The organism is Mycolicibacterium novocastrense, assembly GCF_001499835.1.
Taxonomy (GTDB): domain Bacteria; phylum Actinomycetota; class Actinomycetes; order Mycobacteriales; family Mycobacteriaceae; genus Mycobacterium; species Mycobacterium novocastrense.
In genome coordinates this window covers 1-55,326 of sequence record NZ_LQIH01000002.1, presented here as the reverse complement: position 1 = coordinate 55,326, position 55,326 = coordinate 1, and the positions used below count along the sequence as shown (strand labels likewise).

The 55,326-nt window shown below is 68.4% G+C and carries 58 protein-coding genes and 1 pseudogene (1 of these 59 only partly in view); 27 read left to right on the top strand and 32 right to left on the bottom strand.

Features of this window, described 5'->3' with window-relative positions:
- On the top strand, positions 1–172 hold the 3' portion of the coding sequence (locus AU072_RS02995) for a metallopeptidase family protein (protein WP_064412512.1). Its footprint begins 251 nt before the window's first position; the window shows 172 of its 423 coding nt (coding positions 252–423); its start codon lies off the left edge, out of view; the stop codon is at positions 170–172.
- Positions 173–181: 9 nt separating this feature from the next.
- Here AU072_RS02995 and AU072_RS02990 read toward each other — a convergent pair whose 3' ends face one another.
- Positions 182–451: a WhiB family transcriptional regulator gene (locus tag AU072_RS02990; protein ID WP_174523700.1), complete on the bottom strand. Its 270-nt coding sequence runs from the start codon at positions 449–451 to the stop codon at positions 182–184.
- A gap of 437 nt (positions 452–888) precedes the next feature.
- Here AU072_RS02990 and cofD point away from each other — a divergent pair, with 437 nt between their 5' ends.
- Genes cofD through AU072_RS02975 form a run of 3 tightly spaced genes read left to right on the top strand, consistent with a single transcriptional unit; the run spans position 889 to position 3,847 of the window.
- Positions 889–1,908 carry a 2-phospho-L-lactate transferase gene (cofD, locus tag AU072_RS02985; RefSeq protein WP_064412405.1) on the top strand — a complete coding sequence of 340 codons (1,020 nt, stop codon included), beginning with the start codon at positions 889–891 and terminating at the stop codon, positions 1,906–1,908.
- Positions 1,905–3,314: a coenzyme F420-0:L-glutamate ligase gene (locus tag AU072_RS02980; RefSeq protein WP_082680666.1), complete on the top strand. Its 1,410-nt coding sequence runs from the start codon at positions 1,905–1,907 to the stop codon at positions 3,312–3,314. The genes cofD and AU072_RS02980 overlap by 4 nt, the downstream gene beginning before the upstream one ends.
- Positions 3,311–3,847: an NUDIX hydrolase gene (locus AU072_RS02975; protein WP_064412403.1), complete on the top strand. Its 537-nt coding sequence runs from the start codon at positions 3,311–3,313 to the stop codon at positions 3,845–3,847. Before AU072_RS02980 ends, AU072_RS02975 begins: the two co-directional genes overlap by 4 nt.
- A gap of 56 nt (positions 3,848–3,903) precedes the next feature.
- Here AU072_RS02975 and manB read toward each other — a convergent pair whose 3' ends face one another.
- From manB to rfbD, 3 genes are read right to left on the bottom strand one after another with little or no spacing between them, the layout of a single operon-like run.
- Positions 3,904–4,980: a mannose-1-phosphate guanylyltransferase ManB gene (manB, locus tag AU072_RS02970; RefSeq protein WP_064412402.1), complete on the bottom strand. Its 1,077-nt coding sequence runs from the start codon at positions 4,978–4,980 to the stop codon at positions 3,904–3,906.
- The gene (locus AU072_RS02965; protein WP_064412401.1) at positions 4,980–5,864 is read right to left on the bottom strand and encodes a glycosyltransferase family 2 protein; all 885 of its coding nucleotides are present in this window, start codon (positions 5,862–5,864) and stop codon (positions 4,980–4,982) included. The genes manB and AU072_RS02965 overlap by 1 nt, the downstream gene beginning before the upstream one ends.
- An 18-nt stretch (positions 5,865–5,882) precedes the next feature.
- Entirely contained in the window at positions 5,883–6,773 is an 891-nt protein-coding gene (rfbD, locus tag AU072_RS02960; RefSeq protein WP_064412511.1) for a dTDP-4-dehydrorhamnose reductase, read from the bottom strand.
- 67 nt (positions 6,774–6,840) lie between these two features.
- Here rfbD and AU072_RS02955 point away from each other — a divergent pair, with 67 nt between their 5' ends.
- The 3 genes from AU072_RS02955 (at position 6,841) to AU072_RS02945 (ending at position 10,535) form a co-directional block, all read left to right on the top strand.
- Entirely contained in the window at positions 6,841–8,307 is a 1,467-nt protein-coding gene (locus AU072_RS02955; protein ID WP_064412400.1) for an LCP family protein, read from the top strand.
- The gene (locus AU072_RS02950; protein WP_064412399.1) at positions 8,295–9,035 is read left to right on the top strand and encodes a TIGR03089 family protein; all 741 of its coding nucleotides are present in this window, start codon (positions 8,295–8,297) and stop codon (positions 9,033–9,035) included. The genes AU072_RS02955 and AU072_RS02950 overlap by 13 nt, the downstream gene beginning before the upstream one ends.
- A 66-nt stretch (positions 9,036–9,101) precedes the next feature.
- The gene (locus AU072_RS02945; RefSeq protein ID WP_064412398.1) at positions 9,102–10,535 is read left to right on the top strand and encodes a multicopper oxidase family protein; all 1,434 of its coding nucleotides are present in this window, start codon (positions 9,102–9,104) and stop codon (positions 10,533–10,535) included.
- 21 nt (positions 10,536–10,556) lie between these two features.
- Here the strand turns inward: AU072_RS02945 and AU072_RS02940 are convergent, their stop codons facing one another.
- Genes AU072_RS02940 through AU072_RS02930 form a run of 3 tightly spaced genes read right to left on the bottom strand, consistent with a single transcriptional unit; the run spans position 10,557 to position 13,498 of the window.
- On the bottom strand, positions 10,557–11,720 hold the full coding sequence (locus AU072_RS02940) for an acyl-CoA dehydrogenase (RefSeq protein WP_064412397.1): 1,164 nt from the start codon (positions 11,718–11,720) through the stop codon (positions 10,557–10,559).
- 52 nt (positions 11,721–11,772) lie between these two features.
- Entirely contained in the window at positions 11,773–12,285 is a 513-nt protein-coding gene (purE, locus tag AU072_RS02935; protein WP_064412396.1) for a 5-(carboxyamino)imidazole ribonucleotide mutase, read from the bottom strand.
- Positions 12,278–13,498, bottom strand: a complete 1,221-nt coding sequence (locus tag AU072_RS02930; protein ID WP_268874544.1) for a 5-(carboxyamino)imidazole ribonucleotide synthase — start codon at positions 13,496–13,498, stop codon at positions 12,278–12,280. The genes purE and AU072_RS02930 overlap by 8 nt, the downstream gene beginning before the upstream one ends.
- 103 nt (positions 13,499–13,601) lie before the next feature.
- Between AU072_RS02930 and AU072_RS02925 the strand changes: the two genes are divergently transcribed.
- Positions 13,602–14,279 carry a GtrA family protein gene (locus AU072_RS02925; RefSeq protein ID WP_064412395.1) on the top strand — a complete coding sequence of 226 codons (678 nt, stop codon included), beginning with the start codon at positions 13,602–13,604 and terminating at the stop codon, positions 14,277–14,279.
- Here the strand turns inward: AU072_RS02925 and AU072_RS02920 are convergent.
- Positions 14,234–14,752, bottom strand: coding sequence for a PH domain-containing protein (locus tag AU072_RS02920; protein ID WP_064412394.1), 519 nt, complete (start codon positions 14,750–14,752; stop codon positions 14,234–14,236). The two genes, AU072_RS02925 and AU072_RS02920, sit on opposite strands and share 46 nt — an antisense overlap.
- 20 nt (positions 14,753–14,772) lie before the next feature.
- Positions 14,773–15,579 carry a biotin--[acetyl-CoA-carboxylase] ligase gene (locus AU072_RS02915; RefSeq protein ID WP_064412393.1) on the bottom strand — a complete coding sequence of 269 codons (807 nt, stop codon included), beginning with the start codon at positions 15,577–15,579 and terminating at the stop codon, positions 14,773–14,775.
- 142 nt (positions 15,580–15,721) lie between these two features.
- Here AU072_RS02915 and AU072_RS02910 point away from each other — a divergent pair, with 142 nt between their 5' ends.
- The 7 genes from AU072_RS02910 to AU072_RS02880 all read left to right on the top strand — a co-directional run bounded on the left by AU072_RS02910 (position 15,722) and on the right by AU072_RS02880 (position 21,997).
- The gene (locus tag AU072_RS02910) at positions 15,722–17,362 is read left to right on the top strand and encodes an acyl-CoA carboxylase subunit beta (protein ID WP_064412392.1); all 1,641 of its coding nucleotides are present in this window, start codon (positions 15,722–15,724) and stop codon (positions 17,360–17,362) included.
- Complete coding sequence (locus AU072_RS02905; protein WP_064412391.1) at positions 17,359–17,634, top strand: acyl-CoA carboxylase epsilon subunit; 276 nt, start codon at positions 17,359–17,361, stop codon at positions 17,632–17,634. Before AU072_RS02910 ends, AU072_RS02905 begins: the two co-directional genes overlap by 4 nt.
- The gene (locus AU072_RS02900; protein WP_064412390.1) at positions 17,631–18,272 is read left to right on the top strand and encodes a Maf family protein; all 642 of its coding nucleotides are present in this window, start codon (positions 17,631–17,633) and stop codon (positions 18,270–18,272) included. The genes AU072_RS02905 and AU072_RS02900 overlap by 4 nt, the downstream gene beginning before the upstream one ends.
- Before the next feature lie 37 nt (positions 18,273–18,309).
- Positions 18,310–19,206 (top strand): sulfurtransferase, encoded by an 897-nt coding sequence (locus AU072_RS02895; RefSeq protein ID WP_064412389.1) that lies wholly within the window; start codon positions 18,310–18,312, stop codon positions 19,204–19,206.
- Positions 19,203–19,616 carry a SufE family protein gene (locus AU072_RS02890; RefSeq protein ID WP_064412388.1) on the top strand — a complete coding sequence of 138 codons (414 nt, stop codon included), beginning with the start codon at positions 19,203–19,205 and terminating at the stop codon, positions 19,614–19,616. Before AU072_RS02895 ends, AU072_RS02890 begins: the two co-directional genes overlap by 4 nt.
- Positions 19,617–19,817: 201 nt before the next feature.
- Positions 19,818–21,617 (top strand): acetyl-CoA carboxylase biotin carboxylase subunit, encoded by a 1,800-nt coding sequence (locus AU072_RS02885; RefSeq protein WP_064412387.1) that lies wholly within the window; start codon positions 19,818–19,820, stop codon positions 21,615–21,617.
- Between the two features lie 50 nt (positions 21,618–21,667).
- The gene (locus tag AU072_RS02880) at positions 21,668–21,997 is read left to right on the top strand and encodes a hypothetical protein (RefSeq protein WP_064412386.1); all 330 of its coding nucleotides are present in this window, start codon (positions 21,668–21,670) and stop codon (positions 21,995–21,997) included.
- Positions 21,998–21,999: 2 nt separating this feature from the next.
- Here the strand turns inward: AU072_RS02880 and AU072_RS02875 are convergent, their stop codons facing one another.
- Positions 22,000–22,533, bottom strand: a complete 534-nt coding sequence (locus tag AU072_RS02875) for a nucleotidyltransferase family protein (protein ID WP_064412385.1) — start codon at positions 22,531–22,533, stop codon at positions 22,000–22,002.
- Between the two features lie 283 nt (positions 22,534–22,816).
- Between AU072_RS02875 and AU072_RS02870 the strand changes: the two genes are divergently transcribed.
- Positions 22,817–23,254, top strand: coding sequence for an STAS domain-containing protein (locus AU072_RS02870; protein ID WP_064412509.1), 438 nt, complete (start codon positions 22,817–22,819; stop codon positions 23,252–23,254).
- Here AU072_RS02870 and AU072_RS02865 read toward each other — a convergent pair.
- A complete protein-coding gene (locus AU072_RS02865; RefSeq protein WP_064345793.1) occupies positions 23,225–24,013 on the bottom strand; it encodes an RNA polymerase sigma factor SigF in 789 nt (262 codons plus the stop codon). The genes AU072_RS02870 and AU072_RS02865 overlap by 30 nt on opposite strands.
- Complete coding sequence (locus AU072_RS02860; RefSeq protein ID WP_064412384.1) at positions 24,010–24,453, bottom strand: ATP-binding protein; 444 nt, start codon at positions 24,451–24,453, stop codon at positions 24,010–24,012. Before AU072_RS02860 ends, AU072_RS02865 begins: the two co-directional genes overlap by 4 nt.
- Positions 24,454–24,718: 265 nt before the next feature.
- Here AU072_RS02860 and AU072_RS02855 point away from each other — a divergent pair, with 265 nt between their 5' ends.
- Entirely contained in the window at positions 24,719–25,738 is a 1,020-nt protein-coding gene (locus tag AU072_RS02855; RefSeq protein WP_064412383.1) for a DNA topoisomerase IB, read from the top strand.
- On the opposite strand, the gene AU072_RS02850 is transcribed toward AU072_RS02855, so the two are convergent.
- From AU072_RS02850 to AU072_RS02810, 9 genes are read right to left on the bottom strand one after another with little or no spacing between them, the layout of a single operon-like run.
- Positions 25,732–27,030 carry a UDP-glucose dehydrogenase family protein gene (locus AU072_RS02850; RefSeq protein ID WP_064412382.1) on the bottom strand — a complete coding sequence of 433 codons (1,299 nt, stop codon included), beginning with the start codon at positions 27,028–27,030 and terminating at the stop codon, positions 25,732–25,734. The genes AU072_RS02855 and AU072_RS02850 overlap by 7 nt on opposite strands.
- Positions 27,027–27,968 (bottom strand): glycosyltransferase family 9 protein, encoded by a 942-nt coding sequence (locus AU072_RS02845; protein ID WP_064412381.1) that lies wholly within the window; start codon positions 27,966–27,968, stop codon positions 27,027–27,029. The genes AU072_RS02850 and AU072_RS02845 overlap by 4 nt, the downstream gene beginning before the upstream one ends.
- On the bottom strand, positions 27,959–28,645 hold the full coding sequence (locus AU072_RS02840) for an SDR family oxidoreductase (protein WP_064412380.1): 687 nt from the start codon (positions 28,643–28,645) through the stop codon (positions 27,959–27,961). The genes AU072_RS02845 and AU072_RS02840 overlap by 10 nt, the downstream gene beginning before the upstream one ends.
- 17 nt (positions 28,646–28,662) lie before the next feature.
- Positions 28,663–30,018: a PfkB family carbohydrate kinase gene (locus AU072_RS02835; protein WP_064412379.1), complete on the bottom strand. Its 1,356-nt coding sequence runs from the start codon at positions 30,016–30,018 to the stop codon at positions 28,663–28,665.
- The gene (locus tag AU072_RS02830; protein WP_064412508.1) at positions 30,011–30,580 is read right to left on the bottom strand and encodes a D-sedoheptulose-7-phosphate isomerase; all 570 of its coding nucleotides are present in this window, start codon (positions 30,578–30,580) and stop codon (positions 30,011–30,013) included. Before AU072_RS02830 ends, AU072_RS02835 begins: the two co-directional genes overlap by 8 nt.
- Before the next feature lie 5 nt (positions 30,581–30,585).
- Entirely contained in the window at positions 30,586–31,605 is a 1,020-nt protein-coding gene (locus tag AU072_RS02825) for a glycosyltransferase family 9 protein (RefSeq protein ID WP_064412378.1), read from the bottom strand.
- Complete coding sequence (locus AU072_RS02820; RefSeq protein ID WP_064412377.1) at positions 31,602–33,095, bottom strand: HAD-IIIA family hydrolase; 1,494 nt, start codon at positions 33,093–33,095, stop codon at positions 31,602–31,604. Before AU072_RS02820 ends, AU072_RS02825 begins: the two co-directional genes overlap by 4 nt.
- Positions 33,092–34,747 carry a carbamoyltransferase family protein gene (locus AU072_RS02815; RefSeq protein WP_064412376.1) on the bottom strand — a complete coding sequence of 552 codons (1,656 nt, stop codon included), beginning with the start codon at positions 34,745–34,747 and terminating at the stop codon, positions 33,092–33,094. Before AU072_RS02815 ends, AU072_RS02820 begins: the two co-directional genes overlap by 4 nt.
- 8 nt (positions 34,748–34,755) lie before the next feature.
- Complete coding sequence (locus AU072_RS02810; RefSeq protein ID WP_064412375.1) at positions 34,756–35,724, bottom strand: UDP-glucuronic acid decarboxylase family protein; 969 nt, start codon at positions 35,722–35,724, stop codon at positions 34,756–34,758.
- A 37-nt stretch (positions 35,725–35,761) separates the two neighbouring features.
- Here AU072_RS02810 and AU072_RS02805 point away from each other — a divergent pair, with 37 nt between their 5' ends.
- Entirely contained in the window at positions 35,762–36,646 is an 885-nt protein-coding gene (locus AU072_RS02805; protein ID WP_064412374.1) for a glycosyltransferase family 2 protein, read from the top strand.
- A gap of 5 nt (positions 36,647–36,651) precedes the next feature.
- Here the strand turns inward: AU072_RS02805 and AU072_RS02800 are convergent, their stop codons facing one another.
- Positions 36,652–37,878: a glycosyltransferase gene (locus AU072_RS02800; protein WP_064412373.1), complete on the bottom strand. Its 1,227-nt coding sequence runs from the start codon at positions 37,876–37,878 to the stop codon at positions 36,652–36,654.
- Between the two features lie 20 nt (positions 37,879–37,898).
- Positions 37,899–38,873 (bottom strand): glycosyltransferase, encoded by a 975-nt coding sequence (locus AU072_RS02795; RefSeq protein ID WP_064412372.1) that lies wholly within the window; start codon positions 38,871–38,873, stop codon positions 37,899–37,901.
- A gap of 164 nt (positions 38,874–39,037) precedes the next feature.
- Between AU072_RS02795 and AU072_RS02790 the strand changes: the two genes are divergently transcribed.
- Both AU072_RS02790 and mbp1 read left to right on the top strand, forming a co-directional pair.
- Positions 39,038–39,241 (top strand): hypothetical protein, encoded by a 204-nt coding sequence (locus tag AU072_RS02790; RefSeq protein WP_064412371.1) that lies wholly within the window; start codon positions 39,038–39,040, stop codon positions 39,239–39,241.
- 105 nt (positions 39,242–39,346) lie between these two features.
- Complete coding sequence (gene mbp1, locus AU072_RS02785) at positions 39,347–39,583, top strand: microaggregate-binding protein 1 (RefSeq protein WP_064400879.1); 237 nt, start codon at positions 39,347–39,349, stop codon at positions 39,581–39,583.
- 56 nt (positions 39,584–39,639) lie between these two features.
- On the opposite strand, the gene usfY is transcribed toward mbp1, so the two are convergent.
- The 4 genes from usfY to AU072_RS02765 form a co-directional block, all read right to left on the bottom strand.
- Positions 39,640–39,948 (bottom strand): protein UsfY, encoded by a 309-nt coding sequence (usfY, locus tag AU072_RS02780; protein WP_064412370.1) that lies wholly within the window; start codon positions 39,946–39,948, stop codon positions 39,640–39,642.
- A gap of 89 nt (positions 39,949–40,037) precedes the next feature.
- Entirely contained in the window at positions 40,038–40,670 is a 633-nt protein-coding gene (locus AU072_RS02775; RefSeq protein WP_064412369.1) for a flavodoxin family protein, read from the bottom strand.
- Positions 40,667–41,038, bottom strand: coding sequence for a hypothetical protein (locus AU072_RS02770; protein WP_064412368.1), 372 nt, complete (start codon positions 41,036–41,038; stop codon positions 40,667–40,669). Before AU072_RS02770 ends, AU072_RS02775 begins: the two co-directional genes overlap by 4 nt.
- An 85-nt stretch (positions 41,039–41,123) precedes the next feature.
- Entirely contained in the window at positions 41,124–41,804 is a 681-nt protein-coding gene (locus AU072_RS02765) for a PAS and ANTAR domain-containing protein (protein ID WP_064412507.1), read from the bottom strand.
- A 92-nt stretch (positions 41,805–41,896) separates the two neighbouring features.
- Between AU072_RS02765 and AU072_RS02760 the strand changes: the two genes are divergently transcribed.
- Both AU072_RS02760 and AU072_RS02755 read left to right on the top strand, forming a co-directional pair.
- The gene (locus tag AU072_RS02760; protein ID WP_064412367.1) at positions 41,897–42,478 is read left to right on the top strand and encodes a restriction endonuclease; all 582 of its coding nucleotides are present in this window, start codon (positions 41,897–41,899) and stop codon (positions 42,476–42,478) included.
- Positions 42,479–42,623: 145 nt separating this feature from the next.
- Positions 42,624–43,496, top strand: a complete 873-nt coding sequence (locus AU072_RS02755; RefSeq protein WP_064412366.1) for a type IV toxin-antitoxin system AbiEi family antitoxin — start codon at positions 42,624–42,626, stop codon at positions 43,494–43,496.
- A 69-nt stretch (positions 43,497–43,565) separates the two neighbouring features.
- On the opposite strand, the gene AU072_RS02750 is transcribed toward AU072_RS02755, so the two are convergent.
- The gene (locus AU072_RS02750) at positions 43,566–44,405 is read right to left on the bottom strand and encodes an SDR family oxidoreductase (protein ID WP_064412365.1); all 840 of its coding nucleotides are present in this window, start codon (positions 44,403–44,405) and stop codon (positions 43,566–43,568) included.
- Between the two features lie 105 nt (positions 44,406–44,510).
- Between AU072_RS02750 and AU072_RS02745 the strand changes: the two genes are divergently transcribed.
- The 3 genes from AU072_RS02745 (at position 44,511) to nei2 (ending at position 50,571) form a co-directional block, all read left to right on the top strand.
- The gene (locus tag AU072_RS02745; protein ID WP_064412506.1) at positions 44,511–45,161 is read left to right on the top strand and encodes a TetR/AcrR family transcriptional regulator; all 651 of its coding nucleotides are present in this window, start codon (positions 44,511–44,513) and stop codon (positions 45,159–45,161) included.
- 94 nt (positions 45,162–45,255) lie between these two features.
- Positions 45,256–49,794 (top strand): ATP-dependent helicase, encoded by a 4,539-nt coding sequence (locus tag AU072_RS02740; protein WP_064412364.1) that lies wholly within the window; start codon positions 45,256–45,258, stop codon positions 49,792–49,794.
- 3 nt (positions 49,795–49,797) lie between these two features.
- The gene (nei2, locus tag AU072_RS02735) at positions 49,798–50,571 is read left to right on the top strand and encodes an endonuclease VIII Nei2 (RefSeq protein WP_064412363.1); all 774 of its coding nucleotides are present in this window, start codon (positions 49,798–49,800) and stop codon (positions 50,569–50,571) included.
- Positions 50,572–50,659: 88 nt separating this feature from the next.
- On the opposite strand, the gene AU072_RS02730 is transcribed toward nei2, so the two are convergent.
- Positions 50,660–51,766: a fatty acid desaturase family protein gene (locus AU072_RS02730; RefSeq protein ID WP_064412362.1), complete on the bottom strand. Its 1,107-nt coding sequence runs from the start codon at positions 51,764–51,766 to the stop codon at positions 50,660–50,662.
- An 18-nt stretch (positions 51,767–51,784) separates the two neighbouring features.
- Complete coding sequence (locus AU072_RS02725; RefSeq protein WP_064412361.1) at positions 51,785–52,852, bottom strand: ferredoxin reductase; 1,068 nt, start codon at positions 52,850–52,852, stop codon at positions 51,785–51,787.
- A gap of 69 nt (positions 52,853–52,921) precedes the next feature.
- On the opposite strand from AU072_RS02725, the gene AU072_RS02720 reads away from it, so the two are divergent.
- Both AU072_RS02720 and AU072_RS02715 read left to right on the top strand, forming a co-directional pair.
- Positions 52,922–53,608, top strand: a complete 687-nt coding sequence (locus tag AU072_RS02720) for a TetR family transcriptional regulator (RefSeq protein WP_064412360.1) — start codon at positions 52,922–52,924, stop codon at positions 53,606–53,608.
- A gap of 26 nt (positions 53,609–53,634) precedes the next feature.
- Positions 53,635–54,423, top strand: coding sequence for an enoyl-CoA hydratase/isomerase family protein (locus AU072_RS02715; protein ID WP_064412359.1), 789 nt, complete (start codon positions 53,635–53,637; stop codon positions 54,421–54,423).
- Here AU072_RS02715 and AU072_RS02710 read toward each other — a convergent pair.
- On the bottom strand, positions 54,389–55,159 hold the full coding sequence (locus AU072_RS02710) for an SDR family NAD(P)-dependent oxidoreductase (protein WP_064412358.1): 771 nt from the start codon (positions 55,157–55,159) through the stop codon (positions 54,389–54,391). The two genes, AU072_RS02715 and AU072_RS02710, sit on opposite strands and share 35 nt — an antisense overlap.
- A gap of 29 nt (positions 55,160–55,188) precedes the next feature.
- A pseudogene (locus AU072_RS28500) lies at positions 55,189–55,326 on the bottom strand (RNA-binding protein); the annotation flags it as partial.

Genomic DNA, 55,326 nt, shown 5'->3' with positions numbered 1-55,326 from the left:
CAGGGGGAACGCCACACGCGCACGAATTGTGCTGTTTCGCAAGCCAATCGAGCGGCGGGCCAAGGATTCCGTCGAACTCGAGGAGCTGCTACATGAAATCCTGGTGGCTCAGGTCGCCACATATCTGGGCGTCGAGCCTTCCGTCATCGACCCGACCATCGACGACGATTGAGCGCGCGGCTCAGATGATTCCGCGCTTGAGGCGGCGACGCTCGCGCTCGGACAGGCCGCCCCAGATCCCGAAGCGCTCATCGTGCGCCAGGGCGTACTCCAGGCAGGCGTCGCGCACTTCGCAGCCCTGGCAGATGCGCTTGGCCTCGCGCGTCGAGCCGCCCTTCTCCGGAAAGAACGCCTCGGGGTCGGTTTGGGCGCACAGCGCCTTCTCCTGCCAGAGTTCGTCCTCCGGTGTCAGTGCCGGCGCCACATCGATCGGATCGGGCACCAGACTCAACTGGGGACGCCGCGGCGTCTCGAGCGGTGCCGGTTCCGAATGGGCGTGCGGCGCGCTGTCTACTGAGCCGAAGACTCGGCTGTCGAACCGAACCAGACGATCGAAATCGCCGTACTCAAAAGACATCTTCCGCCTCCTCACCTGGTCTCGTTGATCCCCTATAAGTGGCCCACCGGAACGTGGAACACTTCCAATTCGAACAAGTGATCGAATCTCGGTCTGCGGCACCGGAACCGGATGGCCTACCGGGAAATGACACTGCTGTGATTACACACGCGTCAGTCGCCCTGGTCAAGCTCTAGAACAGGAATTCATACCATTCCGTGATCGAAATACGGCGAGTCGTGACCTCGGCGTGTCCATCACACTCCCGTCCGCCGGGCCGGCCCCACTCCTGCCCGTACCGGATTCGCTCGGACGGCCTACCCTCGATCGATGTGAAGGTCACCGTACTGGTCGGCGGCGTCGGTGGCGCCCGCTTCCTGCTCGGCGTGCAACACCTGTTGGGGCTGGGGCAATTTCGTGGCACCGAAGGTACTGCTGGGACTGATGATACTGCTGAGCACCAACTTACTGCAGTGGTCAATGTGGGCGACGACGCATGGATGTTCGGCGTGCGGATCTGTCCGGATCTCGACACCTGCATGTACACCCTCGGCGGCGGCATCGATCCCGAACGCGGCTGGGGCCACCGCAATGAAACCTGGCACGCCAAGGAGGAACTCGCGGCCTACGGCGTCCAACCCGACTGGTTCGGACTCGGCGACCGGGATCTGGCGACACATCTCGTGCGCAGCCAGATGTTGCGCGCGGGTTATCCGCTCTCGCAGGTGACCGAGGCGTTGTGCTCGAGGTGGGCGCCCGGGGCCCGGCTGCTGCCGGCCAGTGACGACCGCAGCGAAACACACGTCGTGATCACCGATCCCGGGCCCGGCCAGTATGCCGGCGAGAAGCGCGCCATCCACTTTCAGGAGTGGTGGGTGCGGTACCGCGCGAAAGTACCAACGCACAGCTTCGCTTTCGTCGGCGCGGAGAAGGCCACCGCCGGACCGGGCGTCGCCGAGGCCATCGAATCGGCCGACGTCGTCCTCATCGCGCCCTCGAACCCGGTGGTGAGCATCGGGGCGATCCTCGCCGTACCCGGTATCCGCGGCGCACTGCGGTCGACACCGGCGCCGGTCGTGGGCTACTCCCCGATCATCGGCGGAAAGCCGTTGCGGGGCATGGCCGATGAATGCCTGTCGGTGATCGGCGTGCCGAGTACGTCACAAGCCGTCGGCAGGCACTACGGAGCGCGCTCCGGCGTCGGGATCCTCGACGGCTGGCTGGTGCACGAGGGGGACGGCGCACAGATCGACGGCGTCGAGGTCCGCGCGGTGCCGCTGCTCATGACCGATCCCGAGGTGACCGGCGAGATGGTCCGCGCCGGAATGGATTTGGCAGGCATCAAGCCATGAGCGGCGACCATGCCCCAACGGCGCCGCCGAGCGGCGACCATGCCCCAACGGCGCCGCCGAGCGGCGACCATGGCTCCGCGGCCGCCGTGGAACTCCTGCCCGTTCACGGCCTACCCGAGTTCCGGCCCGGCGACGACCTCGCCGCGGCGATCGCCACGGCCGCCCCGTGGCTGCGCGACGACGACATCGTCGTGGTCACGAGCAAGGTGATGTCGAAGTGCGAGGGCCGCATCGTCGATGCGCCGATCGACCCCGACGAACGCGACGTGCTGCGGCGCAGGCTCATCGACGCCGAGGCGGTTCGCGTGCTGGCGCGCAAAGGCCGCACGCTGATCACCGAGAACGCGATCGGCCTGGTCCAGGCCGCCGCGGGCGTCGACGGCTCCAACGTCGACTCCGCTGAACTCGCGCTGTTGCCAACCGATCCCGATGCCAGTGCCGCCGCACTGGCCTCGGGTCTGCGCGAGCGGCTCGGCGTAACGGTCGGCGTCGTCGTCACCGACACCATGGGCCGGGCGTGGCGCAACGGACAGACCGACGTCGCGATCGGCGCGGCGGGCGTGACCGTGCTGCACGGTTACGGCGGTTCGGTCGACCGGCACGGCAACGAACTGATCGTCACCGAGATCGCGGTCGCCGACGAGATCGCCGCGGCCGCGGATCTGGTGAAAGGCAAGCTGACCGACATCCCGGTCGCGGTGGTGCGCGGGCTGCGGTTGCCCGACGACGGTTCCACTGCGCGCCGGCTGGTACGGGCGGGCGAGGAGGACCTGTTCTGGCTCGGCACCGAGGAGGCCATCGCGCTCGGCAGGAGCCAGGCACAACTGCTGCGCCGGTCGGTGCGCCGCTTCACGGCCGAGCCCGTGGACCCCGCGATCGTGGAATCGGCTGTCGCCGAGGCCCTCACCGCGCCGGCACCGCATCACACCCGACCGGTGCGGTTCGTGTGGTTACAGGATCCCGCCCGACGGTCGGTGCTGCTGGATCGGATGAAAGACAAATGGCGCGCCGACCTGTCCGCCGACGGGCGTCCCGCCGACGCCGTCGAACGTCGCGTCGAGCGCGGCCGAATCCTCTACGACGCGCCGGAAGTGGTCATCCCGTTCCTGGTGCCCGACGGTGCGCACAGCTACCCGGACGCCGACCGTACGGCCGCAGAGCACACGATGTTCACCGTCGCGGTCGGCGCGGCGGTGCAGGCGCTGCTGGTGGCATTGGCCGTGCGGGGCGTCGGCAGCTGCTGGATCGGGTCGACGATCTTCGCCCCCGACATCGTCCGCGAGGAACTCGACCTGCCCGACGACTGGGAACCGTTGGGCGCGATCGCGATCGGCTACTCGCAGGACGAGACGCCGTCCGGTCCGCGGTCTCCCGTGCCGACCGACGGACTGCTGGTTCGCAAGTGAGCCTGCACGCTTCGGCGGTCGAGATCCTGACCCGTTGGCACGCACCGGATCCCGCACAGGACACCCTGCGGCACGCGGTGTTGGCGTTCCTGGCGGCTCGACCCGACGGTTGTCTGCGCCAATGCGCCCCCGGCCACGTCACCGGGTCGGCGCTCGTGCTCGACCACACCGGCACGCGCGCGCTGCTGACCCTGCACCCCCGATTCGGGCGATGGCTGCAACTCGGCGGGCATTGCGAGCCGACCGATTCCGATGTCGTGGCGGCCGCGCTGCGAGAAGCCACCGAGGAGTCCGGCATCGGGAATCTCACGATCGACCCGACCATGGCCGCACTGCACGTGCACCCCGTCACGTGTTCGCTCGGGGTGCCGACCCGTCACCTCGACATGCAGTTCGTCGTGCACGCCCCCGCCGGTGCTGAAATCGCGGTGAGCGACGAGTCTCTGGATTTGCGGTGGTGGCCGCTGGACGCGCTACCCGAAGATTGCGATTTCGGCCTCACGCAGTTGGCGGCGGCCGCCCGTCATCGGTGATTTCGGTGTCCAAACGCTCGCTCAGCGACTGTGCGAGCACCGAAAACCACTCCGCGTTATACGTCGGTGGAGAACCGTATTCCGCCGTCGGGAATCGTCACCCCCGGCCACACGCGGGCACCGCGAAGGAGTTCGCAGCGGGCGCCGATGTCGGCGCCGTCGCCGATCACGCCGTCGCGGATCAGCGCGCGCGGGCCGATTCGGGCACCGAACCCGACGATCGAGCGTTCGATCACCGCACCGGCGCCCACCCGCGCGCCGTCGAAGATGACCGCGCCGTCCAGCCGTGCGCCACCGGCGATCTCGGCGCCGCGACCGACCACCGCGCCACCGATCAACAACGCCCCGGGAGCGACGCTGGCGCCGTCGTGCACCAGCTTTTCACCGCGGTGCCCGCCCAGCGCGGGTGACGGCGCGATACCACGCACCAGATCCGCCGACCCCCGTACGAAATCCTCCGGTGTGCCCATGTCGCGCCAGTACGTGGAGTCGACGTAGCCGCACACCCGAAGCCCGTCGGAGAGCAGGCCCGGAAACACCTCGCGTTCGACCGAAAGCGCCCGGCCCTTGGGTATGCGCTCGATCACCTCGCGCTTGAACACATAGCAGCCCGCGTTGATCTGATCGGTCGGCGGGTCCTGCGTCTTCTCGAGGAAGGCGGTCACCATTCCGTCGGAATCGGTTGGCACGCAACCGAATGCGCGCGGGTCACCGACGCGCACCAGGTGCAGCGTCACGTCGGCGGCGTTGCTCTCATGTGAGTCCAGCAGCGCGCGAAGGTCGGCCCCGGACAACACGTCGCCGTTGAACACAAGCGCGGTGTCGTGGCGCAACTTTCCGGTGACGTTCGCGATGCCGCCGCCGGTGCCCAGTGGTTCGGTCTCGACGACGTATTCGATCTGCAAACCGAATTTGGAACCGTCGCCGAACTCGGATTCGAACACCGCCGCCTTATACGACGTGCCCAGCACGACGTGTTCGATACCGGCCTCGGCGATGCGCGACAGCAGGTGTGTCAGGAACGGCAGGCCGGCGGTCGGCAGCATCGGCTTGGGCGCGGACAGCGTCAGCGGTCGCAGCCGGGTGCCCAGACCGCCGACGAGGATGACGGCGTCGACGTGTGCGGGGTTCACTAGCGCCGTCCTTTCGCCCGTTTGCGTCGTGAGTTGCGGACCACCAGGCCCGCACGCGCGGCGAGCGAGCTTCGGATCGTCCACCGCAGCGGACCCTGCCACCACCTGGGGTATCGATCCGCGAGGAAAGTGTAGGTGCTGGTGTGATGGGCGGCCAAGTTGCGCGCGGGGTCCTTGCCGGTCGCGTGACCCTTGTCGTGCAAAACCTCGGCGGCCGGGACGTACACGTTCTGCCAACCCGCCCGCGACAGCCGATCACCCAGGTCGACGTCCTCCATGTACATGAAATAGCGCTCGTCGAAGCCCGAGATCTCCTCGAACGCCGACCGGCGCAGCAACAGACACGATCCCGACAGCCAGCCGACCGCGCGTTCGCTGGGCTCCCGGCGCTCCTGACGGTATTCGGCGGTCCACGGATTGGACTTCCAGAACGGCCCCACGACGGCGTGCATGCCGCCGCGCACCAGGCTGGGCTGGTGCCGGGCCGACGGGTACACCGAACCGTCCGGATCGCGGATCAGCGGGCCGAGCGAACCGGCACGCGGCCAGCGTGCGGCGGCCTCCAATAGGATGTCGATGGAGTGTGGGCCCCACTGCACGTCGGGGTTGGCCACGATGAAGAAGTCGTTGTTGTCCGAGTCCTTCAGATACTCGGCGACCGCGCGGTTCACCGCGCTGCCGTACCCGAGATTGCCGCCGGTGGGCAGCAATCGGGCGTTGGGATAGCGCGCGAGCGCCTCTTCGGGTGCGCCGTCGGTGGAGCCGTTGTCGGCCATCACTACTGTCACCGGCCGGTCGGTGGCGTGCGACAGCGACGCCAGAAACCGGTTGAGGTGCGGACCCGGTGAGTACGTCACCGTGACGACGACCAACTCGTCACTCATGTGGCACCGGTTCCGAACTCACGGCGTCGAGGGTATCGGGCCGCCACGCCCGTACCGCGACAGCGCATCGGCCAACGCCTCGCGCCACGGCCGCAGCGGCGCCAGGCCCGCCTCGGCGGACCGTCGGCCCGACAGCGCCGTATACGCCGGGCGCCGCGCGGGCCGCGGCTTGTCGGCGCTGGCGACGGGCCGTACCCGCTCGGGGTCGGCGCCGACGGCCTCGAAGACCGCCCGCGCCTGGTCGTAGCGGCTGGCCTCACCGACGTTGGCCGCGTGCAGCACCGGTGCACGGATCGCGCCGTCGGCGATCTCCAGCAGCGCCGAGGCGAGATCACCGGCGTAGGTCGGAGACGCCATCTGGTCGGCCGCCGCCTCGACCGGGTCCTCACCGGCGGCCTTGCGGCGCATGGTCGCGGCGAAGTCGGTTCCGTCGGCGCCCTCGTACACCCACGACGTCCGCACGACGTGGGCGCCGGGTAGGGCGGCCAACACGGCCCGCTCCCCGGCGAGTTTGGTGCGGCCGTAGACGTTCACCGGCCCCGTCTCGTCGTCGATCTCATACGGGTGGCGCGCTGTGCCGGAGAACACGTAGTCGGTCGAGATGTGGACCAGGCGGGCTCCGACCGAGTTGCATGCCCGCGCGAGATGAGCCGGCCCGTCCGCGTTGACCGCGTGCGCGCGGTCCGGTTCGGCCTGCGCCGCGTCCACATCGGTGACCGCGGCGCAGTTGATCACCACATCCCCGGCCTCGATGACACGCTGGGCGGCCGCCGGGTCGGTGACGTCGAGCTCCGACGACGTCAGCGCCAGTACCTCGCGGCCCTGCTCACGAGCTTGACCTGCAAGAACCCGACCGACCATGCCGCCCGCGCCGGGTATGACGATCCTGCCCGGTCCGCGAGAAGTCATGGTCACGAGTCTGGCACGCCGAGGCGCGCTACCCGCTTAGCGCCCATCTCGCCAGTAGCCTGGGCTGATGCCCGGTCGAATGCTCCGTGTCATCGCCGTGTCCGCGGCCTTGGCGATCGTGGTCGGCACCGGAGTCGCGTGGGGCAAGATCCGCTCGTTTGAATCCGGCATCAACCACATCTCGTCGATCGCGCTCGGAGAGGGCGGCGAAGACGGCGCGATCGACATCCTGCTCGTCGGTATGGACAGCCGCACCGACGCGCACGGCAATCCGCTGTCCCAGGAGGAACTGGCGACGCTGCGGGCGGGCGACGACGAAGCCACGAACACCGACACGATCATCCTGATCCGCGTCCCCAACAACGGGAAGTCCGCCACCGCCATCTCGATCCCCCGCGACTCCTATGTCGAGGCGCCCGGTATCGGCAAGATGAAGATCAACGGCGTGTACGGCTCGGAACACCTCGAGAAGATGACCGAGCTCGTCGAGCAGAAGGGCATGGACCCGGCCGAAGCCGAACCGCAGGCGACCGAAGCCGGGCGCGAAGCCCTGATCAAGACCGTGGCCAACCTCACCGGCGTCACCGTCGACCATTACGCCGAGGTCGGCCTGCTGGGCTTCGCGCTGATCACCGATGCCCTCGGCGGCGTCAACGTGTGCTTGAAAGAGCCTGTGTACGAACCGCTCTCGGGAGCCGACTTCCCTGCGGGCTGGCAGAAGCTGAACGGCCCGCAGGCGTTGAGCTTCGTCCGGCAGCGCCACGATCTGCCGCGCGGCGACCTCGACCGGGTGACGCGCCAGCAGGCGGTGATGGCTTCCCTTGCGCACGAGGTGATCTCCGGCAAGACGTTGTCGAGTCCGGCCACCCTGAACCGGCTGCAGGACGCCGTGCAGCGCTCCGTCGTGCTCTCCGACGGTTGGGACGTCATGCAATTCGCCGACCATCTGCAGAAGCTGGCCGCCGGAAACGTCGCGTTCGCCACCATTCCGGTGCTGCAGGAGAACGGCTGGAGCGACGACGGAATGCAAAGCGTCGTGCGGGTCGACGCCACCGAGGTCAAGAGTTGGGTCGAAGGCCTGTTGCACGAGCAGGACGAGGGTAAGACCGAGGAGATCGCCTACTCGCCCGACAAGACCACCGTGGAGGTCGTCAACGCCACCGAGGTCAACGGTCTGGCCGCCGCGGTGTCGCAGGTGCTGGCCAACAAGGGGTTCACCCCCGGCGCGACGGGCAACCACGAAGGCGACCCGGTGGCCAGCAGCCAGGTGCGCGCCAACAAGACCGATGACCTTGGCGCACAGGCCGTCTCGAAGGATCTGGGCGGATTGGCGATCGTCGAGGACCCATCGGTGGGCCCGGGGCACGTGCGCGTCGTGCTGGCCGACGACTACACCGGCCCGGGTTCCGGTCTGGACGGCAGCAGCGTTCCGACGCTCACGACCGATTCCGTGGCCGTCGGTTCGACCCAGACCGCCCCGCCCCCGTCGCCGATCCTGACCGCCGGATCCGACGATCCGGAATGCGTCAACTAACGTCGAGCAGCGTGACGACAGTCAGCGGGGCAATTCTCGACCCGCTCATGGCCTCCGACCCCGCCGGCCCCCGCATAACCTACTACGACGATGCGAGCGGCGAACGCATCGAGTTGTCCACCGCCACGCTTGCCAACTGGGCGGCCAAGACCGCCAACCTGTTACGCGACGAGTTGGGCGCAGGCCCGTCGTCTCGCATCGCGGTCTTGCTGCCCGCGCACTGGCAGAGCGCCGCCGTGTACTTCGGGATCTGGTGGATCGGCGCCGAGGTGGTGCTCGGGGACGCATCCGCGGATTCGGGCGACGTCGCGCTGTGCACCGTGGACCGGTTGACCGAGGCGGACAACGCGGTCGGACTGGGTGAGGTTGCGGTGCTGTCGTTGGATCCGTTCGGCAAGCCCGCCGCTGATCTGCCGGTCGGCGTCACCGACTACGCCACCGCCGTACGGGTACACGGCGACCAGATCTCACCGGAGCGCATGCCCGGCCCGGCGCTCAACGGCCGCGGCGTCGACGAGGTCCTCGACGCGGCCCGCCAATCCGCGGCGGCACAGGGTCTCACCGCATCCGACCGCGTGCTGTCCAGCGCCGGATGGGACACCGCCGACGAACTCGTCGACCATATGCTGGCCGTCTTCGCCGTCGGCGCCTCGCTCGTGCAGGTGGCCCATCCCGACGCCGCGCTGGCCGACCGTCGACGGACAACCGAGAAGGTCACCAAGGGTTGAGCAGCCAGCGCGGCGAAATCACGCTTTCGCTGCCGTAGAGGCCCTCCCGGTGCCACGCTGGACGGCGTGATCGACCGGCGCGAATTCTTCGTGCTGTCGGCGGGCGTAACGGCCGCCGTCGTGAGCGGCTGTTCGTCGCGGACACCCGAACCGGCCTCGGCCGATCGGGCCACCGGCCCGGCATTCGACATCACGTTCACGCCCGCGGAGGCGGACGTCGACCTGGGCGGGGTCACCGTGCGCACCTGGGCGTACCGCGACCAGGTGCCCGGCCCGCAGATCCGCATCCGCAGAGGCGACAGGATGCGCGCACAGCTGGACAACGGGCTGCCCGCCCCGACCACCATCCACTGGCACGGCCTGGCCATCCCCAATGCCATGGACGGCGTGCCTGTGCTGACGCAGCCCGCCGTGCCCGCGGGCCAGTCGTTCACCTACGACTTCGTCGTGCCCGACGCCGGGACGTACTGGTATCACTCCCATGAGGGCACCCAACTCGACCGCGGGCTGTACGGCCCCCTGATCATCGAGGACCCCGCCGACGGCGCCGACTACGACGACGAACTTGTCGTGGTGCTCGACGATTGGGTCGATGGCACCGGGCGCACCCCCGACCAGGTCCTGGCGGACCTGAACAACGCGGGCATGCCGGCGATGCCGAACCTGCCGGACGCCGGCATCACCCCGGCCAGGCCGCTCGGCGACGACGGCGGCGACGTCACCTACCCTTACTACCTCATCAACGGGCGCGTGAGCGCCGATCCGCAGGTCGTCGATTACCGTGCCGGACAACGTATCCGGCTGCGGATCGTCAACGCCGGTTCGGACACCGCGTTCCAGGTCGGCGTGCCCGGGCACCCGCTGCGGGTGATCGCGACCGACGGGTTCCCGGTCGAGTCCACGCAGACCGATTCGGTCATCCTCGGGATGGGCGAACGGGCCGACGCGATCGTCACCCTGCAGACGTCGGCTCCAATCATCGCCGCGGCGTACCGCAAGGACGGCTACGCGCGACTCGACATGCGCGTCGACAACAAGGCCGCCGCCGGCAACATCGACGATTACGTCGCAACGCTGCGGACCCGGCCCCCGCTCGACACCGCGACGCTTGCGGCCACACCCGAGGTGAACCTGCCTAAGCGCACCGACCAACAGGTCATCGACATGCGGTTGGCCGGTCCGGTCGACGGCTACACCTGGACGATCAACGGACGCCGCTACGACCCGCCCCGCGACGGATACCCGGTCACGCGCGGCCAACGTGTTCGCATCCGCTATGTGAACTCATCGAAGATGTTTCACCCCATGCACTTACACGGGCACACGTTCCAGGTGATGGGAACCGAAGGTCCACGGGCTCGCAAGGACACGGTTCTGGTCGCGCCGCTGCGCACCGTCGACATCGACTTCGACACCGACAACCCGGGGCGCTGGATCGCCCACTGCCACAACACGTATCACCTCGAGGCCGGGATGGCCACGTTCATCGAGTACGCCTGAGCCAGCAGGCGAGCCCGGCGACTACTTCAGCAGCGCGCGCGACATCACCACGCGCTGAATCTGGTTGGTGCCCTCGTAGATCTGGGTGATCTTGGCGTCGCGCATGAACCGCTCGACGGGGAAGTCGGTGGTGTAGCCGTAACCGCCGAACAGTTGGACCGCGTTGGTGGTCACCTCCATCGCGACATCGGAGGCAAAGCATTTCGACGCCGAGGAGATGAATCCGAGATCGGGCTCGCCGCGTTCGGCGCGAGCGGCCGCGGAGTACACCGTCAGCCGGGCGGCCTCGATCTTCATCGCCATGTCGGCGAGCATGAACTGCACGGCCTGGAAGTCGCCGATCGGCTTGCCGAACTGCTTGCGCTCCTTGACATATGCGATGGACGCGTCGAGTGCGCCCTGCGCGATGCCGACCGCCTGCGCCCCGATCGTCGGGCGGGTGTGGTCCAAGGTCGCCAGCGCGGTCTTGAATCCGGTGCCCTCGTCGCCGATGATCCGGTCGGCCGGAATCCGGCAGTCCTCGAAGTACAACTCGGTGGTGGGCGATCCCTTGATGCCCATCTTCTTCTCCTTGGCGCCGACGGAGAAGCCCGGATCGTCCTTGTGCACCACGAACGCCGAGATGCCGTTGGCCTTCTTGTCCGGATCGGTCACCGCCATCACCGTGTACCACGTCGACTGGCCGCCGTTGGAGATCCAGCACTTGGCGCCGTTGAGCACCCACTCGTCACCCTCAAGGCGGGCCCTGGTGCGCATCGAGGCGGCGTCGCTGCCCGCCTCGCGCTCCGACAGCGCGTACGACGCAACGGCTTCACCGGCGGCGATCGACGGCAGCACCTGCTTCTTGAGTTCCTCGCTGCCGCGCAGCAGCAGCCCCATGGTGCCCAGCTTGTTGCAGATCGGGATTAGCGACGACGACGCGCACACCCGCGCGACCTCCTCGATCACGATGCACGCCGCGATCGAGTCGCCGCCCTGACCGCCGTACTCCTCGGGGATGTGGATGGCGGCCATGCCCGATGCGGTCAGCGCCTCGAGAGCCTCACTGGTGTAGCGCGCCTTCTCGTCGACGTCGGCCGCGTGCGGGGCGATCTCCTTCTCGCAGAGGTCGCGCAGCACCGCACGCAGTTCGTTGTGCTCGTCGGAGAGCCGAAAGAGGTCGAATGACGGGTTGCCGATGGCCATGAAAACTCCTTGCTACTCGCCGGTAACCCTACTCTCGCGGGTCCCGGTCGACCTATTCGCCGAGGAGGCGGTCGCGCAGCGCCGCGTCCTTCTGCAGCACCGTGTCGTGCAGGTCGGCCTGGAACTGTAGGACCCGCTTGCGCAGGCCCGCGTCCGCCGACCCCAGGATCCGCACCGCCAGCAAGCCCGCGTTGCGCGCGCCGCCGATCGACACCGTGGCCACCGGCACCCCGGCGGGCATCTGCACGATCGACAGCAGCGAGTCCAGGCCGTCGAGCTTGGCCAGCGGCACCGGAACGCCGATGACGGGCAGCGGGGTCGCCGACGCCACCATGCCGGGCAGATGGGCCGCCCCGCCGGCCCCGGCGATGATCACTTCGATGCCGCGGTCCGCGGCGCTCTGGGCGTACTCGAGCATGCGGACCGGTGTGCGGTGCGCGGAGACGACGCCGACCTCGAAGGGCACTTCGAACTCGGCCAGCGCGTGGGCGGCGTCCTCCATCACCGACCAGTCGCTGTCGCTGCCCATGATCAGGCCGACCCGCGGCGCAGGAGCACTACTCATGTGGGTCCCATCCGTCCGTCCATTCCGCGTGCGACAACCAGTGTGCCGCCCTGCCCGCGCGTTCGCGCACGTCGGCGACGAACGCGTCGTCGTCAAGAGAACCGGTGGCCGCGCCCAGGATGTTGACGTGACCGATCTTTCGCCCGGGGCGCTCGCCCTTGCCGTACAGATGCACCTTCGCGTCGGGCATCCTCGCGAACAGGTGGTGCAGCCGTTCGTCCATCGTCATCGTCGGTGTTTGTTGTGCGCCAATCACGTTGGCCATCACCGTCACTGGGACGATTTGCGCGGTGTCGCCCAGCGGATAGTCGAGCACCGCGCGCAGGTGCTGTTCGAACTGGCTGGTGTGCGCGCCGTCCATGGTCCAGTGACCGGAGTTGTGCGGACGCATCGCGAGCTCGTTGACCAGCAGGGTGCCGTCGACGGTTTCGAACAACTCGACGGCCAGCACCCCGACGACCCCGAGTTCGGAGGCCAGTCGCAAACCCAGTTGACCGGCCGCGCAGCGCAATTCGTCATCGAGGCCCGGTGCCGGTGCGATCACCTCGACGCAGATGCCGTCGCGCTGCACGGTTTCCACCACCGGCCACGCCGCGCCCTGCCCGAACGGGGAACGTGCCACCAGCGCCGCCAGTTCGCGCCGCATCGCGACCCTCTCCTCGACCATCACGTCCGCCCCGCCGTCCAGGTAGCGCTGCGCGGCCTCACGCGCCTCGGCGACGTCGCCGGCCAGCGTGACCCCGCGGCCGTCGTAACCGCCGCGCACGGTCTTGACGACGACGGGACCGTCGATGCGTGCGGCGAACGCGTCGATGTCGGACAGGTCGTCGACCGCTGCGAACCGCGGTACCGGCGCGCCGAGCGCTTCCAGCCTGCGGCGCATCACCAGCTTGTCCTGGGCGTGGATCAGCGCCGACGGTGGCGGAGCCACGTTCACACCGTCGGCCAGCAGCTTCTCCAGCAGTTCGGCGGGCACGTGCTCGTGGTCGAAGGTCAGCGCGTCGGCGCCGGAGGCGACACGGCGCAGCGCGTCAAGATCGGTGTGTGTGCCCAACACCACATCCGGGCTGACCTGAGCGGCCGGGTCGCCGGCGTCGACGGCGAGGACACGCAGCGTCTGACCGAGCGCGATCGCGGCCTGATGGGTCATCCTGGCCAGCTGACCACCGCCGACCATGGCCACCACAGGCGGTCCGTTGGGGTTCTGTGACACGTCCTCATGGTGTCATGACCACGCGGTGGGCCTGGTCCCCGTGTATCGGCTGGGACCTGCATGAGTACACGTAGAGTGCGGTATTTCCGTACACTGCCCTGTTGTGTCCTTTACCGATGCGACGATCGCGCGGCTGCCCGGTCCGGTACGGCCGTACTTCGAGCGGCATCACGAACTGATCAAGTTCGCGATCGTCGGCGCGACGACGTTCATCATCGACACGTCGGTCTTTTACACGCTCAAGCTCACCGTTCTGGAGCCCAAGCCGGTGACGGCCAAGATCATCGCCGGCATCGTCGCGGTGATCGCGTCCTACATCCTGAACCGCGAATGGAGCTTCCGGGACCGCGGTGGACGGGAGCGTCATCACGAGGCGCTGCTGTTCTTCGGCGTCAGCGGGGTCGGCGTGCTGTTGAGCATGGCCCCGCTGTGGATCTCCAGCTATGTGTTGATGCTGCGGGTGCCCGAAGTCAGCCTGACGGTGGAGAACATCGCCGACTTCATTTCTGCCTACATCATCGGCAACCTGCTGCAGATGGCGTTCCGGTTCTGGGCGTTTCGGCGCTGGGTGTTTCCCGACGAGTTCGGCCGCAATCCGGACCGGGCGATGGAGTCGCTCACCGCGGGCGGGCTGGCCGAACTCCTCGAGGACCATCACGAGGGCGTCGCCACCGAGCACGCCGAAGGGAACGTCACCCCGCTGCGCCGCCCCGGCCGCCGCGCCGGGCGCGCCGCTCAGCTGGGCGACTCCTCCGAGCCCAGGGTGTCGAAGACCTCGTGATACAGCAGCGAGTGGACCCGTTCCACTCGCGGGATGTCGTGAAACTCGAGCGGGTCCTGCGCCGCTGACTCGATGATCAACGTGCCGGTCCGCAGCATGCGGTCCAGCAGCCCGTGCCGGAACTCGACGCTGTTGATTCGCGCCAGCGGGATGTCGATACCCGAGCGGGTCAGCACCCCGTGCCGGAACATCACCCGCCGGTCGGTGATCACGAAGTGCGTCGTCCACCAATTCAGGAACGGCCAGATTGTCAGCCACCCGACGACCACCAGCCAGATCGCACCGATCACGATCAGCACGACGTTGCGGGCCGTCTGATCCCAATCCATCGTGTTGACGTATCCGGCGCCGAACGCGGCCAGCGCCGTCACCAGGAGCAACACCAGGACCGGCCCGATGAGCCGTTTCCAATGCGGATGGCGGTGTAGCACCACCTGCTCGTCGGAGGCGAGCACATTGTCGGGGTAACCCATGCGATGACCTTAAAGCGAAATCACTGGTCGGGCCGGAGATGGACGATGTCGCCTGCGGAGACCGTCACCGACCGGCCGTCGGCCTCGATGACCAGCCGGCCCTGCTCGTCGACGTCTCGCGCCACGCCGACGACCTCCTGATCCCCGGGCAGCACGGCACGGACCCGCTGCCCCAGCGTGAGGCTGCGGGCGCGGTAGTCGGCGGCAAGGCCGGCGTCGGCGCCTGCGGCACGGGCCCAGGATTCGACGCGGTTGCCCAGTTCGTGCAGGAGCCGGACGAGCAGGCGTTGCCGGTCGGGTGCCGGGACGCCGAGGTCCACCAGCGATGTAACCCCCTCGACGCCGATGTCCTCGCCGCGCAGCGAGACGTTGAGCCCGACGCCGACCACGACGGCCTGTTGACCGCCGGCGACCTCGGCCAGGATCCCCGCCAGCTTGCCGCCTCCGGCGAGGACGTCGTTGGGCCACTTCAGGCCCGCGGTCACACCCGTGTCGGCCACGGCGTCGACGACGGCGACCCCGGTCGCCAGCGGCAGCCACCCCCACGCGGAGCTGGGCACCGCGGTCGCGTCGAGGCCCACCGACACCGTGATCTGCGCGTACGGTACCGCCGACCAGCTGCGGCCCCGGCGGCCACGGCCCGCGGTCTGGTTCTCGGCGATCAGCACGGCACCGGCGATGGGCTCGCCGCGCCCGGCGGCCGCGATCAGGTCGGCGTTGGTCGAGCCGGTCTCGGCCACCACGTCGATACGCCGCCACACGCGCGAACCGGCGAACACCTGCTCCCGCAACGCCTCGACATCAAGGGGAGCCCGGTGCGCGGTCATCGGAATCGGACTCCCATCTTCGGACTCGTTCGGCCCTCACTACTACCACCGACGGCTGCGCGCGCGGTGCGCAAGGCAGCTTAAGGGGACCTTAAGGACGCGCCGTCGGTCGCGCACCGGGCGTTCGTTAGCATCGACCACCATGACCTCCGTTCAGAAGCCGTCGGTCGAGCCGTCAGGCGAACACGAGATCGACATCCACACCACCGCGGGCAAGCTGGCCGATCTGCGCAGGCGCACCGAGGAGACCTTGCACCCGGTCGGCGAGGAAGCGGTCGAGAAGACACACGCCAAAGGCAAGCTCACCGCTCGCGAACGCATCCTGGCGTTGCTCGACGAGGGGTCCTTCGTCGAACTGGACGCGCTGGCCCGTCACCGAAGCACCAACTTCGGGATGGAGGCCAACCGCCCGCTCGGTGACGGCGTGGTGACCGGTTACGGCACCATCGACGGCCGCGAGGTGTGCATCTTCAGCCAGGACGCGACGGTCTTCGGCGGCAGCCTCGGCGAGGTGTACGGCGAAAAGATCGTCAAGGTCCAGGAACTCGCGATCAAGACCGGCAGGCCGTTGATCGGCATCAACGACGGTGCGGGCGCGCGCATCCAAGAGGGCGTCGTCTCACTTGGCTTGTACAGCAACATCTTCCACAACAACATCCTGGCCTCCGGCGTGATCCCGCAGATCTCGCTGATCATGGGTGCCGCGGCGGGCGGCCATGTGTACTCCCCCGCGCTGACCGACTTCGTGATCATGGTCGACCAGACCAGCCAGATGTTCATCACCGGACCCGACGTCATCAAGACCGTCACCGGTGAAGAAGTGACGATGGAGGAACTCGGCGGCGCGCACACCCACATGGCGAAGTCGGGGCTGGCGCACTATGTGGCCTCCGGCGAGCAGGATGCGTTCGACTATGTGCGCGAACTGCTTTCGTACCTGCCGAGCAACAACTACGCCGATCCGCCGCGCTACCCGGAGGCGGTGCCCGAGGGGCCGATCGAGGACAACCTCACCGACGAGGACATCGAGCTGGACACGCTGATTCCGGACTCCCCGAACCAGCCCTACGACATGCACGAGGTCATCACCCGCATCCTCGACGAGGACGAGTTCCTCGAGGTGCAGGCCGGCTACGCGCAGAACATCATCGTCGGGTTCGGCCGCATCGAGGGCCGCCCGGTCGGAATCGTGGCCAACCAGCCGACCCAGTTCGCCGGCTGCCTGGACATCAACGCCTCGGAGAAGGCCGCGCGGTTCATCCGAACCTGTGACTGCTTCAACGTCCCGATCGTGATGCTGGTCGACGTGCCGGGCTTCCTGCCGGGCACCGGCCAGGAGTACAACGGCATCATCCGACGCGGCGCCAAGCTGCTCTACGCCTACGGCGAGGCCACCGTCGCCAAGATCACCGTGATCACCCGCAAGGCCTACGGCGGCGCCTACTGCGTCATGGGGTCCAAGGAGATGGGCGCCGACGTGAACGTCGCCTGGCCGACCGCGCAGATCGCGGTGATGGGCGCCTCGGGCGCCGTGGGCTTCGTGTACCGCTCGAAGCTCAAGGAAGCGGCCAAGAACGGCGAGGACGTCGACTCGTTGCGCCTGGAGTTGCAGCAGGAGTACGAGGACACGCTGGTCAACCCGTACATCGCGGCCGAACGCGGTTACGTCGACGCGGTCATCCCGCCCTCGCACACGCGCGGCTACGTCGCGAACGCACTGAGGCTGCTGGAGCGCAAGATCACGCAGATTCCGCCCAAGAAGCACGGGAACATTCCACTGTGAGCGGGGCGACCGAGAACGACGTGGAGGCCGACGTGACGGACAGCGGCGCGCAGCAGGATCACGAGGCGCACATCCAGGTCGTCAGGGGTGAGCCCAGCACCGACGAGCTCGCAGCGCTGATCGCGGTGCTCGCCGCCGCGTCGAGCGCGCCGTCCGAGCCGCGCGAGCAGGAAGAGAACCTCTGGGGTCATCCGGTGGACCGGCTGCGGTACACGCCGTTCAGCTGGCAGCGGGTGACGCTCGTGGAACGGGCACACATGCGCCGTCGATGACGCGCGTCGTCCTCGCCTCGGCGTCGCCCGGACGCCGAAAGGTGTTGCGGCAGGCCGGAATCGACCCCCTGATCGTGGTGTCCGGTGTCGACGAGGACGCGGTCGTCGCCGGGCTTGACGATGCGGCGACACCCGCGCAGGTGACGGTCGCCCTCGCCACGGCCAAGGCCGACGCGGTGGTCGCCGAACTCGATCCGACGATCGGTGCCGACTGCGTCGTGATCGGCTGCGATTCCATGCTGTTCCGCGACGGGACGTTGGCCGGCAAGCCCGCGACGGCGGAGGCCGCGCTTGCCGGCTGGCAGCAGATGGCCGGCTCATCCGGTCAGCTCCACACGGGGCACTGCGTGATCCGCTTGCAGCACAACAGGATTGTGTGTCGGCTCGCCGAGGCCGAGTCCACCACCGTGCACTTCGCGTCGCCGTCGAGGGCCGATCTGGAGGCCTACATCGCCAGCGGGGAGCCGACGGCGGTGGCGGGAGGGTTCACCCTCGACGGTCTGGGCGGCTGGTTCATCGAGGGCGTGGTTGGTGACCCGTCGTCGGTGATCGGCATCGGGCTGCCCCTGGTCCGTGGCATGTTCGAGCGCGCCGGGCTGTCGTTGGCGGACCTGTGGCGCGACAACCCCCTCACCTGATCCCACGCGGCACGCGCGCCTCGGTAGGCTCGGGTTTGTGCCTCTGCCTGCCGATCCAGACCCCGCCCTGCAGTCATACGCCCATCCCGAGCGCCTGGTCACCGCCGACTGGTTGTCGGCGAACCTGGGCCGGCCGGGACTGGCCATCGTGGAGTCCGACGAGGACGTACTGCTCTACGACACCGGCCACATACCGGGTGCGGTCAAGATCGACTGGCACACCGACCTGAACGATCCCCACGTGCGCGACTACATCACCGGCGAACAGTTCGCCGACCTGATGAACCGCAAGGGCATCTCCCGCGACGACACGGTGGTGATCTACGGCGACAAGAGCAACTGGTGGGCGGCATACGCGCTCTGGGTGTTCACGCTGTTCGGCCACCCCGACGTCCGGCTGCTCAACGGCGGTCGCGACCTGTGGATCTCCGACGGCCGCGAGACCACGCTCGACGTGCCGAACAAGACAAGCACCGGCTACCCCGTCGTCGAGCGCGACGACGCACCCATCCGCGCGTTCAAGGAGGACGTGCTCGGCGCGCTCGGGAAGGCGCCCCTGATCGACGTCCGCTCGCCGCAGGAGTACACCGGGGAACGCACCCACATGCCCGACTATCCCGAGGAGGGCGCGCTGCGGGGCGGCCACATACCCACCGCACGTTCGATTCCGTGGGCCAAGGCGGCCGACGACAGCGGCCGGTTCCGCAGCCGTGCCGAACTCGAGGAGCTGTACGGCTTCCTGACTCCCGACGACGAGACGATCGTCTACTGCCGCATCGGTGAGCGTTCGAGCCACACCTGGTTCGTGCTGACCCATCTGCTGGGCCTGCCCGGCGTCCGCAACTACGACGGTTCGTGGACCGAATGGGGCAACGCGGTCCGGGTGCCCGTCACCGCCGGGTCCGAACCAGGGGATGTGCCGGGCTCCTCATGAGTGCAATGCCGGCCGCGCTGGCGGAGGTGGTGTCGGACTTCAAAGAGGTGCAGGGACAGGACAAGCTGCAACTGCTTCTGGAGTTCGCCAACGAGCTGCCTGCACTGCCCGCCGACCTCGAAGAGGCCGCGATGGAACCGGTGCCCGAATGCCAGTCGCCGTTGTTCCTCCACGTCGACGCCGACAACCGCGAGCATGTCCGGCTGTACTTCAGCGCGCCCGCCGAAGCGCCGACGACACGGGGGTTCGCCGCGATCCTGGCTGCGGGTCTGGACGACCACTCCGCCGACGAGATCCTGGCCGTGCCCGACGACTTCTACTCCGAACTGGGGCTCGCCGCTTTGATCAGCCCGCTGCGGTTGCGCGGGATGTCGGCGATGCTGGCCCGCATCAAGAAGCGGCTGCGCTGACGCCGACTGCCGAGCGATCACCGGTGTACAGAATGCGGGGCCGAGAACGTACCTGGGTCAGCGCTCGCGGATCCGTGGCAGCAACTGCCGTTTATTACTCGCGGGTATAGGGACCGGCTCGCCGAGACCTCAGCAGGGCCGCATAAACTCCGTCCGTTAGATTCTTAAAGACGTTTCTTAGACATGCCACCAGGAGGCGCAGTGCCCAGTCACGCCAGCTCGAAGATCTCCAAGGTGCTGGTCGCCAACCGCGGGGAGATCGCGGTCCGGGTGATCAGGGCCGCCAAGGACGCCGGGCTGCAGAGCGTGGCGGTGTACGCCGAACCCGACGCCGACGCCCCACACGTACGGCTCGCCGACGAGGCCTTCGCCCTGGGCGGGCAGACCTCGGCCGAGTCGTACCTGGTGTTCGAGAAGCTGCTCGACGCCGCCGAGAAGTCCGGAGCCAACGCGATTCACCCGGGCTACGGGTTCCTCTCCGAGAACGCCGACTTCGCGCAGGCGGTCCTCGACGCCGGCTTGATCTGGATCGGCCCCAGCCCGCAGTCGATCCGCGACCTCGGTGACAAGGTGACCGCCCGCCACATCGCCGCGCGCGCCAAGGCGCCGCTGGTGCCCGGCACCCCGGAACCGGTCAAGGACGCCGACGAGGTCGTCGCGTTCGCCAAGGAGTACGGCGTGCCGATCGCGATCAAGGCCGCGTTCGGCGGCGGTGGCCGCGGTATGAAGGTGGCCCGCACGATCGAGGAGATCCCCGAGCTCTACGAGTCGGCGGTCCGCGAGGCCGTCGCGGCGTTCGGTCGCGGTGAGTGCTTCGTCGAGCGCTACCTGGACAAGCCGCGCCACGTCGAAGCGCAGGTCATCGCCGACCAGCACGGCAACGTCGTGGTGGCGGGCACCCGCGACTGCTCGCTGCAGCGCCGCTTCCAGAAGCTGGTCGAGGAGGCGCCCGCACCGTTTTTGACCGATGCTCAGCGCAAAGAGATCCACGAGTCGGCCAAGCGCATCTGCAAGGAGGCCGGCTACTACGGCGCCGGCACCGTCGAGTACCTCGTCGGCCAGGACGGGCTGATCAGCTTCCTCGAGGTCAACACCCGTCTGCAGGTCGAGCATCCGGTAACCGAGGAGACCTCGGGCATCGACCTGGTGCGCCAGCAGTTCCGCATCGCCAACGGCGAGCCGCTCGACATCACCGAGGATCCGACGCCTCGCGGCCACTCCATCGAGTTCCGCATCAACGGTGAGGACGCCGGTCGCGGCTTCCTGCCCGCCCCCGGCCCGGTCACCAAGTTCGTGCCCCCGACCGGCCCCGGTGTGCGGCTGGATTCCGGCGTGGAGAGCGGTTCGGTGATCGGCGGTCAGTTCGACTCGATGCTGGCCAAGCTGATCGTCACCGGCGCCAACCGCCAAGAGGCCCTCGAGCGGTCCCGGCGCGCGCTCGACGAATTCACCGTCGAGGGCCTGGCCACGGTCATCCCGTTCCACCGGGCGGTCGTGTCGGACCCCGCCTTCATCGGCGATGACTCAGGCTTCACGGTGCACACCCGCTGGATAGAGACCGAGTGGGACAACACGATCGAGCCGTTCACCGGCGGCGATCCGATCGAGGAAGAGGACACCGTGCCGCGGCAGACCGTGGTCGTCGAGGTCGGCGGACGCCGGCTGGAGGTGTCCCTACCCGGTGACCTCGCGCTCGGCGGTGGCGGCGCTGCCGCGGCGGGGGGCAATGTCGTCCGGAAGAAGCCCAAGGCCCGCAAGCGCGGCGGCGGCGGCGGAGCGGCCGCCTCCGGTGACGCCGTGACCGCACCGATGCAGGGCACCGTGGTCAAGGTCGCCGTCGAGGAGGGCCAGGAGGTCTCCGCCGGTGACCTCGTCGTGGTGCTCGAGGCGATGAAGATGGAGAACCCGGTGACCGCGCACAAGGACGGCACGATCACCGGCCTGGCGGTCGAGCCCGGCGCAGCGATCACCCAGGGCACCGTCCTCGCCGAGATCAAGTGAATTCGGTGCGCAACCGATCGCGCAGCGAGCGTTAGCGCACCGAAATCACCATGGAGCCCGTCGAGATCAACGCCGGCGCATGGTATCTGCGCGCGCCGCGCGATGACGAGCTGATCGACGACGGCCCCGCGCTCGCTGAGATGGGCGAGACCGATTCCGGCTACATCGCTCGCTGTCGCGCGCAGTGGGCCTCCGACACCGCATACACCTGGGCGGTGTGCGAACCGACGACCGGCGAGATGCTGGCCGAGATCAGGCTCGACCCGCGGGCCGCGCTCCTGCGTACGCGATGCCGCCAGGGGTACGCCGACGCGGCCACGATCGCCGAGCATTCCGTGCGCCGCTTCGCGACGGCGATGCTGGGTCTCACGATCCGCTGACGTCAGCTCACGTCGATATCGCGACCCGTCGCCAGATCCGCACAATCCACCGCGACGACGTCGCGGGCCGCCAGAAACGAGCGTGCGCCCTCGTCGCCATGGACCTCTTCGAGCAGCGCCGCCCAGTGCCTGCGCGCGATCACCACCGGGTGGCCCGGCGATCGCCCGTAGCGGGCCCGCGCGAGACCCGACTCGGCGGTCATCGCCGCCGTGACCACCCGGCGCACCACGTCGGCTCCGACATCGGGCGTGTCGACGGTGTGCAGCACGGCATAGTCGGCCTCGACCGCCGAGAGCCCGGCCCGCAGCGATGCCGACAAACCGTCCGCCCAGGCCTCGGCGAACACGGCGCGCGCAGGCCGCGGGACCTCGACCACCGCCGCACCCAACACCACCACCACGTCGCCACATCCACCGTCACTCAATGCATTCACCGCTGCTCTGAGCCATTCACCTTGAGCAGCAAGCACTTTCGGCATCCCGTAACGGGTACCCGCACCTGCGGCCAGCAGCACACCGGCGACCTTCGGCGTCATCGCACCGGCCCGCGATGTGGCTGGAGTTTCGGCAAATTTGTCATAAATTCGGTGGTCTCGGCCGCTGTGACCAGCGGTTACGACGGTGGTCTGGATAGCGATTGTGCATGATCGTTGAGCAGCGTAGGGTTCAGTTCAGGTTGAGTTGACAGCCGAGCTGAACGTCATCGACGTGCAAGGGTAGAGAACTCCCGCCTCTGCTGCGAAGGCTTTGAATACGCAGGGCCCCAAATTTTTGACGTGAGCCACAGTACGAATGACACATTCACTGATGGAGTCACACATGTCCAATCCTGATTTGACTGTCGCTGTTGAAGCGCAATCCGACGACAGCCGCGAATGCCACACCGCGCACTTCGCCACCCGGCGGGTGCACCCCGCCACCGCGATCGTCTCCGCCCACGGTGAGATCGACGCCGCGAACTCCCAGGAGTTCGTCGACTACGCGCTGCGCCACGCCACCGAGCTCGAGCGCATCGTGGTCGACCTGTCCGGGGTCGAATTCTTCGGCACCGCAGGGTTCTCCGCGCTGCACACGCTCAACGTGCGCACCGCAGGCGAGAAGATCGAGTGGGCGCTGTTGCCCAGCGCATCGGTCAGCCGCTTGTTGCGCATCTGCGATCCGGATGCCGCACTACCCGTCTGCGACAGCATCGAGACAGCGCTCGCGGATGGCAAGAACACCAAGCCGCTACTGCAACTGGTCCCGGAGTCGAGCTAGCGACTTCGCGAGCAGACGCGACACGTGCATCTGTGAGATGCCAACGCGCTCAGCGATTTGCGTCTGAGTGAGGGATTCGAAGAAGCGCAGCAACAACACGGTTCGTTCGCGCTCCGGCAGCGCGGCCAGCAAGGGCCGCAACGCTTCCCGGTTCTCGATCTGGTCGAGACCCAGGTCGACGTCGCCGAGCGTGTCGGCGATCGCGGGGGCGTCCTCGGTTCCGCTACCACCGCTGTCGATCGACAGTGTGTTGTAGGAGCTTCCGGCCACCAGGCCCTCGACGACCTCGTCGCGGTCCATGCCCAGCTCCGCCGCGAGCTCCGATGCCGTGGGGGCGCGGCCGAGCCGCTGCGACAACTCCGCGGTGGCGGCGCCAAGTCGCAGATGCAGTTCCTTGAGTCGCCGCGGCACCTTCACCGACCAGCTGTTGTCGCGGAAGTGCCGTCGGACCTCCCCCATGATGGTGGGCACCGCGAACGAGACGAAATCCGAGCCGGCCTCGACGTCGAAGCGGATCACCGCATTGACCAACCCGACGCGGGCCACCTGGACGAGATCTTCGCGTGGCTCGCCGCGCCCGTCGAAGCGGCGCGCGATGTGGTCGGCCAGGGGCAGGCAGCGCTCGACGATGCGGTCGCGCTGCCGCTGGAACTTCGGCGAGTCCTCCGGCACGTTCTTCAGCTCGCGGAACATGTCGGCGACATCCGCGTACTCAGAGTTCGAACGCGACGACGAACCCTGTGACGTCGACGGCGTCACTGCAGCGTCGCTCGTCTCGTCGTCATGGAGATCCCGAACACCTGGGCGTTCTCGGGTCCCTGGCCGTTCTCGAAGGTCGTCACTTCGTCGGTCAGTGAACTCAGCACGTGCCAGCTGAAGCTGCCGGGCGCCAGGATGTCGGAACTCTTACATGTGGTGGACGCATTGATGACGACGGCGTCGTCGCGCGGGTCGATGACGAGCAGCAGCACGGAGTCGGGTACGGCGGACCGGATCAGCCTCGTGCAGGCCTCGTCGACCGCAAGACGCAGGTCGGCGACGGCGTCGAAGTCCAGATCCTCGAAGGTCGCCACCGCGGCGACCAGGGTGCGCAGCACCGCAAGATTCTCGAGTTCGGCGGCGACCCGGAGTTCCACCGACCGCGCGCCGTGCCCGTGCCCATTGTTCTTGTTGGCCCTGGTGTTGGCAGTGTCGGCCATTTGACCTCCCGGCAATGTCGAAGCGAGATTACCCCAGGTCGGATCCCACCTAACCACGAGTACTCCGGTGACCCGCGAATGACGACGTGTGCCGCACGCCGACGCGGGTATTTACCCGGTCATGGAGAAGTTCCCACCCAGCGCGCAACGGCTCGGGCCGACGAAACAGCGAACACGACTGTGACGAGCGGCATTTTGACGGCGCGACAAAGTAAGACTTCTCCATGGTGGGGGTTCAATACCCCCCTGCGCTCGGGACCCAAACATGCGACTTCGCCGTAGCGTCGTCAGCGGCCCCGGCCTACGCCGGTTGCGCCGCGGCCGCGGATTCTCCTACCAGCATCCCGACGGCAGCCCGGTCACCGACGAGAAGACCCTGCAGCGCATCCAGGAGCTCGTCATCCCGCCGGCATGGAAGAAGGTGTGGATCTGCCCGTATCCGAACGGGCACATCCAGGCGGTCGGTACCGACGCCGCCGGCCGGCGCCAGTACCTGTACCACCAGAGGTGGCAGGAGGAGCGCAACGAGGAGAAGTTCGACCGGGTGCTGGAGATGTCGGCTGCGTTGCCCGAGATGCGCAGGCGCATCGCTGCGGACATGCGTGGCCGAGGCCTGAACCGCGACCGGGTGCTGGCGTTGGCGCTGCACCTGGCCGATCTCGGCTATTTCCGCTCCGGCTCGGAGCAGTACGCCGAGGAGAACAACTCGTACGGCATCGCGACGCTGCGCTGCGAGCATGTGATATTGCAGCGCAACGCGATCGAGTTCGACTTCCCCGCCAAGAGCGGGGTGCGCCGGACACTGCTGATCGACGACCCCGAAGCGGTCCGCTCGGTCCGCGCTCTGTTGCGCCGCCCCGACCGCACCGAGCGGTTGCTGGTGTGCCGCAACGGTTCGGGTTGGATCGACATCCACGCCGACGACCTGAACACGCGGTTCAAGGAACTCGTCGGGGACCGGTACACGGTCAAGGACCTGCGCACCTGGCACGGCACGGTGCTGGCGGCGGCCGCCTTCGTCGACGCCGACCCGCCGGTGAACAAGACCGTCATCAAACGGGTCGAGTCCGCGGTGATGAAGGAGGTCGCCGAGGAACTCGGCAACACACCCGCGGTGGCGCGAGGCTCCTACGTCGACCCGCGCGTCGTGGTGGGCTACGAGTCCGAGCTGACCATCGCCTCAGCCGCGCGGCGTGCCGCGAAGATGAAGACCGTCGCCGAACGCCAAGAGGTGCTCGACCGCGCCACGGCACGCCTCATCCGCAAAGTGGCCAAAGGTCAGTAGCCCGACGGTGTTCCGTTCCCCAGATAGGTCAACCCGAGGTCGGTGAGCAGTGCTGCATCGAGCAGGTTGCGGGTGTCCACGACGACGGCTGTCGGCGCGTGCTCGGCGATCAGACCCCAGTCGAGTTCGCGGAACTCCGGCCACTCGGTGAGCACGACGATCGCGTCGGCATCTTTTGCGGCCAGATATGGATCGTCGACGGCGACGATCGACGAGGCCCGCAACCGCGACCAGTCCATCGCCGAGAGCCTGGGGTCGTATCCCGTGACCTGCGCACCGGTCCGGCCCAGGTCAGCGCAGATCGTCAGTGCCGGTGAATCGCGCAGATCACTGGTGCCCGCCTTGAACGTCAGGCCCAGGGCGGTGATGCGGGCCCGGCCGAGCGGAGTGACCATGGACCGGCCCAGCGTCGACGCGATTCGCGCGGATTGCGTGGCGTTTGTCACACGAGCCGATTCGATCTCCGGCAGATCGAGGCCGGCCGTCCGGCCGGTGTGCAGGATGGCCGCGGTGTCCTTCGGCAGGCACGATCCGCCCCACCCCGGCCCGGGCTGCAGGAAGTGCGGGCCGATGCGCACGTCGGCGCCCATGCAGCGGGTGACGTCGGTGATGTCGGCGCCCATCCGGGCGCACAGCTGGGCCAGCGAGTTGGCGTAGGAGATCTTCACCGCGAGAAAGGCATTGCTGGCGTACTTGGCCAATTCCGCGCTCTCCGGGCTCATCCGGAAGGTCTGCGCGTGGTTTCCGTACACGCGCGAGACCAGGTCGGCGGCGTCGGGGTCGTCGCCGCCGATGACGATGCGGTCCGGGTTGCGGAAGTCGTAGATGGCGTGGCTCTCGCGGAGAAACTCGGGATTGGAGACCGCGCGAATGCCGGCGTGCCGCACCCGCTGTCCGATCCGCCGGGTGGTGCCGACCGGAACCGTCGACTTGAGTACCAGCACCGAACCCGGTCGCAGCACGGCGGCGAGTCGCTCGACCGCCGCGTCGACCGCCGACAGGTCGGCCGAGCCGTCCGATCCGCTCGGCGTCGGCACACAGATGAACACCACGTCGCAATCGGCCAAATCGGGATAGGCGACGCTGAATTCCAGCTTTGCGGTGTCCAGCCCGTGACGAAGCAACTCGGCCAGGCCCGGCTCGTCCAGCAGGGGGACCCCGCTGCGGACCTGTTCGACCCGCCGGGTGTCGACGTCGACGCACACCGTGTCATGACCGCGTTCGGCCAGGCACACCGCTGTCGTCAGGCCGACGTAGCCCGCACCGATCACCCCGGCTCGAATGGTGTTCATGCACAGTCCTTCAACAGGTTCTCGGTGGCGTCGAGCACGCGTCCGACCGTGATCAGCAGCAACCCTCTATGCGGTCGGTCGGCGTGCGGGTCGCCCTTGTCACCGGCCCACACCGCGATGTGCGGACCCGTTCCCCTGGGACCCCACCGGTTCGGTGGTGTCGGACCGAACAGCAGCACCGAGGGAGTTCCGGTCGCGGTCGCGATGTGTCCGACGCCGGTGTCACCACAGATCAGCAAGCGGCAGTCGTGGATCAGCGCGACGAGTTCGAGCAGTCCGAGAGTGCCTGCGAGCACGCTGGATCGGGGTAGTCCCGCGGCGTCGGCCACTGACCGGGCAAGGTCGACTTCACTGTCGTCGCCGGTGATGACCACGTCGTGACCGCGGCTTCGCAGTGCTGCGGCGACCTGTGCGAAACGCTCCGGCGGCCATCGCCGCGCTGCGTATGCGGCGCCTGGATGGATCACCACCGCCGAGGAACGGTCCGGATAGGCGTCCGGCCGCGGGATCACCAGATCCTGTGGATCACAGGTGATCCCGGCCCATTCGAGTAGCGCGCACCAGCGGTCGACCTCGTGCAGTTCGGCCCGCCACGGCGGACCCTCGACCTCGGGATACGCGGGATGCCGGTGGCTGATCAGGCTTCGGGGCCGCACCGCGAGCAGGTCGGCGATGCTTTCGGGGCCGCTGCCGTGCAGGTTCACCGCGAGGGCGGGTGGTTCGCTTCGGCCACGGAGCCGGCCGAGACCGGGGGTCGGGTCGAGCTCATCGACCGCACCGGAGAGCATCACCAGGTCGCGGTACCGTTCGGGCGCGGCGAGCACGACGTGGGCGTCCGGGCGCGCCCGCCGCAGCCCACGCAACGCCGGAATCCCGGTGAGCAGATCGCCGAGGCCCAGCGCGCGCAGGACCACGATGGTCTCCTGGCTCACGGCCACGAAGACTCCGTCGATGCGCAGACCACCAGCTCACGCACCTCGCAGCCCGCCGGCTGGGACAGGGCGAACACGACGGTGTCGGCGACGTGTTCGGGCTGGTTGAGCTTGGCGTCCGGCGGCGGCTTGTACTGCTCGTCGCGGCTGTCGAAGAACGCCGTGTGCATACCGCCGGGGATCAGCGTCGTGACTCCCACCTCCCCCGCCAGTTCGGCCGCCAACGCGCGGGAGAATCCGATGATTCCGAATTTGGAGGCGCAGTACGCGGTCGCGTCGCTGACGGCCTTGATCCCCAATGTCGATGCGCACGTGACGATCCGGCCGCCCGTGTTCTTCAGGTAGGGCAATGCCGAGCGGATCACCGCCGCGGTGCCCAGCAGGTTGACGTGGATGACGCGTTCCCAGTCCTTGACCGCGACATCGGCGAGCTTGCCGCACATGTCGGTGCCTCCGGCGGTGAACACGCCGTGGATCTGACCGCCGGCCTGCTCGGCCAGCTCGCGCACCGCGGCGTCGACCGCCTCGGTGTCGGCGAGGTCGGCCCGCGCGAAGGCCACGCCCGGTTTCGGGTCGTTGCGGTCGATCACCAGCGGCGTACCGCCCTGGCGCGCAACGGCTTCCACGGTAGCCGCGCCGAGTCCCGACGCACCGCCGGTGATGATGATGTTGCCAAGAGCCATTGACGTTTCCTTTCGGTTCACGACCGCGCCGCGGCGATCAGATTTGACGATGAGTAGCCGGCGACGGTCGGCAACAGCACCACTTCACCGCCGTGGCGGCGGACCACGTCGGCCTCGGGAAGGTCGGCCTCGGTGTAGTCACCGCCCTTGACCCAGACGTCGGGTCGCAGTTGCTCGAGCGCCGCTTCGGGTGACAATTCGTCGAAGACCACCACGGCGTCGACACACGCCAGCGCGCCCAGCACCCGCGCCCTGTCCTGATCCGCCACGACGGGCCGGCGTGGCCCCTTCAGTGCGCGCACCGAGGTGTCGGAGTTCAGCAGCACCACCAACGCGTCACCGAGATCGCGGGCTTGCCGCAGCAGGCGCACGTGGCCGGTGTGCAGGAGGTCGAAGCAACCACCGGTGGCGACCAGCCTGCCGCCGCGCCGGCGCAGGCGGTCCCGGACCTCGACGATGCCGCCGGTGATGGCGGTCGATGTTGCGGCCGAATGTGTTCCACCGACTGCGGCCGCGCTCGAAACACCGACGGCACCGCCCGCGGCGACGAACCTGCTGGCGGCGTTGACGGCGTCGGCAACGGCATGGTGAACGTCCTTGCCCGCCGCGAGCGCCATGGTGGCCGCGATCGCGAACCTGTCCCCCGCGCCGCAGGTGTCGCCGTGGTCGGCCGGCGCGGCCGCATCCCGCACCGGGTGGTGCTCGCTACCGGTGTCGCTGGCCACGAGTGCGCCCTTCGAACCCAGGGTCACGCACACCGCTCGTGCCGCCCATTGTTCGCGCAGCGACTCCGCCGAGCGCCTCGCCGCCTCGTCCTGATTCGGCGTGACCAGCCAGCAGCCCGGGACGGGTTCGCTCCCGCGGGGATGCGGGTCCCAGACCGTCGGCACCCGCTGCGCGGCCGAGGTGATGAGATCTCGGATCTCACCGTGCGCGGTGATGCCGCGCCCGTAGTCGGCCACGCAGACCGCGGCGGCCTGCCCGACCGCCTCGGCCGCCGAGGCGGGCACCGCGTCGTTCGCGGCCGATCCGTCGCCGTGGTCGAGCCGCAGCATCGATTGCCCGGCGGCACGAATTCTGGTCTTGCACGGCGTGTTACCGGCCATCGGTAAACCGATGATCCGCACGCCGGCGTCGGCCAGCAGCTCGGTCAGCGCCTGGCCTTCTGTGTCGTCGCCGATCGCGGTCACCAGCACCACATCGCAGCCCGTCCGCGCGGCGAGCACAGCAGCCAGTCCTGCGCCGCCCGGGCGTCGCCAGATCCGTTCGGTGTCGACGACCGGGACGGGCGCCTCGGGGCTCAGTCGCGTGGCCGTGCCCTCGATGTCGACGTCGAGCATCGAATCGCCGATGATGACCAAGGTCTCATTCATGTGACGTCCCCAGCAGCACCTCGTCGACGGCGATGCACAGCGCATGCACGAGCAGCAGGTGGACCTCCTGGACTGTCGCGGTGGTCGGCGCTTCGACGCAGACGGCGTCGTCGCACATCGCGGCAAGGGGATTGGGGTCCGGCCCGGTGAACGCCCATGTGGTGAGGCCGGTTTCGTGGGCCGCCTTGACGGCGGCGAGCACATTCGGGCTCGTGCCGCTGGTCGACAGCGAGAACAGGACGTCGCCCGGCCTGCCGTGCGCCCGCACTCCTCTGGCGAATATCTCCTCGATCCCGTAGTCGTTGCCGATCGCGGTGAGGGCCGAGGTGTCGGCGTGTAACGAGATGGCGGACATGGGCATTCGCTCGTCGCGGAAACGGCCGACCAGTTCAGCGGTCAGATGCTGCGCCTCGGCCGCGCTGCCGCCGTTGCCGCAGGCGAGCAGCCGGCCGCCCGTGGTGAGGACATCGGCGAGCCGCCGCCCCCACGCGGCCAGCTTGGGCGCCTGGGGCGCGAGGTGATCGGCCGCGTATGACAGCGCGGAGAAGTGAGTTTGGATCATCGGGATCATTGCCGTCCTCCAATTCGGTTGACCGCCTCGAGCAGTTCGTCGTCGCCGATGCCGTCCAGGCACGGGTGCCCGGGCACGGGGCAGACGCGGGCCCGGGTGAGCCGGCACGGGGCCTGCTGGTCCCCGAGCCGAATGACACTGGCCCCGTACGGGCTCCATTGCGAAGCGGGTACGACGGGAGCGAATAGCGAGACCACCGGTGCGCCGACCGCCGCCGCCAGGTGGGCGGGTCCGGTGTTGGGTGCGATCACCACCCGCGCCGCGACGTAAACCGCCGCCAACGTGTCCAGGGTGGTGCGTCCTCCGAGGTCGACGGCCGACTCCCCGGCCACCACCGCGGTGAGTTCGCGTTCGGCGGGGTCGCCGGTGACGACCACTCGATGTCCGGCGGCGACGAGCGCCTCGACCATGCCGGCACTGCGCTGGGCGGTCGGTCGGCGCGCGGGCACGGCGGCTCCGGGATGGAAGACGACAAACGGTGCGTCGCCGAGCGATTCGGCGACATCCGCGGGCAGCGGCGGTGGTTGCCGCACCCGCAGCGTGCCGTCGTCGCCCTCGGGCAGCTCACAACCGGCCGCCCTGGCCAGCGACAGCGCGCGCTCGGGTTCGGGTATGGCCTCGGCGACGTGGTGCCGCAGGTCGAGCAGTGTTCCGGGATAGTCCTCGCTGATCGCCCCCACCCACGGCACCGAAGCCATCCGGCAGATCAACGCCAGCGGCAGCGGGGACTGATGGAAAGACGTGAAGATGTAGACCCGCTCGGGAGCGACATCGCGCAACTGTTTGACCAACGCCTCGACGTGTCCTGCGGTCAGTTCGGGTGAGTCGAAGTCCACCCACGGCGCCTGCCACTCGATGACCTCGTCGACGCCGGGCAGCAACTCGGCGGCCGCCCGCCCGCGCGGGCCCGCGAGAAAGGTGACCGCATCGTGGGTTTGCGCTACGGCGCGCACCGCAGGACCGGTGATCAACACGTCCCCGGCGCTGTCCAACCGCGCAACCACCGCCCGGGTCATCGGCAGTCCCTGAGCACCATGGACACCGCTGCATCGAGGCTCGGCGCGACGCGCGCCTTGACGAGGGCCTCGCTGATCTCGTGGCGCAGCGTGCGGTCGGTGGGCACGAGTATCGCGTCGGCGCCCGCGGCCAGCGCGGCCTCGACGTCTGCACCGGTGTCGCCGATCATCACGCACCGCGAGGGGTGAACACCCAGTGCGGCGGCGGCATCCTCGACCATGCCGGGCGCGGGTTTACGGCAGCGGCATTCATCGTCGGCGTCGTGCACGCACAGGTGCCACGAGTCGAACGGACCCAGCGCCGAGTCGACCTCGGCGTTGACGGATTCGAGTTGTCGGGTGGTGATCAATCCCTTGGCCACCCCGGACTGGTTGCTCACGATGGCCAGCAGTAACCCGTTGCGACGCAGGCGATCCAACGCGTCGTGCGCGCCCGGCAGCGGGCGAACACCCGCCGGATCGTTGAGATAGGGCCCGTCCGCGATGATCGTGTCGTCACGGTCGAGCAATACCGCCAGCGGCGGGTCGGGCCGGGCCGTGCGGAACGTCCACTCCCCGGCCAACCGGTGCCACACCGCAACCGGTGGGATCAGCGCGCTGGTGAGCGCCATGCGACCGGCCTCACCGAGTGTCCGCGGGCCGCACCAGAACCGGCGGAGCGCGAACTCCCCCGTCAGCAGCGCCCAGGCCGTGGCGGCGGTGCGCGCGACGCGCCAGCGGCCCGCCCCTGCGCTCACGACCGCGAGGAGGGCCGCGGCCGTGGTCACCGAGTGCGCCGGGAGTCGGCCCCGGCCCTCACCGATCGCCGAGCGCCACCGCCTACCGAACTTGCGGCGAAGCAGGGCGTTGTCCCGGTTGCCGGTCTGGGCCCACACGCTGCTCATCAGCGCGGCGTTCGCGACGGGATGGGTGCAACGGCGGGCCCCGCGCACAATGTCGTTGCCGGCCCGGGTGATCCGCAGCGCGATGTCCGAATCCTCGCGGTAGGCCCGTGGGAATCGTTCGTCGAAGCCGCCGATGTCGACGAGGACATCGCGCCGAAACGCCATATCGGCGGTGATCCACTTGGCTTCGGCGAGCCGCTGGGTGCGCTGTTCGTCGTCGGTGGCCTTGCGCCCGCCCACCCGCGGCACCTCGATCACCGCTTGTGAGCCGGCGGCCGACTCCACTTCGGCCTTGGCCAGGTCCTCGGTCAGCGCGGTGAACCATTCAGGTTGCGGCACAACGTCGTCGTCGAGAAAGCAGACCCAGTCGGTTCGGGTCGCACGCCAGCCCTTGTTGCGAGCGGCCGCCGGTCCTCGTCCCCCGCTGCGCAACACCGTGATTGGAAGACGTGAGTCCACCTCCAGGGGCGGAGCGGGCTGCGACCGGTCGTCGACGACGATCACCGCCGCCGGTGCCGGCCCGGCGGACCCTTCGAGTTCTGCGAGCAGGCGGTGCAGCGACGGCCGCCCGACCGTCGGCACCACGACCGCGAACGACGGCGTCATGTTTGACGCCTCACGATGAACGGACCGATCGCCAGCACGTCTATCGGTGCGCTGCCGAAACATTCGAGCGCGTCGCGCGGGCTGTCAACCATGGGCCGCCCGGCGGTGTTGAAGCTGGTGTTGACGATCACCGGGACCCCGGTGCGGGCGGCGAATCTGCTGATCGTGTCGTGCAGCAGCGGTTGGCCGCGGTCCACGGTCTGAATGCGCGCGGTGCCGTCGACGTGGGTGACCGCGGGAATCCGGTCACGCCACTCGGCGGCGACGTCATGCACGAACAGCATGTACGGACTCGGAATCGGTCCGCCGGCGAAGATCTCGGCGGCCCGTTCGGCGAGCACCATCGGGGCGACGGGCCGGAACTGCTCGCGCCCCTTCACGGTGTTGAGTCGCTCCAGGTTCTCGATGCGGCGGGGGTCGGCCAGCAGTGACCGCTGGCCGAGCGCGCGCGGCCCGAATTCGGCGCGCCCCTGAAACCAGCCGACGAGTTTGTTGTCGGCCAACGCGTCTCCGACCGCGACGGCCAGATCCGCGGGCCTCTCATGGGGCACCGCCGCCTCGGTCAGCGCCGCGGCGATCTCGTCGTCGGAGAATCCGCGACCCAACGCCGCCGAGGGCATCGGCGCGATCGGTTCACCGGCGTCTCCCGCCAGAGCCAGTGCCGCACCGAGCGCGGTTCCGGAGTCCCCCGCGGCCGGTTGCACCCACACATTCGAAAACCCGCCACGGGAGAAGATCTTCGAGTTCGCCACGCAGTTGAGGGCGACTCCACCTGCAAGACAGAGGCTTTCGTGGTCGGTGCGGTCGCGAAGCCAGCCGACGAGGTCGAGCAGCACTTCCTCGACGACCGTCTGGACGCTGCACGCGAGGTCGGCGTGCTCGGGTTCGGGCCGGTCCAGCGCATGCCCCTTCCCGGCGCCGGGTGCGCGGGCGGGTGTGATCGAGTTCCAGTCCACCGGTTCGGTGCGGAAGCCGCCGTCGGCGCATGCGTAGACCGCTTCGCGGAACCTGTCGGCGAACCGCGGTGTCCCGTAAGACGCCATCGCCATCACCTTGTACTCGTCGCTGGAGCGCTTGAATCCGAGGTGCTCGGTGAGGCTTTCGTAGAGCAGACCCAGCGAGTGTGGAAGCGACTGAGTCGCGAGCACATCGAGCTTGTGGTCGCGATAACTGCCGGCCAGCATCGAGGACCGCTCGCCGCGGCCGTCCACGACCAGAACCGCGCAGTCGGGGTGGGGGGAGGCCAGCGCGGTGGATGCGGCGTGCCCGACGTGATGGCGGACGTGCCGCACGACGCCCGGGTCGAGGCCGGGCAGCGCGGCCTGTAGGAAACGGGGGGCCCGGTCGGCGTAGAGCGTGCGCAGGTACTCCCAGTCGCGGTCCAGGCCTGCGAGCCCGTCGGTGGACTCGTCCATCAGGCGCGGGTCGTAGGAGTACCCGACCAGGTCCAGGTCCGATGGTTTCAGCCCCGCCTGTTCGAGACACCACCGTGCCGATTCCACCGGCAACTCCCACGTCGAGAACGGCACGGCCTGTTTGCCGTGCTTGCGGCGGGTGAACCGCTCCTCCTCGGCGGCCGCGACGATCTGACCGTCCACCACGAGCGCGGCAGCCGGATCGTGGAACACCGCGTTGATCCCGAGAATGCGCATGACTTCCCTCAACTCCCCTGCAGTGCAACGGTTGCCGATTGCCGGCGGAACCAGTCGACGGTCATCGACAGGCCATCGGTGTAGCTGACTCGCGGGTGCCACCCCAGCAACTCGCGGGCCAGCGAGATGTCGGGGCACCGGCGTTGCGGGTCGTCCTGCGGCATCGGGCGGAACTCGATCGGTGAGTCGCTTCCGGCCAGATCCCGGATGAGCTCGGCGATGCGCAGCACCGTCAGTTCATCGGGATTGCCGACGTTGACGGGCCCGGTGCAATCGGATTCGCCCAGGGCGATCAGCGCCGCGACGGTGTCGCCGACGAAACACAACGACCGGGTCTGGGTGCCCGTTCCGTTGACCGTGATCGGCTCACCCGCCAATGCCTGGTGGCAGAAGGTGGGCACAACGCGGCCGTCGTCGGGCCGCATGCGCGGTCCGTACGTGTTGAAGATCCGCGCCACGGCGATATCGACAGAGCGCTCGCGCCGATAGGCGAACGTCAACGCCTCGGCGAACCGCTTGGCTTCGTCGTACACGCTGCGCGGTCCGATCGGATTGACGTTGCCCCAATATGATTCGCGCTGCGGATGCTCCAGCGGATCGCCGTAGACCTCGCTGGTGGAGGCCAGCACCAGCCGTGCACCGCACCGCTGCGCGAACTCGAGCATGTGCGAGGTGCCGAGTGCCCCGGTGCGAAGCGTCTGGATCGGCAGCTGTAGATAGTCCACCGGTGAGGCCGGTGATGCGAGGTGGAAGACGGTGTCGATTGCCGACGGCAGATCCGGCAGCGGCCGGCTGATGTCGTGCGCGACGAACCGGTACCCGGGCCGGTCCACGAACAGATCGGCGGCGGTCGGCGCGCTGGTGGACAGATCGTCGAGGCAGGTCACTTCCACACCGCTGTCGAGCAATCGCTCGCACAGGTGCCCGCCGAGAAACCCTCCGCCGCCGGTGACCAGCGCGCGTTTGATGTCATGCATCGTTTGCCTTCCCGATCGGCGGGTAGCCGTCAGGGTCATGCAGGGCCCAGCCTCCACCGACGTCTCGTTCGTGATAGCCAGCCAGAACCGCGCCAAGGAGTTGGCGGCCGTGGTGGCCAGGCTGCTCGACACCACGCCGTGCCCGATCGTCGTGGTGGACAACGCCTCCACCGACGACACCGCGACGCTCATCAACGGCATGGCGGCACGGTCGGCCGGCCGCGTCGAGGTCGTCGAGCTTCAGACCAACCTCGGTGCGGTCGGCCGCAACGTCGGGGTGGCGGTGTGCCGCACGCCGTATGTGGCGTTCTGCGATGACGACTCCTGGTGGACACCCGAATCCCCGGCGATCGGTGCGGAGGCATTCGAACGGCACCCGTCGGTGGGACTGCTCGCCGCGCGCACGATCGTCTGGCCGCAGCGCCGGGAGGATTCGTTCTGCACTCTGCTCGCCGACAGTGCGCTCGGCCGACGGCCGGACCTGCCGGGCCCGTCGATCCTCGGCTTCATGAGTTGCGCGGCCATGGTGCGCAAGCGGGCGTTCGAACAGGCGGGTGGCTTCAGCGACATCCTGCACTTCCGCGGGGAGGAGCAACTGCTGGCGCTCGATATGGCCGCGGCGGGCTGGGACCTCTGCTACTACCCTGAACTGCTGGCCATTCATCAGCCGTCCTCGGTGCGCGCCACGTCCGCTGCCCAGGCCGCCAGGGTGTTGCGCAACGATGTGCTCACCACCTGGCTGCGACGCCCGATTCGCCATTGCCTCACTGCAAGTGGGCGCCTGGCAGTGGCGGCGCTGCGCGACCGCGACCATGCCAGGGTCGCGGTCGAGGCCGTGGCGCGGATACCCGCAGTGGTCGCCCAGCGCCGACCGCTGCCGCGCGAGATCGAGGAAGCGGTGACCTTGCTGGAGTCGGGCTGAGCCGGTCATCCGGACGACAGGCTCGTCGCCGGCTCCGGCTGCGCGACCCGCACAGGCACCAACCGGTCGTAGATTCGCTGGCTGTCGGCGGCGACCCGATCCCACGAGTAGCGGGCCCGCGCGCGGTCCCGCCCGGCGGCACCCATGCTCTGCCTCAGGAAGTCGTCGCGAAGCAGACCCTTCACAGCCTTGGCCACCTCATCGGGCCGCTGCGGCTTGACCAGGTGTCCGGTCACGTCGTGGACGACGGTGTCGAGCATTCCGCCGACCGCCGACGCCACCACGGGCACGCCGCACGCCATCGCCTCGAGCGGCACTATGCCGAACGGTTCGTACCACGGCGTGCACGCCACCACGTCGGCGGACCGAAGAACGGCCGGCATGTCCGTGCGGGACACCGAGCCGTACAGCTTCACACGGTCGGAGACGCCCAATTCCGTTGCCAGAGAAAGCAGCCGACGCGCCTCGGGATCCGACCCGAGTTGCGACCGGTCGGGTCCGCCGACAATCACCAGCTCGGTATCGGGCAGATGGGACAACGCGCGCACGACGACGTCGAAACCCTTGCGGGGCACGAACCTACCGACGCTGACGATGCGGTGTCTCGCGGATCGCGGCGCCACGGGTCCCTCCGGGTTGAACAGGTCGAGATCCACCCCACACGGCACCACGGAGATCCGGTTGCGGGACCGACCCATTCGCACCAGCTCGAACACCTCGTCGGTACAGGTGGCCGCGACCCAGGTAGCGGAACGCGCCACCGTCGCCTCCAGACGCAATCGATCCGGCGGGCTGGTGTCCTGCGCCCCCTGGTGGCGCCGCTTCACCACACCCAATGCGTGAAAGGTCTGGACCGCAGGCAGGTTGAGGTGGCGCGCGGCCAATTGCGTTGCGATACCGGACATCCAGAAGTGGGCATGGGCAACATCGGGTCGGTCCGCCGCCCATTCGGCGTCGAGGAACTGAGCGAAGGGACCCATGTACGAAAGAAGTTCGTCCTTGGGCACCGGCTCGGCCGGGCCGGCCGTGACGTGCACCACGGTGTAACCCTCGGGTGTGACCACGCGGTCGGGCAGGTCCCGGTTGTCCCTTCTGGTGTAGACGGTCACCTGATGGCCGCGTCTGGCCAGTGCGGCCGACAGCTGCGCGACGTGTACGTTCTGCCCACCGGCGTCGACGCCGCCGAGCGCGGCAAGCGGGCTGGCGTGCTCAGACACCATTGCGATCCGCATCGGCGCCCTCCTTCCGGTTGTCATCGACAGCACTCGTCGATGAGGTCGTCCCACTGCGTGAGGAACCGATCGATTCCGAACTGCGCCTTGGCGAAATCCCGCGCCGCCTTACCGGCCGCGGAGGCGGCCGCACCGTCCGCGACGAACGACGACAGGGCGCGCGAAAGTGTGTCCATGTCCGCGCTCACCACGCCGGCCTCAGGCGGCACCACCAGGGGCGCCATCGTCGAGGCGACGGCGACCACCGGCATCCCGATGAACATCGCCTCGATCAGCGACAGACCCAGCGAGGTCCATCGGGCGGTGTGCAGGAACACGCGGCGGCGGGCCACCTCGGGCAGCAAGGCCGCTGCGGGCACATCGCCCTGTCCGCAGACCCGCGGGCTCGTGATGCATTCGGAGAGCACGTCGGTGTCGATGCCCCACACGTCGATCGGCACCGTTTCGGAGAACGCGGCCAGCAAATCCGCGCCTACCGTGCGCCAGCGCCGGCACGGTTCGTTGATCATCGTCGCGGCGGCCGCGACGTCACCCGTGTAGAGCAAGCCGGGATCGACGATGCCGTGCGTGATGACGCGCGTGGGCGCGACGCCGTTGTTCCACATGAGCCGGTTGAAGTCGGTCACGTGCACGATCGGGATGTCACTACGGTCGGCAACCGGGTGAACGCTGTCGACCGCGAACGGCCGTGGCGCGTTGTGCTCCACGTAGACGGCGGGAACGTCTCGGCCCGGTCGCCGCCCCAGCCATCGGCTGGTCAGTTCGATCTCTTCGGGTCGCTGCAACACCACCAGGTCCACGTGCTCGTCATACACTTTGTCGAACGAAACATCTTGGGCACGTGGCCAATTCCGACCACAGCGTCCTCGGCCGTCGGCGTCCCTCGCGGGATTCACAGGCAACACACAGCGATGCCGACCCGCGACGAAGGATTCGGTCCATGACCCGTGCACATGCCAGAGCAGCACCGAACGCGAACTCGAGACGACCGACATGTGGGCCGCCTACCCGAGCACTTCTCAGGCAAAACGGTTCTCCGAACGACTCTTCGTATAGCGGACAAGTACCGATTCGTATTGCGGACTCCCCACTTCGCGCAACGGATCTGGCGTGACGTCGCCCCCGTTTCGCCCTGCAGCTCCGGGGTACCCGGTAGGGCGTGTCAGAGCGCGAAGGATGGCCCGACGAGGTCCCCGTGGCCGACGCGGTGGAACAGCAGCGCCCCGCCAGCGAACCGGTTCTCGACGAGGAGGCGTCCGCCGATTCGGAACCGAATCCGCCTCTGGAGGCGTCGCCCGCCGACTGGCAGGAGCAGCTGGAGGCGGTGGAGATCGATCCCGAGGATGACGCGGCGACACAGTGAGCCCGGTCGGGCGAGCGTTTAGTCGTTCAGGCCCTCGGGAACCCGACACCTGCGCGAGGAAGTTCCTCGTGATTGGACTGAACCACTGCAATGCGGAAGGTGAACATGACCGAGAAGAACAGTGGCCCTGAAGAAGGCATCAAGGGCGTCGTCGAAGACGTGAAGGGCAAGGCCAAGGAAACCGTCGGCACCGTCACCGGCCGTGACGACATGGTTCGCGAGGGCAAGGCCCAGCAGGACAAGGCCGACGCCCAGCAGGACGCCGCCAAGAAGGAAGCCGAGGCGGAATCCGCACGCGCCGGCGCCGAGGCCGCCGAGAAGCGCCAGGAAAACGAGCAGTAATTCGATTCACATCAGAAAAGCCCAGCCGATTCGGCTGGGCTTTTCTCTTCGGTGCGTCAACTACTCGGTTTTTGCCGTTGCGCGTCGGGATGTTCTGCGTACCAACGCTCTTCGATCTTGCGCACCCGTAGATGCTCGACGAGCAGCCAGCCGCCGCCGATGATGAACAGCGCAGCGGAGCCGCAGCCGAGGCCGATGCCCACCCCGTGGTGGCCGGCGCCGTGAGCCGCCAGCGCAGAGACGAACAGCACCAGGGCCACGCCGATGAGGATCAGCCCCGGCATGTTCTTGGTGTCCTTCATCGACTCCCCCGCATGTGGACGGGTCGTTCTCGCGTGGTCGACGGGATCCTTCGGGCTCTTCATCGGTACTCCTCTCTCGGCATACCTCCACCCGGACATGGGCTACTGACAACGCTAGAACTACCCGACCATCCAGGGACAGAAACCGGCCGTCACTGGTACGGCGGGTACTGGTCGGCCCGCAGGGCTCTGGCCAGATGAGCGGCGTTGCGGGCCAACGCGGCAGTCGTCGACGCGACGGGCTCGGGCACCTCGTCGAGGTCTTTGTAGTCCGTGCTCTGCATCGCTTCGCCGGTCCAGTAGGTGCCGCCCTGGGCCGGAATGGTGTAGCCGATGTCGTTGAGGCCTTGGAAGCAGTCGGCGATCACTTTGTGCGCGCCGTCCTCGTTGCCGACGACGCCCACGACCGCGACCTTGCCGACCATGGTCGGCCGGCCCGCGTCGTCGGTGTTCGACAGTTCCGCATCGAGCCGTTCCAGCACACGCTGCGTCACGCTGGCCGGATGGCCCAGCCAGATCGGGGTGGACAACACCAGGATGTCGGCGCGCAGCAGCTTCTCGCGGATGCGGGGCCATTCGTCGCCGTCGCCCATGTCAGCCTCGACACCCGGTGCGATCGCGTAGTCGACGCAGCGCAGCACCTCGGTCTCGACACCCGCAGCGCGCAGGTTCTCGCAGATGTGATCGGCCATCAACGCGCTGCTCGACTCGGCGGGGCTGGGCTTGAGGCTGCACACCAACGCCACGGCGGTCAACGGTCGATCAGCGTCCGCGGGCGCACTCATCCGCCGAATACCGCGAACCCGGTGAGTGCGGGCATGCTCGTCATCAGCACCAGCAGCATCGACGTCAGCAGGAACCATCCCGCGCCTTGCCATGCCGACGACATTTCACCCCTGCGCCAGTTCAGATGGGCGCGGAAGAACGCCCGCAGCCCGCCGGCGAACAGAACGGCGGGCGCCGCGAGCGCCAGAAGCGTTCGCTGGGGCGTCCCGCAAGCCAGGCTGTCGGCCGTCGCGCCCTGGCACGTACTCACCCACACCATGGCGCCGATCAGGAAGATCGCGCCGGTGGCGCCGATCCCGAGGGCGAACCGTGCCGCGTCGCGGATGCCGGTGTCGACTTGTCTCAGCTCGCTGGGACTGTGGTACACGACGAGAGACTCCCGAATTTGCTACCGAATCAGCGGAGTGGGTTTGACGCAGCGCAGGGTTCCCGGTCGAAACGTCCGATAAACCTCAATCTTGGACGCGATGGTGTGCGGTGAGCAGCAGCCTGTCGTAGGTGGAGCGCGGTGGCAACTCCTCGTCATAGGTCAGCCCGAGGAAATCCCTGGCGATTTGCTCGGCGAAGATCCGCAGCTTGGTGTTGGTCTCCTGCGAACGCCAGCGGAGCAACTCGAACGCCGAATCGGCCGAGATCCGGTAGATGAGCATCAGCATTCCCTTGGCCTGCTCGATCGGGCCGCGAGCCTCCGCCATCTCGGTGACCGCGGCGCTGAACGCCCGGTCGCGGCGCTCCAATGTGGACGGGGTGACGTCGACATAGAACCCGTGGGTGCCCACCACCTGATCGCTGTCGTTGAAGAGTTGATCGCCGACCACGACGACGTGGTGCACCTCGCCGTCGGTGTCGATGATCCGGTGGCGGGTGGAGAACGCGCCCGACGTACGGCGGATCTCATCCAACGTCGCCGCCACCTGGCGGTAGTCGTCTGGATGTTTGTGTGACAAAACGAGTTCGGTGGTTGGCTCCGTCGTACCCGGCTCGTAGCCGTGCATCCGTTCGACTTGTGGCGACCACTCCCAGCGTTCGTCGGCGAAGTAGAAGCGGAACCAGCCGACCCGGTGGGGGTCGCCGCCCGCGAGGGCCTGCTCGACAGGTGTCTGCCCGTCGGCGTCGGGCAACTCGTCAGTCATGATCGCGGGCCGAATCCGGTGATCGCACACGTGTATTCCAGCACGATCGTCGGTTCGTTGATCGGACAAGCAACGGATCGGTCGGTGCGGGGATGTCGGGGTCACGTCTTACGATCCGTCGGGTGACCGTAAAGCTGTACCTCGCTGCGGCCGGGGCGGCGGGGGTTGGGGCGTGGCTGCTCGGGGCCGCCCCGCAGTGGAGCCTTGCGCTCGGACTCGTCGCGCCGCTGGTACTCGCGGCGCTCCCACGCTTCCTCGCCGGCACCCTCGTCGGTGCCAGCACTCCCGGTGCCCGCGAGGACGTCACCGCCGCGATGTCGGGGCCGGAGTTCGAGGATCACGTGGCGCGGGTGGCCCGGTCCTGCGGGGCGCCGGTGATCATGACTGCGATCACCGGAGACTGGGGAGTCGACATCATCGTCGGCAAACGACCGGACCGTCTTGCCATCCAGTGCAAACGCCAGTCGCGCCCCGTCGGCGCGAGCGCCGTGCAGGAAGTGGTGGCGGGTGCGCCGATGCAGGACTGCACCAAGACGATGGTCGTCACCAACCACGAATTCACCGCCGCCGCACGCAAACTCGCCGAGCTTCACGGATGCGAGCTGATCGGCGGGGCCGACCTTCCGCGGTTACGGTCGACGATCCGGCGCCTGCTCGAGCCGTCGGCGCCCTGACTGCCCGAATTGCCCCGAACGTGCCGTTTCATCCGCGACACGCCGCGGAAAGCGTATGAGATCGCACAGTCGCGGGGGTGAACCTGTGGATAACGTGGGCTCTCCCCCCCGAAAGATGTCATGGCGGGGCGCGACCGTTGCGGCCATGGAAGATCTCGACTGGCCGTTTCGAGCAAGCGAGGCGCTCGACGCGGGACTACTGACGTTTCGCGAGCTGCGGCGATTTCACGCCGGCATCTATCCCGGCGTGTGGGCGCCGCGGGGCGTCGAGTTGTCGGCCGTCGACCGGGCCAGGGCCGCCTGGCTGTGGTCACGCCGACAAGGTGTACTGGCAGGCCTATCGGCGTCGGCGTTGCTCGGCGCGAAATGGGTCGAGCCTGACGCCGCCGCCGAACTCGTGCTGTCGAATCGGCGACCGCCGCCAAGAATCACCGTCCACAGCGACACACTGTTGCCCGAGGAGATCGTGACGCGCCACCAGATGCCCGTGACGACGCCGGAGCGCACCGCGTTCGACCTCGGCCGCCGGCTCCCGCTCGTGGAAGGCGTTCAACGCATCGACGCGCTGATGAATGCGACGGACATCAAGCCCGCCGACATCGACGAGGTGGCGCAGCGGCATCCCGGCGTGCGCGGCTTGCGGCAGCTACGCCAGACACTGGAACTCGTCGACGGCGGCGCGGAGTCGCCCTACGAATCACTGACCCGACTACTGCTGGTGCAGGCCGGATTTCCGCGTCCGGAAACCCAGATACGGGTGCTCGACCAGTCAGGGCGTGTGGTCGCACGCATCGATCTGGGATGGTCGCAGTATCGCGTCGGCGTGGATTTCGAAGGCGCACACCACTGGACTGACCCGCGACAACGTACCGCCGATGCCGAACGCTATTGGTTGCTGCCGCGGCTCGGCTGGAACGACATCAGGCTGACCAGCGGCGTGTTGCACAACCAGCCGCGCGTATTTCTCGAGCGAGTCGGCGAGGCACTAATCGCCCGCGGCTGCCCGAAAACATGGTGAACGTGCGGTTTCATCCGCCAAATCGGCGTGTCGCGGATGAAACCGCACGACCGGCGGCCAAGCGCCCCGCTAGAGAATCGGCCTGCCGCCGGTCACCGCGATCCGCGCACCCGTCACGTAGCTCGCCTCGTCGGACGCCAGCATCACGTAGACCGGCGCCAACTCGACCGGTTGACCGGCACGGCCCAACGGCGTGTTCTCGCCGAACTGCTTGACCTTCTCCGGCGGCATCGTCGACGGGATCAACGGTGTCCAGATCGGGCCCGGCGCGACGCTGTTGGCGCGAATACCCTTCTCGCCCAACATCTCCGCCAGGCTCGCGGAGAAGTTGGCGATCGCCGCCTTGGTGGCCGCGTACGGCGCCAGCTTCGGGTTGGGCATGTCGGAGTTCACCGAGGAACTGCCGATGATCGACGCACCGGCGCCCATGTGCGGCAGCGCGGCCTTCACGAGGTAGAAGTACGCCCCGACGTTGAGCCGGAACGTGTAATCCCACTCCTCGTTGCTGATCTCGTCGAGGGTGTCGTGCGTCATCTGGTAGGCGGCGTTGTTGACGAGCACATCGATCCCGCCGAATTCCTGTACGGCGCGGTCCACGACCGCGCGGCAGTGCGCCGGGTCGGAGAGATCGCCGGGCATCAACACACATTTGCGCCCGGCGTCCTCGACATACTTCTGGACCTCCTTGGCGTCGCCGTCCTCGTTCAGGTAGGCGATCAGCACGTCGGCGCCCTCGCGCGCGTAGGCGATCGCGACCGCGCGACCGATTCCGCTGTCGCCTCCGGTGATGACCGCGCGCTTACCGGTCAGCCGGCCCGACCCCTCATAACTCGTCTCGCCGCAGTCGGGGGTCGGGGTCATCTCGCTCTGCACACCGGGCGGGGACTGCTGCTGTTCTGGAAAACTCATCGATGGCCTCTCGTGGGATGTCTGTTCTTGCGCGGGGTTACCCCGCAGCCGTCCGAATACTCCGGACGATCCGCTGTTTGACATGTGTTCACTACGATGAAGCCCATGGCCGAGTCCCGACGGCGGCTCTCGCCCGCCGACCGACGCAGCGAGCTGCTGACGCTCGGCGCCGAGGTGTTCGGTCAGCGGCCCTACGACGAGGTTCGCATCGACGAGATCGCCGAGCGGGCCGGAGTGTCCCGGGCGTTGATGTACCACTACTTTCCGGACAAGCGGGCGTTCTTTGCCGCGGTGATCCGCGCCGAGGGTGAGCGGCTGTTCGAGGCCACCAACGTGGCACCGCGACCCGGCCAGAGCCTCTTCGACCAGGTGCGTGAGGGGGTGCTCGCCTATCTGCGCTACGACGACGAGCACCCACACGGCGCATGGGCCGCCTACGTGGGATCCGGCCGCTCCGATCCCGTGCTGCGCGGCATCGAGGACACCGACAACGACCGTCAAGCCAGCCGCATCCTCGGCCGCATCCACGCCGCCGTCGGCGACGACCTGGACGACAAGGTGGAGCGCGACCTGCGCATCACGGTCTACGGCTGGCTGGCCTTCACCTTCGAGATGTGCAGGCAACGGCTGATGGACCCGTCCATCGAGGCCGGTCCCGTGGCCGACGCGTGCGCACACGCCCTGTTCGACGCCATCGGACGAGTCCCCGGTATCCCTTCTCCCCTGCGCGAAGCGGTGTCACCGAATCGTCGCTGACCTGTGATTTCGGCGCGCCAAGCATCGCTGGGCGACAGCTGAGTCACCGCAACCGCCGAGGACTTGTCGGTGGTGGAGTGCACCATGGACGTCGATGAGCACATCCCCTCTCGCCCGGTTCAGCGACCTGACCCGGGAGTGGTTCACCGGCACATTCGCCGAGCCGACGCCCGCCCAGGCCCAAGCCTGGTCGGCGATCGCCGATGGGGACAACACGCTCGTCATCGCGCCCACCGGATCCGGTAAGACGCTCGCGGCGTTCCTGTGGGCAATCGACCAGTTGGCCTCCGTCCCCGCCGAACCACGAGCCGGCACCAAAGTGCTGTACGTCTCGCCGCTGAAGGCGCTCGCCGTCGACGTGGAGCGCAACCTGCGCACCCCGCTCACCGGTATCGCCCGCATGGCCGAACGGCGCGGCGTGCCCGCCCCACAGATCAGCGTGGGCGTGCGCTCCGGCGACACCTCCCCCGCGCAGCGGCGCGAACTGATCGCACGACCGCCCGACATTCTGATCACCACGCCCGAATCGCTGTTCCTGATGTTGACCTCGGCGGCGCGCGACACGCTGGCCGACGTCCGGACCGTCATCGTCGACGAGGTGCACGCCGTCGCGGCCACCAAACGCGGCGCCCACCTCGCGCTGTCGCTCGAGCGGTTGGATCAACTTCTCGACGCGCCCGCGCAGCGGATCGGCTTGTCGGCCACCGTCCGTCCCCCCGAGGAGGTGGCGCGGTTCCTGTCCGGTCAGGCCCGCACCACGATCGTGGCCCCACCGGCCGCCAAGACATTCGACCTGTCGGTCCAGGTGCCGGTGCCCGATATGGCCAACCTCGAGAACAACACCATCTGGCCCGACGTCGAAGAGAAGATCGTCGACCTGATCGAGGAGCACAATTCGTCGATCGTGTTCGCCAACTCGCGTCGCCTCGCCGAACGACTCACGTCGCGGCTCAACGAGATCCACGCTGAGCGCACCGGCCAGGAGCTCGAGACGGGACCCAACACCGGAGTCGCGGGCGGTTCGCCCGCCCACATCATGGGCAGCGGGCAGGCGTCGGGCGCGCCCACATTGCTGGCCCGTGCGCATCACGGCTCGGTCAGCAAGGAACAGCGCGCGCTCGTCGAGGACGACCTCAAGAGCGGTCGGCTCAAGGCCGTCGTCGCGACCTCGAGCCTGGAGCTCGGGATCGACATGGGCGCAGTCGATCTAGTGATCCAGGTGGAGGCCCCGCCCTCGGTGGCCAGCGGGCTGCAGCGCATCGGCCGCGCCGGCCACCAGGTCGGCGAGATCTCCCAGGGTGTGTTGTTCCCCAAGCACCGCACCGACCTGATCGGCTGCGCGGTGACGGTCAAGCGGATGCTCTCCGGTGAGATCGAGACCATGCGGGTGCCGACCAACCCGCTCGACGTGCTGGCCCAGCACACGGTCGCCGCGTGTGCGCTCGAACCGCTCGACGCCGACCGCTGGTTCGACGCGGTGCGGCGCAGCGCCCCGTTCGCAACCCTGCCGCGCAGCGCGTTCGAGGCGACGCTGGATCTGCTGTCGGGTAAGTATCCGTCGACCGAGTTCGCCGAGCTGCGGCCCCGCCTGGTGTACGACCGCGACACCGGCACGCTGACGGCTCGGCCAGGAGCGCAGCGGCTGGCGGTCACCAGCGGCGGCGCGATCCCCGACCGCGGCCTGTTCACGGTCTATCTGGCCACTGATTCCGAAAAACCTTCCCGCGTCGGGGAACTCGACGAGGAGATGGTGTACGAGTCGCGGCCGGGCGATGTGATCTCCCTGGGCGCGACGAGCTGGCGGATCACGGAGATCACCCACGACCGGGTCCTGGTGCTCCCGGCGCCCGGTCAGCCGGCGCGACTCCCGTTCTGGCGCGGCGACGGCGTCGGCCGCCCGGCCGAACTGGGCGCCGCGGTCGGGGCGTACACCGGCGAACTGGCCCGCCTCGGTCGCGACGAGTTCGATCAGCGTTGTCACGCAATGGGTTTCGACCAGTTCGCCACCGATAACCTGTGGCAGCTGATCGACGACCAGCGCCAGGCGACCGGCGTCGTGCCCTCGGACACCACATTCGTCGTCGAACGGTTCCGCGACGAGCTCGGCGACTGGCGCGTCATCCTGCACTCCCCCTACGGCTTGCGCGTGCACGGGCCACTCGCGCTGGCGGTGTCGCGGCGGCTGCGGGAGCGGTACGGCATCGAGGAGAAGCCCACCGCCTCCGACGACGGCATCATCGTGCGCCTGCCCGACACCGAAGATGCCCCTCCAGGTGCCGACCTGTTTGTGTTCGACGCCGACGAGATCGAGCCGATCGTCACCGCCGAGGTGGGCGGTTCGGCGTTGTTCGCCTCCCGTTTCCGCGAGTGTGCGGCCCGCGCATTGCTGCTGCCGCGCCGCCATCCGGGCAAGCGCTCCCCGCTGTGGCATCAGCGCCAGCGCGCCGCGCAATTGCTCGACGTCGCGCGCAAGTACCCCGACTTCCCGATCGTGTTGGAGGCCGTGCGGGAATGCCTGCAGGACGTCTACGACGTGCCCGCGCTCACCGAGCTGATGCACCGTGTCGCCCAGCGCCGGCTGCGCATCGTCGAGGTGGAGACCACAACGCCGTCGCCGTTCGCCGCGTCGCTGCTGTTCGGCTATGTCGGCGCATTCATGTACGAGGGCGACAGCCCCCTGGCCGAACGCCGTGCCGCGGCGCTGTCGTTGGACAGTGTGCTGCTCGCCGAACTGCTGGGCCGTGTCGAGCTGCGCGAGCTGCTCGACCCGCAGGTGATCACGAGTACCAACCGACAGCTGCAGCATCTGAGCGACGACCGCAAGGCGCGCGACGCCGAGGGCATCGCCGACCTGCTGCGGCTGCTGGGCCCGCTGACCGAGGCCGAGATCGCCGACCGCGCCACGACGTCCGACATCGGCGGCTGGCTCGACGGCTTGCGCGCCGCCAAACGGGCGTTGACCGTGTCCTTCGCCGACGAGACCTGGTGGATCGCCATCGAGGACATCGGCCTGTTGCGCGACGGCGTCGGTGTGGCCGTACCGGTCGGGGTGCCGACGGCGTTCACCGAATCGGTCGACGACCCGCTGGGTGAGCTGCTGGGCCGCTACGCGCGCACGCGAGGCCCGTTCACCACACACGACGCGGCGGCCCGGTTCGGTCTGGGTCTGCGGGTCACCGCCGACGTGCTGGGCCGGATGGCCATCGACGGCAAGCTGATTCGCGGTGAGTTCACCGATCTGCCGGTCGCCGACCCGACCGCCGCCGAGCAGTGGTGTGACGCCGATGTGCTCAAGATCCTGCGGCGCCGGTCGCTGGCGGCGCTGCGGGCGCAGATCGAGCCGGTCAGCACGGCGGCCTACGGGCGTTTCCTGCCGGCGTGGCAGTCGGTCGGCTCGGCGCACAGCAGCGGCGTCGACGGGCTCGCCACCGTGATCGATCAGCTTGCCGGCGTGCCGATTCCGGCTTCGGCCGTCGAGCCGCTGGTGTTCGGTCAGCGCGTCCGCGACTACCAGCCGGCGATGCTCGACGAACTGCTGGCCTCCGGTGAGGTCACGTGGTCGGGGGCCGGCCAGATCGGTGGCGGCGACGGGTGGATCGCCTTCCACTCCGCCGAGTCGGCGCCGCTGACGTTGAGCGCCCCCACCGAGATCGAGTTCACCGACAGCCACCGGGCGATCCTCGAAACGCTCGATCGCGGCGGCGCGTTCTTTTTCCGTCAGCTCACCGACAATCCGAACGAAGACCACAAGAATGCGCTGTGGGATCTGATCTGGGCGGGCTGGGTCACCGGCGACACGTTCGCGCCGGTGCGCGCGAAGTTGATGGGTACCCGCGGGGCATCGGGACGCCGGAGCGCCCCCGCGCACCGGCAGCGGCGACGGGCGCCGCGGTTGAGCAGCTACAGCGTCGCGCACGCCCAGACCCGTAACGCCGATCCCACGGTGGCGGGCCGGTGGTCGGCGCTGCCGGCCGCAGAACCGGAATCGACTGTGCGCGCACACTTTCAAGCCGAACTGCTGCTCGGGCGCCACGGGGTGCTGACCAAGGGTGCCGTTGGCGCCGAAGGCGTGCCGGGCGGCTTCGCCATGCTCTACAAGGTGCTGACGGCGTTCGAGGACGCCGGCCGGTGCCAGCGCGGCTATTTCGTTGAGTCACTCGGCGGCGCCCAGTTCGCCGTCGCGTCCACGGTGGACCGCCTGCGCTCCTATTTGGACAGCGTCGACTCTGACCACCGCGACTACCACGCGATCGTCCTCGCGGCCGCCGATCCGGCCAACCCCTACGGCGCCGCGCTCCCGTGGCCGACAAAGCGAACCGATGACGACGTCACCCACCGCCCGGGCCGCAAGGCCGGTGCACTGGTCGCGATGGTCGACGGCGAACTGGTGTGGTTCCTCGAACGCGGCGGACGTTCGCTGCTGAGCTTCACCGGCGACACCGACGCGCACATCGCCGCCGCTGCTGCCCTGGCCGATCTGGTCAGCAGCGGCCGGGCCGGATCGTTCCTCGTCGAGAAGGTCAACGGTGTTCCCGTGCTCGAACCGGGCGCCGAGGGTGAGCGCGCTGCGGTCCACGATGCCCTGCTGGGCGCCGGGTTCGCCCGGACGCCGCGCGGCCTGCGGTTGCGCTGACGCATGCCCGAAGGCGACACGGTCTACCGCACCGCCACCAAACTGCGTGAGGCACTGGTGGGCAAGCAGCTCACGCGCTGCGACGTGCGGGTGCCCAAGTTCGCGACGGTCGACCTGACGGGTTGTGTCGTCGACGAGGTGATCAGCCGCGGTAAGCATCTGTTCATCCGCGCCGGTGACGCCAGCATTCACTCCCATTTGAAGATGGAGGGCGCCTGGCTGATCGGCGGGCAGATTCGGCGGGTGCCCGAGTACAAGATCCGGATCCTGTTGCACACCAGCGACTCCCGCGCCGCCGGTGTCGACCTCGGCGTGCTGGAGATTCTGCAGCGCGACCACGATATGGAGGCCGTCGCCCACCTCGGACCGGACCTGCTGGGCGATGACTGGGAACCGCGGGTCGCCAGGGACAACCTGATCGCGGATCCGCAGCGGCCACTGGCCGAGGCGCTACTGGACCAGCGGGTGATGGCGGGCGTCGGCAACGTCTACGCCAACGAGCTCTGCTTCGTCACCGGCTACCTGCCCACCACTCCGGTCGGCAGGGTCAAGGACCCGCTGCGAATGGTGCAACGGGCCCGAGACATGCTGTGGCTGAACAGGTCCCGCGTCAACCGCACCACAACCGGCGACACCCGCGGCGGTCGTGACTTGTGGGTCTATGGCCGGCGTGGCCGACCGTGCCGCCGGTGCGGCACGCCCATCGAGTCGGACTCCCCGCGCCCCGGCAGCCCGGGCGATCGCGTCTCGTACTGGTGTCCGGTCTGCCAGACCTGACCCGCGCCGAAGCGCGCCGAGAATGCGGTTTGTGACGGATTTCGGCCGATTCTCGTCAGATACCGCAGTCTCGCCGCGCCCGGGGTCGCTACGGCAGCGCCAACCGGACGATCTTGCGCACCACCGTCGCGAACTGCCGCGGCAGCGACCCCGCGTTGTACGGGATTCCGTAGCGGGTGCAGATGTCCTTGACCTCTTCGGAGATCTCGGCCAGGCGGTGCGCTGGGATGTCGGGGAACAGATGGTGCTCGATCTGGAACGACAGGTTTCCGCTGAGAATGTGGAACAGCCTTCCGCCCGTCAGGTTCGCCGAGCCCAGCACCTGCCGGAAGTACCACTGGCCCCGCGTTTCGGCCTTGGTCTCCTCCACGGAGAACTCCTGCACGTCGTCGGGGAAGTGGCCGCAGAAGATGATCATGTACGCCCACACGTTGCGCATCAGGTTAGCGGTCAGGTTCCCCGCGACCACCCACGGCGCGAACGGCCCGGCCAGCAGCGGGAACGCGACGTAATCCTTGAGTGTCTGGCGTTTGGTCTTGCGCCAGATGCCCTCGAGGATTTCGCGCTTGTCCGCGATCGTGATCTCCCCGGCGCGGATGCGCTCGGTCTCCAGTTCGTGCAGCGCGACGCCGTACTGGAACAGCACCATCAGAAGGAAGGCGTAGACGGGGTTGCCGAGGAAGTACGGCGTCCACTTCTGGTCCTTGCTCATCCGCAGGATGCCGTAACCGACGTCGCGGTCCATGCCGACGATGTTGGTGTAGGTGTGGTGCATGTAGTTGTGCGAGTGGCGCCACTGCTCGCCCGGGCACGCGGTGTCCCATTCGAAACCCCGGCTGGAGATGTTCGGGTCACCCATCCAGTCGTATTGACCGTGCATGACGTTGTGGCCGATCTCCATGTTGTCGAGGATCTTCGACAGTCCCAGCAGCGCGGTGCCCGCCAGCCAGAACGGCGGGAACACCCCGCCGAACAGCAGGGCCCGCCCGCCGATCTCGAAAGCGCGCTGGGTCTTGATGATTCGACGGATGTAGGTGGCGTCGCGCTCGCCGAGGTCGGCGATCACGCGCTCCTTGAGTGCGTCGAGTTCGCGGCCGAACGCCTCGGCCTGCTCGGCGGTCAAACTGATCTTCTTGCCCGCCACCGTCTTTTCGAGGGTGGGCGGTTTCGAAGTGATGTCGGTGATGACGGTCATGTCGAACTCCTTTCGGTTCTACAGCGCGAGGTCGACGTCGCCGACGGGGGCCGAGACGCAGATCTGCACGTCTTCCTCCTCCGCGGCGGACATCGCGCCGGTGACCATGTTCTTCACCACGCCGCGCGTCTTGCGGCGGGTGCAGCTGTGGCAGATGCCCATTCGGCATCCGCTTTCGGGGGCCAGGCCCGCGTCTTCGGCCTGCTCCAGCAGCGGGCGACCGTCGTCGGTCACCGCCACCCCGCTGTCGGCGAACGTGATCGTGCCGCCCGAGGGTTCGGCGGGCACGGTGTACGTCGGGGGGACGAAGCTCTCCGAGCGCACGTTCGTGCAGTGCTCACGCACGGCGAAGGCCAGTTCGGGCGGGCCGCAGACGAACACCGCGTCCGGGTCGGGCATTGCCGCCTCCAGATGCGCGGGGCCGAAGCGACCGGTCAGGTCGGAGCCGGCCGTCGACCGCGTGTAGCCGTGCAGCACCCGCACGCCCGTCATGGTGTCGAGCTCGGCGCGGTAGCACGCCTCCTCGGCGGAGCGGGCGTAGTGGATGAACGCGGTCTCGCCGCGGAACCCGCCCGCCCGCAGTGTCCGCAGCATCGACATCACCGGGGTGATTCCGCTCCCGCCGGACACGAACAGGATGCGCCGCGGAGGGTCATCGGGAACCACGAAGTCGCCGCCGACCGAGTCCAGACCCACCACCATGCCGGGGCGGGCGTGGTCGCACAGGTAGCCGGAGACCAGGCCCCCGTCGTGGCGGCCCACCGTCAGCTCGAGGTAGCGGTCCCCCTCGGCGTTGGCCGGCGAGTACGGCCGGGTGCGACGGCGACCGTCGATCTCGACCGTGAGGTTGACGTGCTGTCCGGCGCGGAAACCGGTGAACGCCTGATTCGGCTCCAGGGTGAGGGTGACGCTGCGCGGGGTCTGCCGCCGCACCGCGACGACCTCGGCTCGGGCGTCGCCCCGCGTCCAGGTGGGCGCGACGAGCTCGGTGTATCGGTCCACCCCGTGGGGCCCGGTGAGCAGGTCGACCAGCGGCGACCCGAGCACCCTTTCCCGCAGGCCACGGGTCAAAGTTTGAGTGAACATATGTACACTGTGCGGGGGTGTGCAGCACCTCGTCAACCCATTCACCCAGGTTGTGGTAGGTTTCACACAGTGAACAGTCGTACGCCTGGCTCACGGTCGAGCCGGTCGGGACGGTCACGTTCGCGCGAGCACCCGCGGGCGACCATGTCCCGCGAGGAGCGCAAGGAGGCCACCCGGCAGGCGATCGTCGCGGCCGCCCTCAAACTGCTCGAGGAGCGCAGCTTCTCCGCGCTGAGCCTGCGCGAGGTCACGCGAGAAGCCGGCATCGTGCCCGCGGCGTTCTACCGGCATTTCGAGTCGATGGAAGCCCTCGGCCTCGTCCTCATCGACGAGTCGTTCCGCAGCCTGCGCGACATGCTGCGGGGGGCCCGCGCGGGCAGGCTCGACCCCAAGCGGGTCATCGAGTCCAGCGTCGACATCCTCATCGACGGCGTGAACGAACGCCGCGAACACTGGCGCTTCATCGGCCGCGAACGAAACAGCGGCGTCACTGTTCTGCGCTACGCCATCCGCACCGAGATCCGGCTGATCACCTCCGAGCTCGCGATCGACCTGGCCCGCTTCCCGAACCTCAACACGTGGAGCAGCGAGGATCTCAACATCCTGGCGAGCCTGTTCGTCAACGCGATGATCGTGATCGCCGAAGCCATCGAGGACGCCCACGACCAGGCCGCGCTCAACGAGATCAAACGGGTGGCCGTCAAACAGCTGCGGATGATCGCTGTCGGGGTCGCCGGATGGCGCAGCACCGTGTGAGACAGGGTGCGGGTTAGCGTGTGCGCATGCCGCACCTCGAAGTTGCCTACCCCCGTCCCGACATCGCCGTGCTCACGCTGAACCGGCCCGAGAAACTCAACGCGCTGTCCTACGAACTCGTCGAGGACCTCCACGCGACGCTGGAGCAGATCGGTTCCAACAACGACTGCCGCGTCGTCGTGCTCACCGGCGCCGGACGCGGTTTCTGCTCGGGTCTGGACCTGACCGATCCCAATCCGCAGAAGACAGGCCAGGGCACGGAGTTTCCGCGTTCGGGTATGCGCTGGCAGGAGCGCATCGCCGACCTGACCGCCCGCATCCACCGGCTGCGCCAACCCGTGATCGCCGCGGTCAACGGGGTCGCGTACGGCGGCGGGATGGGCATCGCGCTGGCCTGCGACATCCGGATCGCCTCGGAGTCGGCGCGCTTTTGCACCCAGTTCATCAAGCTGGGTCTCGGCGGCTGCGACATCGGGGTCAGCTATACGCTTCCCCGGATCATCGGCGCCGGTCCCGCATTCGATCTGATCCTCACGGCACGGGCGGTCGACGCGCTGGAGGCCTTACGGCTCGGGCTGGTGTCGCGGGTGTCGACCGACGAAGCGGTCGTCTTCGATGCCATGGCGATCGCCGAGACGCTCTGCGGCTACGGCAAGTTCGGCCTCGAGTCGACGAAGCAGGTGCTGTGGGCCAACCTCGAGGCGTCGAGCCTGGAAGCGGCCCTGCACCTGGAGAACCGCAGCCAGATCCTGGCCTCGACCAGCGGCGAGATGCGCGAAGCTAGCGAGGCGTTCCGCCGCCGTCCACGATCATGACCGTACCGGTGATGTAGCTGCCGGCATCCGAAGCCAAGAGCAGCGCGGTGCCGACCATTTCGTCGGGTGATGCGAGCCGTTTGAGGAACGTGCTGCGCGCCATCCCGTCGACGACCTCCTGCGGGTTGTTGCGCATCATGTCGGTGTCCACCGGCCCGGGAGCGATCGCGTTCACCCGAATGCCCGAGGGCGCGAACTCGGCGGCCATCGACCTGGTGAACGACATCAGCGCGGCCTTGTTGGCGGAGTAGATCGAGGTCAACGCCGAGAAGTTGAACGCACCGACCGAAACCATGTTGATCACACTGGCTTTCGCGCTGGCCTTGAGATGAGGCAGGGCCGCCTGCACCAGGAACACCGGCCCGCGCAGGTTGACCTCGAACGACTTCGTCAGGGCGTCGGGCGTCATCTCACCCAAGGGTTGCGCCAGGGCATTGGCGGCGTTGTTGACCACCACGTCGATTCCGCCGTACTCGTCGACGGTCCGCTGCACCAGCGCCTCGAGGGCGTCGACCTCACCCAAATGGGTGGGCACGCCGACGGCTTGGCCCCCGAGACCGCGCAGATGTTGCGCAGCCTGTTCGCAGGCCTCCGGTTTGCGGCTGGCCACCACGACGCGCGCGCCGGCCAGGACGAAGCCCTCGGCCAGCGCAAGGCCGATGCCCCTGGTGCCGCCCGTGACGATCACGGTGCGGCCGGTCATATCGAAGAGACGGTCGAACGAAGCGCGGTCCACGGCCGTCAGTCAAGCAGATGGACCAGGCCTCAGATGCAACCGCTCACGCTTACCCGACGCCCGACGTTGACGCACGCGCTGACGTTCGGCGCCGGCGGCGGCGGAACGTACACCGGCGGGGGCGGCGGAGGCGGCGGAGGTGGAGGTGGAGGCGGCGCATCCGAGGG

Excerpts from the sequence above, each read along its gene's own strand:
- AU072_RS02980 (WP_082680666.1), top strand. The coding sequence starts at position 1,905 with ATGAGCGGCGACCATGCCCCAACGGCGCCGCCGAGCGGCGACCATGCC.
- AU072_RS02965 (WP_064412401.1), bottom strand. The coding sequence starts at position 5,864 with ATGAGTGACGAGTTGGTCGTCGTCACGGTGACGTACTCACCGGGTCCG.
- rfbD (WP_064412511.1), bottom strand. The coding sequence starts at position 6,773 with ATGACTTCTCGCGGACCGGGCAGGATCGTCATACCCGGCGCGGGCGGC.
- AU072_RS02955 (WP_064412400.1), top strand. The coding sequence starts at position 6,841 with ATGCCCGGTCGAATGCTCCGTGTCATCGCCGTGTCCGCGGCCTTGGCG.
- AU072_RS02950 (WP_064412399.1), top strand. The coding sequence starts at position 8,295 with ATGCGTCAACTAACGTCGAGCAGCGTGACGACAGTCAGCGGGGCAATT.
- AU072_RS02940 (WP_064412397.1), bottom strand. The coding sequence starts at position 11,720 with ATGGCCATCGGCAACCCGTCATTCGACCTCTTTCGGCTCTCCGACGAG.
- purE (WP_064412396.1), bottom strand. The coding sequence starts at position 12,285 with ATGAGTAGTGCTCCTGCGCCGCGGGTCGGCCTGATCATGGGCAGCGAC.
- AU072_RS02920 (WP_064412394.1), bottom strand. The coding sequence starts at position 14,752 with ATGGGTTACCCCGACAATGTGCTCGCCTCCGACGAGCAGGTGGTGCTA.
- AU072_RS02915 (WP_064412393.1), bottom strand. The coding sequence starts at position 15,579 with ATGACCGCGCACCGGGCTCCCCTTGATGTCGAGGCGTTGCGGGAGCAG.
- AU072_RS02910 (WP_064412392.1), top strand. The coding sequence starts at position 15,722 with ATGACCTCCGTTCAGAAGCCGTCGGTCGAGCCGTCAGGCGAACACGAG.
- AU072_RS02900 (WP_064412390.1), top strand. The coding sequence starts at position 17,631 with ATGACGCGCGTCGTCCTCGCCTCGGCGTCGCCCGGACGCCGAAAGGTG.
- AU072_RS02890 (WP_064412388.1), top strand. The coding sequence starts at position 19,203 with ATGAGTGCAATGCCGGCCGCGCTGGCGGAGGTGGTGTCGGACTTCAAA.
- AU072_RS02880 (WP_064412386.1), top strand. The coding sequence starts at position 21,668 with ATGGAGCCCGTCGAGATCAACGCCGGCGCATGGTATCTGCGCGCGCCG.
- AU072_RS02875 (WP_064412385.1), bottom strand. The coding sequence starts at position 22,533 with ATGACGCCGAAGGTCGCCGGTGTGCTGCTGGCCGCAGGTGCGGGTACC.
- AU072_RS02870 (WP_064412509.1), top strand. The coding sequence starts at position 22,817 with ATGTCCAATCCTGATTTGACTGTCGCTGTTGAAGCGCAATCCGACGAC.
- AU072_RS02860 (WP_064412384.1), bottom strand. The coding sequence starts at position 24,453 with ATGGCCGACACTGCCAACACCAGGGCCAACAAGAACAATGGGCACGGG.
- AU072_RS02855 (WP_064412383.1), top strand. The coding sequence starts at position 24,719 with ATGCGACTTCGCCGTAGCGTCGTCAGCGGCCCCGGCCTACGCCGGTTG.
- AU072_RS02850 (WP_064412382.1), bottom strand. The coding sequence starts at position 27,030 with ATGAACACCATTCGAGCCGGGGTGATCGGTGCGGGCTACGTCGGCCTG.
- AU072_RS02840 (WP_064412380.1), bottom strand. The coding sequence starts at position 28,645 with ATGGCTCTTGGCAACATCATCATCACCGGCGGTGCGTCGGGACTCGGC.
- AU072_RS02835 (WP_064412379.1), bottom strand. The coding sequence starts at position 30,018 with ATGAATGAGACCTTGGTCATCATCGGCGATTCGATGCTCGACGTCGAC.
- AU072_RS02830 (WP_064412508.1), bottom strand. The coding sequence starts at position 30,580 with ATGATCCAAACTCACTTCTCCGCGCTGTCATACGCGGCCGATCACCTC.
- AU072_RS02825 (WP_064412378.1), bottom strand. The coding sequence starts at position 31,605 with ATGACCCGGGCGGTGGTTGCGCGGTTGGACAGCGCCGGGGACGTGTTG.
- AU072_RS02820 (WP_064412377.1), bottom strand. The coding sequence starts at position 33,095 with ATGACGCCGTCGTTCGCGGTCGTGGTGCCGACGGTCGGGCGGCCGTCG.
- AU072_RS02815 (WP_064412376.1), bottom strand. The coding sequence starts at position 34,747 with ATGCGCATTCTCGGGATCAACGCGGTGTTCCACGATCCGGCTGCCGCG.
- AU072_RS02810 (WP_064412375.1), bottom strand. The coding sequence starts at position 35,724 with ATGCATGACATCAAACGCGCGCTGGTCACCGGCGGCGGAGGGTTTCTC.
- AU072_RS02805 (WP_064412374.1), top strand. The coding sequence starts at position 35,762 with ATGCAGGGCCCAGCCTCCACCGACGTCTCGTTCGTGATAGCCAGCCAG.
- AU072_RS02800 (WP_064412373.1), bottom strand. The coding sequence starts at position 37,878 with ATGCGGATCGCAATGGTGTCTGAGCACGCCAGCCCGCTTGCCGCGCTC.
- AU072_RS02795 (WP_064412372.1), bottom strand. The coding sequence starts at position 38,873 with ATGTCGGTCGTCTCGAGTTCGCGTTCGGTGCTGCTCTGGCATGTGCAC.
- mbp1 (WP_064400879.1), top strand. The coding sequence starts at position 39,347 with ATGACCGAGAAGAACAGTGGCCCTGAAGAAGGCATCAAGGGCGTCGTC.
- usfY (WP_064412370.1), bottom strand. The coding sequence starts at position 39,948 with ATGAAGAGCCCGAAGGATCCCGTCGACCACGCGAGAACGACCCGTCCA.
- AU072_RS02775 (WP_064412369.1), bottom strand. The coding sequence starts at position 40,670 with ATGAGTGCGCCCGCGGACGCTGATCGACCGTTGACCGCCGTGGCGTTG.
- AU072_RS02765 (WP_064412507.1), bottom strand. The coding sequence starts at position 41,804 with ATGACTGACGAGTTGCCCGACGCCGACGGGCAGACACCTGTCGAGCAG.
- AU072_RS02760 (WP_064412367.1), top strand. The coding sequence starts at position 41,897 with ATGTCGGGGTCACGTCTTACGATCCGTCGGGTGACCGTAAAGCTGTAC.
- AU072_RS02755 (WP_064412366.1), top strand. The coding sequence starts at position 42,624 with ATGGAAGATCTCGACTGGCCGTTTCGAGCAAGCGAGGCGCTCGACGCG.
- AU072_RS02750 (WP_064412365.1), bottom strand. The coding sequence starts at position 44,405 with ATGAGTTTTCCAGAACAGCAGCAGTCCCCGCCCGGTGTGCAGAGCGAG.
- AU072_RS02745 (WP_064412506.1), top strand. The coding sequence starts at position 44,511 with ATGGCCGAGTCCCGACGGCGGCTCTCGCCCGCCGACCGACGCAGCGAG.
- AU072_RS02740 (WP_064412364.1), top strand. The coding sequence starts at position 45,256 with ATGAGCACATCCCCTCTCGCCCGGTTCAGCGACCTGACCCGGGAGTGG.
- nei2 (WP_064412363.1), top strand. The coding sequence starts at position 49,798 with ATGCCCGAAGGCGACACGGTCTACCGCACCGCCACCAAACTGCGTGAG.
- AU072_RS02730 (WP_064412362.1), bottom strand. The coding sequence starts at position 51,766 with ATGACCGTCATCACCGACATCACTTCGAAACCGCCCACCCTCGAAAAG.
- AU072_RS02725 (WP_064412361.1), bottom strand. The coding sequence starts at position 52,852 with ATGTTCACTCAAACTTTGACCCGTGGCCTGCGGGAAAGGGTGCTCGGG.
- AU072_RS02715 (WP_064412359.1), top strand. The coding sequence starts at position 53,635 with ATGCCGCACCTCGAAGTTGCCTACCCCCGTCCCGACATCGCCGTGCTC.